This is a genomic window from Pseudomonas serboccidentalis, assembly GCF_028830055.1.
Lineage (GTDB): Bacteria > Pseudomonadota > Gammaproteobacteria > Pseudomonadales > Pseudomonadaceae > Aquipseudomonas > Aquipseudomonas serboccidentalis.
On the sequence record NZ_CP101655.1, the window covers coordinates 1459195 to 1516865 of the forward strand.

At 59.9% G+C, this 57671-nt stretch carries 53 protein-coding genes (2 of these 53 only partly in view); 16 read left to right on the plus strand and 37 right to left on the minus strand.

Translation table 11 applies throughout. The annotated features are described in order from the left end of the window. The 6 genes in view from NN484_RS06685 to NN484_RS06710 are tightly spaced (at most 60 nt apart) and all read right to left on the minus strand, a layout consistent with a single transcriptional unit that may run on beyond the window. On the minus strand, positions 1 to 972 hold the 5' portion of the coding sequence (locus NN484_RS06685) for a DUF3142 domain-containing protein (protein WP_274658770.1). It extends 216 nt beyond the left edge of the window; 972 of the gene's 1188 nt are visible here — the first part of the coding sequence; it begins with the start codon at positions 970 to 972; the stop codon falls past the left edge of the window. Positions 973 to 1032: 60 nt separating this feature from the next. Beyond that, entirely contained in the window at positions 1033 to 1860 is an 828-nt protein-coding gene (locus NN484_RS06690; protein WP_127649537.1) for a class I SAM-dependent methyltransferase, read from the minus strand. Continuing rightward, on the minus strand, positions 1854 to 3008 hold the full coding sequence (locus NN484_RS06695) for an acyltransferase family protein (protein WP_274658771.1): 1155 nt from the start codon (positions 3006 to 3008) through the stop codon (positions 1854 to 1856). The genes NN484_RS06690 and NN484_RS06695 overlap by 7 nt, the downstream gene beginning before the upstream one ends. After that, complete coding sequence (locus NN484_RS06700; RefSeq protein ID WP_274658772.1) at positions 3005 to 3895, minus strand: class I SAM-dependent methyltransferase; 891 nt, start codon at positions 3893 to 3895, stop codon at positions 3005 to 3007. Before NN484_RS06700 ends, NN484_RS06695 begins: the two co-directional genes overlap by 4 nt. Next, the gene (locus NN484_RS06705; RefSeq protein WP_215500468.1) at positions 3892 to 5196 is read right to left on the minus strand and encodes a glycosyltransferase; all 1305 of its coding nucleotides are present in this window, start codon (positions 5194 to 5196) and stop codon (positions 3892 to 3894) included. Before NN484_RS06705 ends, NN484_RS06700 begins: the two co-directional genes overlap by 4 nt. Next, complete coding sequence (locus NN484_RS06710) at positions 5190 to 6818, minus strand: glycosyltransferase (RefSeq protein ID WP_274658773.1); 1629 nt, start codon at positions 6816 to 6818, stop codon at positions 5190 to 5192. Before NN484_RS06710 ends, NN484_RS06705 begins: the two co-directional genes overlap by 7 nt. Before the next feature lie 428 nt (positions 6819 to 7246). On the opposite strand from NN484_RS06710, the gene NN484_RS06715 reads away from it, so the two are divergent. Genes NN484_RS06715 through NN484_RS06750 form a run of 8 tightly spaced genes read left to right on the plus strand, consistent with a single transcriptional unit; the run spans position 7247 to position 16252 of the window. Then, the gene (locus NN484_RS06715; RefSeq protein ID WP_127649532.1) at positions 7247 to 8161 is read left to right on the plus strand and encodes a GDP-mannose 4,6-dehydratase; all 915 of its coding nucleotides are present in this window, start codon (positions 7247 to 7249) and stop codon (positions 8159 to 8161) included. Further along, the gene (gene gmd / locus NN484_RS06720) at positions 8158 to 9126 is read left to right on the plus strand and encodes a GDP-mannose 4,6-dehydratase (RefSeq protein WP_025112595.1); all 969 of its coding nucleotides are present in this window, start codon (positions 8158 to 8160) and stop codon (positions 9124 to 9126) included. The genes NN484_RS06715 and gmd overlap by 4 nt, the downstream gene beginning before the upstream one ends. 3 nt (positions 9127 to 9129) lie before the next feature. Further along, on the plus strand, positions 9130 to 10572 hold the full coding sequence (locus NN484_RS06725; RefSeq protein WP_215500466.1) for a mannose-1-phosphate guanylyltransferase/mannose-6-phosphate isomerase: 1443 nt from the start codon (positions 9130 to 9132) through the stop codon (positions 10570 to 10572). Next, the gene (locus NN484_RS06730) at positions 10572 to 11369 is read left to right on the plus strand and encodes an ABC transporter permease (protein ID WP_215500465.1); all 798 of its coding nucleotides are present in this window, start codon (positions 10572 to 10574) and stop codon (positions 11367 to 11369) included. Before NN484_RS06725 ends, NN484_RS06730 begins: the two co-directional genes overlap by 1 nt. Continuing rightward, positions 11369 to 12634, plus strand: coding sequence for an ABC transporter ATP-binding protein (locus NN484_RS06735; protein WP_215500464.1), 1266 nt, complete (start codon positions 11369 to 11371; stop codon positions 12632 to 12634). The genes NN484_RS06730 and NN484_RS06735 overlap by 1 nt, the downstream gene beginning before the upstream one ends. After that, positions 12631 to 14007 (plus strand): glycosyltransferase family 4 protein, encoded by a 1377-nt coding sequence (locus NN484_RS06740; protein WP_215500463.1) that lies wholly within the window; start codon positions 12631 to 12633, stop codon positions 14005 to 14007. Before NN484_RS06735 ends, NN484_RS06740 begins: the two co-directional genes overlap by 4 nt. Then, positions 13991 to 15121, plus strand: coding sequence for a glycosyltransferase family 4 protein (locus NN484_RS06745; RefSeq protein ID WP_215500462.1), 1131 nt, complete (start codon positions 13991 to 13993; stop codon positions 15119 to 15121). Before NN484_RS06740 ends, NN484_RS06745 begins: the two co-directional genes overlap by 17 nt. Next, complete coding sequence (locus NN484_RS06750; protein ID WP_127649526.1) at positions 15122 to 16252, plus strand: glycosyltransferase family 4 protein; 1131 nt, start codon at positions 15122 to 15124, stop codon at positions 16250 to 16252. Between the two features lie 114 nt (positions 16253 to 16366). On the opposite strand, the gene NN484_RS06755 is transcribed toward NN484_RS06750, so the two are convergent. From NN484_RS06755 to rpmH, 24 genes are all read right to left on the minus strand, one after another. Next, positions 16367 to 18397, minus strand: coding sequence for a pyridoxamine 5'-phosphate oxidase family protein (locus NN484_RS06755; RefSeq protein WP_274658774.1), 2031 nt, complete (start codon positions 18395 to 18397; stop codon positions 16367 to 16369). Positions 18398 to 18457: 60 nt separating this feature from the next. Then, on the minus strand, positions 18458 to 19084 hold the full coding sequence (locus NN484_RS06760) for a glutathione S-transferase family protein (RefSeq protein ID WP_215500460.1): 627 nt from the start codon (positions 19082 to 19084) through the stop codon (positions 18458 to 18460). A gap of 101 nt (positions 19085 to 19185) precedes the next feature. Beyond that, positions 19186 to 20112 (minus strand): LysR family transcriptional regulator, encoded by a 927-nt coding sequence (locus NN484_RS06765; protein ID WP_215500459.1) that lies wholly within the window; start codon positions 20110 to 20112, stop codon positions 19186 to 19188. A 79-nt stretch (positions 20113 to 20191) separates the two neighbouring features. Beyond that, positions 20192 to 22024, minus strand: coding sequence for a glutamine--fructose-6-phosphate transaminase (isomerizing) (glmS, locus tag NN484_RS06770; RefSeq protein WP_215500458.1), 1833 nt, complete (start codon positions 22022 to 22024; stop codon positions 20192 to 20194). 2 nt (positions 22025 to 22026) lie between these two features. Next, positions 22027 to 22803, minus strand: a complete 777-nt coding sequence (locus NN484_RS06775; RefSeq protein WP_127649504.1) for a DeoR/GlpR family DNA-binding transcription regulator — start codon at positions 22801 to 22803, stop codon at positions 22027 to 22029. Positions 22804 to 22961: 158 nt separating this feature from the next. Continuing rightward, positions 22962 to 24329 (minus strand): bifunctional UDP-N-acetylglucosamine diphosphorylase/glucosamine-1-phosphate N-acetyltransferase GlmU, encoded by a 1368-nt coding sequence (gene glmU / locus NN484_RS06780; RefSeq protein WP_215500457.1) that lies wholly within the window; start codon positions 24327 to 24329, stop codon positions 22962 to 22964. Between the two features lie 117 nt (positions 24330 to 24446). Continuing rightward, complete coding sequence (locus NN484_RS06785; protein ID WP_007954164.1) at positions 24447 to 24872, minus strand: F0F1 ATP synthase subunit epsilon; 426 nt, start codon at positions 24870 to 24872, stop codon at positions 24447 to 24449. A 45-nt stretch (positions 24873 to 24917) separates the two neighbouring features. Next, positions 24918 to 26297, minus strand: a complete 1380-nt coding sequence (atpD, locus tag NN484_RS06790) for a F0F1 ATP synthase subunit beta (protein ID WP_025112247.1) — start codon at positions 26295 to 26297, stop codon at positions 24918 to 24920. A 27-nt stretch (positions 26298 to 26324) separates the two neighbouring features. Continuing rightward, positions 26325 to 27185, minus strand: a complete 861-nt coding sequence (gene atpG, locus NN484_RS06795) for a F0F1 ATP synthase subunit gamma (RefSeq protein WP_127649500.1) — start codon at positions 27183 to 27185, stop codon at positions 26325 to 26327. A gap of 50 nt (positions 27186 to 27235) precedes the next feature. Next, positions 27236 to 28780, minus strand: coding sequence for a F0F1 ATP synthase subunit alpha (atpA, locus tag NN484_RS06800; protein WP_007911958.1), 1545 nt, complete (start codon positions 28778 to 28780; stop codon positions 27236 to 27238). Between the two features lie 21 nt (positions 28781 to 28801). Continuing rightward, positions 28802 to 29338 (minus strand): F0F1 ATP synthase subunit delta, encoded by a 537-nt coding sequence (locus NN484_RS06805; protein WP_007911956.1) that lies wholly within the window; start codon positions 29336 to 29338, stop codon positions 28802 to 28804. 12 nt (positions 29339 to 29350) lie between these two features. Beyond that, the gene (locus tag NN484_RS06810) at positions 29351 to 29821 is read right to left on the minus strand and encodes a F0F1 ATP synthase subunit B (protein WP_011336718.1); all 471 of its coding nucleotides are present in this window, start codon (positions 29819 to 29821) and stop codon (positions 29351 to 29353) included. A gap of 59 nt (positions 29822 to 29880) precedes the next feature. After that, positions 29881 to 30138: a F0F1 ATP synthase subunit C gene (atpE, locus tag NN484_RS06815; protein WP_003097235.1), complete on the minus strand. Its 258-nt coding sequence runs from the start codon at positions 30136 to 30138 to the stop codon at positions 29881 to 29883. Positions 30139 to 30271: 133 nt separating this feature from the next. Continuing rightward, complete coding sequence (atpB, locus tag NN484_RS06820; RefSeq protein ID WP_064589928.1) at positions 30272 to 31141, minus strand: F0F1 ATP synthase subunit A; 870 nt, start codon at positions 31139 to 31141, stop codon at positions 30272 to 30274. A 16-nt stretch (positions 31142 to 31157) separates the two neighbouring features. Then, positions 31158 to 31565, minus strand: coding sequence for a F0F1 ATP synthase subunit I (locus NN484_RS06825; protein WP_003229783.1), 408 nt, complete (start codon positions 31563 to 31565; stop codon positions 31158 to 31160). Between the two features lie 148 nt (positions 31566 to 31713). Then, entirely contained in the window at positions 31714 to 32586 is an 873-nt protein-coding gene (locus NN484_RS06830; RefSeq protein WP_003229785.1) for a ParB/RepB/Spo0J family partition protein, read from the minus strand. 9 nt (positions 32587 to 32595) lie between these two features. Next, positions 32596 to 33393, minus strand: coding sequence for a ParA family protein (locus NN484_RS06835; RefSeq protein ID WP_041073588.1), 798 nt, complete (start codon positions 33391 to 33393; stop codon positions 32596 to 32598). 18 nt (positions 33394 to 33411) lie between these two features. Further along, positions 33412 to 34056, minus strand: coding sequence for a 16S rRNA (guanine(527)-N(7))-methyltransferase RsmG (rsmG, locus tag NN484_RS06840; RefSeq protein ID WP_003229789.1), 645 nt, complete (start codon positions 34054 to 34056; stop codon positions 33412 to 33414). Beyond that, positions 34053 to 35951 carry a tRNA uridine-5-carboxymethylaminomethyl(34) synthesis enzyme MnmG gene (gene mnmG, locus NN484_RS06845; protein ID WP_274658775.1) on the minus strand — a complete coding sequence of 633 codons (1899 nt, stop codon included), beginning with the start codon at positions 35949 to 35951 and terminating at the stop codon, positions 34053 to 34055. Before mnmG ends, rsmG begins: the two co-directional genes overlap by 4 nt. A gap of 552 nt (positions 35952 to 36503) precedes the next feature. Beyond that, the gene (gene mnmE / locus NN484_RS06850) at positions 36504 to 37874 is read right to left on the minus strand and encodes a tRNA uridine-5-carboxymethylaminomethyl(34) synthesis GTPase MnmE (RefSeq protein WP_215500454.1); all 1371 of its coding nucleotides are present in this window, start codon (positions 37872 to 37874) and stop codon (positions 36504 to 36506) included. Positions 37875 to 37955: 81 nt separating this feature from the next. After that, the gene (yidC, locus tag NN484_RS06855; protein ID WP_274658776.1) at positions 37956 to 39638 is read right to left on the minus strand and encodes a membrane protein insertase YidC; all 1683 of its coding nucleotides are present in this window, start codon (positions 39636 to 39638) and stop codon (positions 37956 to 37958) included. Between the two features lie 2 nt (positions 39639 to 39640). After that, positions 39641 to 39886, minus strand: coding sequence for a membrane protein insertion efficiency factor YidD (gene yidD, locus NN484_RS06860; RefSeq protein ID WP_010565858.1), 246 nt, complete (start codon positions 39884 to 39886; stop codon positions 39641 to 39643). Further along, a complete protein-coding gene (gene rnpA, locus NN484_RS06865) occupies positions 39879 to 40280 on the minus strand; it encodes a ribonuclease P protein component (RefSeq protein WP_011336726.1) in 402 nt (133 codons plus the stop codon). The genes yidD and rnpA overlap by 8 nt, the downstream gene beginning before the upstream one ends. Positions 40281 to 40296: 16 nt before the next feature. Continuing rightward, positions 40297 to 40431 (minus strand): 50S ribosomal protein L34, encoded by a 135-nt coding sequence (gene rpmH, locus NN484_RS06870; protein ID WP_003213577.1) that lies wholly within the window; start codon positions 40429 to 40431, stop codon positions 40297 to 40299. 566 nt (positions 40432 to 40997) lie between these two features. On the opposite strand from rpmH, the gene dnaA reads away from it, so the two are divergent. Genes dnaA through gyrB form a run of 4 tightly spaced genes read left to right on the plus strand, consistent with a single transcriptional unit; the run spans position 40998 to position 47205 of the window. Next, positions 40998 to 42521, plus strand: coding sequence for a chromosomal replication initiator protein DnaA (gene dnaA / locus NN484_RS06875; RefSeq protein WP_274658777.1), 1524 nt, complete (start codon positions 40998 to 41000; stop codon positions 42519 to 42521). 39 nt (positions 42522 to 42560) lie between these two features. Then, a complete protein-coding gene (dnaN, locus tag NN484_RS06880; RefSeq protein ID WP_007960767.1) occupies positions 42561 to 43664 on the plus strand; it encodes a DNA polymerase III subunit beta in 1104 nt (367 codons plus the stop codon). A 14-nt stretch (positions 43665 to 43678) separates the two neighbouring features. Next, positions 43679 to 44782, plus strand: coding sequence for a DNA replication/repair protein RecF (gene recF / locus NN484_RS06885; RefSeq protein ID WP_274658778.1), 1104 nt, complete (start codon positions 43679 to 43681; stop codon positions 44780 to 44782). A gap of 5 nt (positions 44783 to 44787) precedes the next feature. Beyond that, the gene (gene gyrB, locus NN484_RS06890) at positions 44788 to 47205 is read left to right on the plus strand and encodes a DNA topoisomerase (ATP-hydrolyzing) subunit B (protein ID WP_003220210.1); all 2418 of its coding nucleotides are present in this window, start codon (positions 44788 to 44790) and stop codon (positions 47203 to 47205) included. A 134-nt stretch (positions 47206 to 47339) separates the two neighbouring features. On the opposite strand, the gene NN484_RS06895 is transcribed toward gyrB, so the two are convergent. Beyond that, positions 47340 to 48059, minus strand: coding sequence for a response regulator transcription factor (locus tag NN484_RS06895; protein ID WP_127649494.1), 720 nt, complete (start codon positions 48057 to 48059; stop codon positions 47340 to 47342). Between the two features lie 168 nt (positions 48060 to 48227). Between NN484_RS06895 and NN484_RS06900 the strand changes: the two genes are divergently transcribed. Next, complete coding sequence (locus tag NN484_RS06900) at positions 48228 to 49760, plus strand: sensor histidine kinase (RefSeq protein ID WP_215500450.1); 1533 nt, start codon at positions 48228 to 48230, stop codon at positions 49758 to 49760. A gap of 168 nt (positions 49761 to 49928) precedes the next feature. On the opposite strand, the gene NN484_RS06905 is transcribed toward NN484_RS06900, so the two are convergent. The 4 genes from NN484_RS06905 to glyQ all read right to left on the minus strand — a co-directional run bounded on the left by NN484_RS06905 (position 49929) and on the right by glyQ (position 54339). Continuing rightward, complete coding sequence (locus NN484_RS06905) at positions 49929 to 50708, minus strand: lysophospholipid acyltransferase family protein (protein ID WP_215500449.1); 780 nt, start codon at positions 50706 to 50708, stop codon at positions 49929 to 49931. Between the two features lie 82 nt (positions 50709 to 50790). Further along, on the minus strand, positions 50791 to 51330 hold the full coding sequence (gene gmhB / locus NN484_RS06910; protein WP_164747857.1) for a D-glycero-beta-D-manno-heptose 1,7-bisphosphate 7-phosphatase: 540 nt from the start codon (positions 51328 to 51330) through the stop codon (positions 50791 to 50793). A 4-nt stretch (positions 51331 to 51334) separates the two neighbouring features. Continuing rightward, on the minus strand, positions 51335 to 53389 hold the full coding sequence (glyS, locus tag NN484_RS06915) for a glycine--tRNA ligase subunit beta (protein WP_274658779.1): 2055 nt from the start codon (positions 53387 to 53389) through the stop codon (positions 51335 to 51337). Next, positions 53386 to 54339, minus strand: a complete 954-nt coding sequence (gene glyQ / locus NN484_RS06920; RefSeq protein ID WP_003187265.1) for a glycine--tRNA ligase subunit alpha — start codon at positions 54337 to 54339, stop codon at positions 53386 to 53388. Before glyQ ends, glyS begins: the two co-directional genes overlap by 4 nt. Before the next feature lie 81 nt (positions 54340 to 54420). Between glyQ and NN484_RS06925 the strand changes: the two genes are divergently transcribed. The 3 genes from NN484_RS06925 (at position 54421) to NN484_RS06935 (ending at position 56229) form a co-directional block, all read left to right on the plus strand. Further along, entirely contained in the window at positions 54421 to 54978 is a 558-nt protein-coding gene (locus tag NN484_RS06925; protein WP_127649484.1) for a DNA-3-methyladenine glycosylase I, read from the plus strand. A 40-nt stretch (positions 54979 to 55018) separates the two neighbouring features. Then, positions 55019 to 55906 (plus strand): lysophospholipid acyltransferase, encoded by an 888-nt coding sequence (locus NN484_RS06930; RefSeq protein ID WP_083367454.1) that lies wholly within the window; start codon positions 55019 to 55021, stop codon positions 55904 to 55906. Positions 55907 to 55989: 83 nt separating this feature from the next. Further along, positions 55990 to 56229, plus strand: coding sequence for a PilZ domain-containing protein (locus tag NN484_RS06935; protein ID WP_127649480.1), 240 nt, complete (start codon positions 55990 to 55992; stop codon positions 56227 to 56229). A 15-nt stretch (positions 56230 to 56244) separates the two neighbouring features. On the opposite strand, the gene NN484_RS06940 is transcribed toward NN484_RS06935, so the two are convergent. Next, a complete protein-coding gene (locus NN484_RS06940) occupies positions 56245 to 56559 on the minus strand; it encodes a tetratricopeptide repeat protein (RefSeq protein ID WP_127649478.1) in 315 nt (104 codons plus the stop codon). A gap of 152 nt (positions 56560 to 56711) precedes the next feature. Beyond that, a protein-coding gene (gene trkA, locus NN484_RS06945; protein ID WP_127649476.1) for a Trk system potassium transporter TrkA crosses the window boundary here: on the minus strand, positions 56712 to 57671 show its 3' portion. Its footprint extends 417 nt past the window's final position; only the last 960 of its 1377 coding nucleotides appear in the window; its start codon lies off the right edge, out of view; its stop codon occupies positions 56712 to 56714.

The following is a 57671-nucleotide window of genomic DNA, read 5'->3' on the forward strand; positions in this document are numbered from 1 at the left end:
CGGGTTGGCGAGGTGGATGTCATAGAGACCGTCGTATTCACTGAAGGTCAGACCGAGCCGGCTGCTCAACGCATCGCCGCGAGCCACGGCGCGCAACGTGGTCAGGCTCCAGGCCCGACGGTCATTGGGCAACGGCAGGCGAAACCAGATCAGCCCTGCCAGGTGCGCCGGCGGGTCTTCGCGCAGGGCCTTGGCGAGCGTGCTCAGTTGCAACGGATCGGCGAGCAGCTCCCGGCGTTGCCCATCGCGCTCGACCGGCACTTCACTCTCCACCACCGGAGCCCCGCCAGCATCCGGCAGCAGCGCCACACCGTAGGCCGGCAGCGCCAGATAGAACGGTTTGCGGCTGACCTTGCCCCAGTCGTCGGCCCAGCGCCGCGCCTGCTCGGGATCGAACAAGCCGCGGCGCGGATCACTGACGGCATGCACCTGCAGCACGCTGCTGTCGACCGTGGCCAGCAACGTCGGCAACTGTGGACTGCCGAGCCATGCTGGCAGCGCGGTGATGCTCAGCGGCAACGACGCGGGCAATGCGGAACGCAGATGCGTGAGGAACTCGATGTAATCCGGCAGGCGCGCGTTGCCGGCATCATGGTCGATCTCGACGCCGCTCAGGGTCAGCCCCTGCGTCTGCCAGTCGACGACAACCTGAAGAATCTGCGCCGTGACCTGCGCCTGATCCAGCCCCTTGAGCTGGCCGTCGAGGCGAATCACCGCAATCAGCGGCCGGCCGTCGTGCTTGAGCAACGGCGCATCGATTCGCGCCCGATGCCAGCCGTCATTGGGAAAGGCCTGCAAGGCCAGCACACGCAGTGTCGAGAAGCTCTCGCGGCTGTCGCGCAGGGCGGCGTCATGGGCCGGGGTCCATTGGCGTTGCCAGATATAAAGTTGTTGATCGAGGGCGGGGGCGTCATGCCGCTCGCAAGCAGCGAGCAGCAGCGCCGCGATCAAAATCGAAAAGCCGAACCGCATGAAATGCCTATTCCCTGCCGATACAAAAATGCAGGGTACACAATTCCCTGTAGGAGTGACTCAGGGCTTGCGGGCAATGATCACCTGACTTTTCGCCACCACCGCATCCAGCGCTTGCTTGATCTGCGCGCCACGGGGCGAGTCGAGTACCGCTTGCCAGGTGTCGGCCCAATGATTGAGCAACGGGTGATCCGGGTTGCTGAAATCGACCTTGGCTTCCCAGAACAGCAGCATCCACATCGACCAGTAAAAACCGTACTGGCTGTGGCTGATGATCTCCAGCCCGGCGTCGCTGACCATCGCCTTGAACTGCGCTTCGCTGATGATGCGAATGTGGTTGGGCTTGCGGAAATACTCCGGCGCTGCAATGTCCTTCTGCAAGTCTTCGGAACTGGGGTGCGGCACGCTCAGCAGGTACAGCGCACCGGACTGGCCGACCCGCACCAGTTCGGCGAGGAACTGTGCCGGGTCGTCGACGTGCTCGATGACTTCGGTGGACACCACCCGGGTAGCGGTGCCGTCGGCAATCGGCAACGGGTTGCAGTCGGTGACGTGGCACTCGACGCTGCGCGCCGGGGTATCGCTCAGGCGTTGGCGGGTGGCCTCGACCTTGGCGCCGTCGATGTCGGCAATGATGATCTTCGCCCCGCGCATGCCGCAGAAATGCACATTACCGCCGTCACCACAGCCGACATCGAGCAGGGTGTCATCGGCGGTCACCGGAAAGCCCTTGAACAGCTCGCCGGTTTCCTGGTTGAACCAGCCGCTGAGCTTGGCGTCGTAGAGGCCGAGCATGTACGGATCGACCTTGTCCGCCACCGGGGCGGCAGGTTGCGCGGGGGCCGGTGCAGGCGTCGCCGCCGTGAGTTTCTTCAATAGGCTCAGCATGAGGTGGCTCCGGGAGATGAAACGGCAGTTCGGGACGTGTCGAGGCGCCGCACCAGGGCAGCCCCACGATTGCGCATCGGCATTTCGATGAAGCGGTAGTTCAGCTCGCTGAGCAGCACGATCAGGCCAAAGGCGATCAGCAAAGTCAGAATCGGGTGCCCGGCCGGGCTCGGCAAACCGGCAGCCTGCAAGCGGAAGATCAGCTCACGCACCAGCAGATAGGCCGGGATGTGAATCAGGTAAATGCCGTAGGAACGGCTGCCGATCCACGCCATCAGCCGTTGCAGATGGCCCGCCGGCAGCAGGTAATCGCGGTTGTACGAGGCAATCCACACCAGCAGCGCACCGAGCACGGCAATCGAGCCGATGCGATAAGGCGCGAAGGTGAAACGGTCGGTGGCCATGTAACTCATCAGCAGCGCCACACCGATCAGCACTGACACGCCGGCCCACGGACGCCGCAGAAACGTCGGCTGCCAGCGCCAGTACGAAGGTTGCGCACTCCACATCGCCAGCAGCACACCCAGCGCCAGTGCGTCGGTGCGCACCACCATCAGCAACGGCGTGCGCAAGGTGAACAGTTGCACCGCAATCAGTGCCAGCAAGGCCCAGACCAGATGCCTGCGGCACACCAGAATCAGCAGCGGGAACAGCAGGTAAAACTGCTCCTCCAGGGCCAGGCTCCAGTAGACGAAACTGCTGCCGTACTCGTAATGAAAGAAGCTGTCGGCAAAGCGGAAATTGGCGTACTGCAACACCCCCGCCAGCGTCGCCTGCAGGTTGGCGGGCAGGCTGCCAAAAGCGCCAGAGCGATTGAGAAACATGCACGCCAGCAGGATCAGCGCCAGCCATAACCAGGCCGAGGGCAACAGGCGAAACACCCGACGCAGCCAGAAATTACGCGTCTGTTGCCAATATTCCTGACGCGTCGTGCAGCCTCGCAGCGCGGGGATCAGGCTGCGGGCGATGACAAAACCGGAGATCGCGAAAAACAGATCGACGCCCCACCACGGTTGCGCCCAGGCGTGGACTTTTTCCAGCAGTGGCACGGTGTCGGTGAACAGGCTGCCCTGCAGGTGATGGAACAGCACGCCGAGGACAGCGATGGCACGCAGCACCTCGATGTCCATGATCCGCTTGGCGCTCACGGCTGACTCCCGGCGCGTGTTTCGCCAGCCAGCGGTTTGCGGGCGATGATCACCTGGCTCTTGGGCATGAAGCGGTCGAGCAGTTGCTTGATGACCAGGCCGTCGGGCTGCGCCAGCAGGTCCTGCCAGGTACGCGCCCAGCTCTCCATCAGCGGCGGGTACGGCGCCTGAATCCGGTCGCGCACCGCGCCACCGAGGTCACGGCCGGCGGCGCGTTCGCTGGCCCAGAAGAAGATCATGCCCATCACCCAGAAGAACCCGCTGGCCTGCCGATGCTCGATCACCAGCCCGGCGTTCTTCACCAGTTCGGCAAAGCGCTGCTCGGTGAAAATCTGCACATGATTGGGTGTCTGGTAATAACTGGCCGGGGCGATGCCCTGCTGCAGGTGCTCGCCCACCGGCGCCGGGACACTCAGCAGATACTGCGCGCCGGGGCGGCCCATGCGCACCAGTTCGGCCATGAACGGCTCCGGCTGATCGATGTGCTCCAGCACTTCCATGCACACCACTTTGCTGGCGCAACCGGCGGCCAGCGGCAATGGCAGGCTGTTGCTGACCAGGCCCAGATTAGGTTTGTTGCTCTGCGCTTCAACCTGCCGCGCCAGATCGCGGACCTTGTCATGTTCGCTGTCGGTGAAAATCACCGACGCGCCCTGCCGCACGGCGAACAACGTCGCTACGCCTTCGCCGCAACCGACGTCGAGCAAGGTGTCGTCAGCCGTGATGGCGAAGCCCTTGAGCAATTCGCCGCTGTCGGGCAAAAACCAGCCGTCGAGGATCGCGTCATGCAGGCCCACGTCCCGTGGCGAGACCTGAGCGAGTGGCTCAGGTGCAGATGCAACAGGCAACGGTGCCGGGCGCAAGCGTGCGAGCAGGCGCCGGATCATGCGCTCGAAACTTCCACGGACAACGGCTCGAGGGCCTGCGCGCGCTGGGCAAAAAATGTCCGCAGACGCTGTTCGGCACTCGCCTGACTGCAGAACCGCTGCAGGTTGTGAACGGCATGTTCGGACATCCGCGCATAGCGTTCGACGTCGTTTTTGGCCACCTCGTAACTGGCGCGATACGCCGCGCACAACGAGTCCCAATCAGTCATGTAGCGCAAGGTGCGGTAGGCTGCCCGTGGATCATGGGGCCAGGCCGTGAGCTCGTCGGTGGAATCGACAATGAACGCATTGTCGCTGTCGACGTAGTCGGCCATCGCCGTGTTCAGCGGCGCAATCGCCGGTTTGCCACAGGACATGAATTCCATCAGCGGCAGGCACTGCCCTTCGCCATAGGAACTGTTGACCACGTAGCTGGTGGCCTGCACCAGCGCTTCGTAATCGGCGTCCGCCAGATAACCGTGGATCAGCACGATCCGGCACTGGTAGGACTGGTTCTTGTACAGGTGATGCAGCATGTCGTTCAGGGCATTGGCGATGTCATGGTGCGTCAGCTTCAGCACCAGGGTGGCATCGGCGACGTCACGGAATGTGGTGCAAAACCCGCTGATCATGTCCTGCCAGTTCTTGCGCCCGTCGTACGGGTTGAACACTGAGGTGTAAACCACGCCGTCCAGCTGCAACTGGCAGTCCTGCGCCGGCCCGGCAAACGACAGCGGCGTGCCTTCGCACAATCCCGGTGGACCGTAGGCGCGCAGATCTACAGTACGGCTGTCGAGCAACAGGCCGCGCAGCTTCAACTGCACGGCTTCGACCACTGGCTGCTTGCGCAACTGCGCGCCACGGGCGGCGAAGCGATCCCACACCGGTGCAGGAATCGCGCAGATCGGGTAGTCCGCGCCCATCACGTCACGGACGGCATCGACCGTGAAACTCGAATGGGTAATCGCCATGCCACAGGCGTTCAAGACCACACGCCAGTCGTGACGCGGTTCGCCGTGCCAGCTCTCGGTGGGGATGGTGCTGAACTCCCAGGCAAATACCGGGATGGTCGGGCAGGCGTAATGAATCGGCGTGCGATGCGGCGGCGAGAACGACAGGAACACGCACGCTTCGCCGCGACTCAGGCAATCGAAGTACAGCCGATCGACCAGTTCGTCCGGGTTGCTCACCTCAATGACTTGCCCCAGGCGCTCGAGCACGGGGCGGAATTCCTTGAGCACAAAGTAGTAGCTGTACTCGGGACGTCCGAGGTTCTGCTGGATGTTGCTCTTGTTGGTTTCCGAATGAATGATGATCAGCATGATGCAGTCCCCGCCTCGGCGATCAGCTGTGGGCTTGCACTCGGCGTCAGCTGAAGAAATTGCGCCAGACGCTGCTGCACCGGGGCAAAACTGCAGTACTCGCGCATGCGTTCATTGGCGGCCAGGGCCATGACCTGATAGGCCACCGGGTCGTTTTTGGCCATGGCGTAACTGTTTTCGTAGGCCGTTTTCAACGAGCCCCAGTCCGGGCGATGGCGCAGGGTGCGATAGAGAATCCGCACGTCGTCCGGCCAGATCGTCGGCTCGCGGCTGGACTTGACGATGAAGCCGACGCGTTCATCGATGTAGTCGTGCATCGCCGTGTGGTCCGGTGCAATCACCGGACGGGCACAGGACATGAACTCCATCAGCGGCAGGCACAAGCCTTCGCAACGGGACGCGTTGACGTAAAAGCTGGCCGCACCGTAAAGCCTGGCAAACTCCTCATCCTGCAAGTAACCGTGCATGACCACCACCCGGCAGGCGAATGGCGAGAGCTGCGACAACAAGGTAATCAGATGCACGTAATAGGTCGTCAGATCGTTCTGCGTCATCTTCAACACCAGCGTGGCATCTTCGACGTCGCGCATGGCCCAACAGAATGCCGTGATCAGGTGATGCCAGTTCTTGCGCCCGTCTTCGGGGTTGAACACGCTCACATACACCACACCGCTGACCTCGGTCTGCACCGTGGCGGTGGTGTCCGGCAGGCTGGCCTGCGGATGCTCGACCACCGCGGGCGCTTCGCTGTTGCCAGCGTCCGGCGGCAAGACTGCGGGAGCAGGTGCGCGCAAGCGGAACAAGTGACGGCGCAGGGCGATCGGCAGCAAATCGCGCACGGCTTCGCGATACCACAACAGCAGATTGTGCTTGAGCAGAAACAGCAGTCGGTGTTCGTTGGGGGCCGCAGCCGCCCGCCAGCCTTCGCGCAAGTAATGCCTGGTGATGAACGCACGCCGGCGCAGGGTCAGCTCCGGTGGTGGAGGGGCAGGTTCGGACGGCGCAGCGACCTCGACCGGCTCGCAGGCCTCCACTGCCTGCTCGTTGGGCGTGGGTGCAATCAATCCATCGGCAGACAACCCGAGGGTGCGGCTGTCGATGATGCAGCCCTTGATCTGCAACAACGCGCCCGGGTTCACCGGTGCAGCAGGGTATTGCTGGCGCACGCCGGCGAAGCCTTCCCACAACGGGGTCGGCAACACCAGCACGGGGAAATCTTCGCCCAGGGCCCGGCGAATGGCTTGTGCCGTGTGCCTGGACAAGGTGATCGCACGACCATGGCGGGCCAGGATCCGGCTCCAGTCGTGACGGGAGTCATCATCGCGAGGGTCGACCGGAATCGAGTCGTACTCCCAGGCGATCACGCAAACCACGGGGCATTGCAGGTCAGTCGGGGTTTTATGCGGTGGAGCAAACGAAACGAAGAGGCAGTCCTGACCGGCCAGTTGCAGTTGCCGGTACAACGGGTCGACTTCGGCCGCCGACGAGACGACGTGCACTTGCCCAAGGCTTTCCAGCACGGGACGGTAGGCCTTGAGCACGAAGTAATAGCTGTATTCCGGACGCCCCAGACTCTGGCTGATGGAGCGGTCGTTGACGTCCGAGTAAAGAATGAAATTCATGGCATCCCACGGTGAAACCACCATCCCGGCAGTTTCACGCTATGACGGCCAGGCGCTGGATCGAGTCGGGATCACCGCTGCTCGTCCTTCGTCATGGAGCTCGTCTTCGTTCTTGTTTTAGTGGCTGGTTTCACCCTGTTGCGCAACAACCCCGGCGACCCCGGGGAGATGGCGACGAGGGCCATTCTAAACACATCCTTCGTGAATCCGGGAACCGCCCGACGAGAATAAATCGGGCTACGCTGACGAGAACTGACCGGTCACGGTTTGCGCTGTTGAAATTGCTGCGCAATTGGCACAGATTGGTAACAAACAACTACAACAATGACTTCGCCTGTCTCCATGTCGGTCTTTTTCATCCGGCCTGACAGACTTCTCCTCAAAGCCTGTGGGAAAGTGGCGAAAGTTTAAGACCAAGGGGTCGCTGTTTGAAAAAGCGTCTGTTCGTCACGGGCCTGAGTGGATTCGTGGGACAACATCTCCAGTCGCGTCTGGCACAGCCTGATTCGACATGGGAACTGCTGCCCGCCGCCACCCCCTACGATCTCACGGCACCGCAAAGCCTCGCCGACCTGTGGCCGCAATTGCCCGACGCGGTGATTCACCTGGCCGGCCAGACCTTCGTTCCCGAAGCCTTCCGCGACCCGGCCCGCACCCTCGAAATCAATCTGCTCGGTACCCTCAATCTGTTGCAGGCGCTCAAGGCGCGCGGATTTCAGGGGACCTTCCTGTATGTCAGCTCCGGCGACGTCTATGGTCAAGTTGCCGAAAGCGCCCTGCCCATCACCGAACTCCAACCGCCCTGCCCGCGCAATCCGTATGCGGTGAGCAAACTGTCAGCGGAGTTTCTCAGCCTGCAATGGGGCCTGAGCGAAGGCTGGCCGGTGCTGGTGGCGCGGCCGTTCAACCACATCGGCAGCGGGCAGAAAGACAACTTTGTCATCGCCAGTGCTGCGCGCCAGATCAACCGCATCAAACAAGGTCTGCAAGCCCCGCAACTGGAGGTCGGCGACATCGACGTCACGCGGGACTTTCTCGATGTCGGCGATGTGATCTCGGCTTATTTCGCACTGCTGGAAAAAGGCACCCCGGGGCAGGTCTACAACATCTGCTCGGGCCGCGAGCAAAGTATCCGTAGTTTGATCGAGCAGATGGGCGTCCTCGCCGAGGTCGACCTGCAACTCGTCCAGGATCCGGCGCGCATGCGCCGTGCCGATCAGCGTCGCGTTTGCGGCAGTCACGCCAGGCTGGCCCGGACCACGGGGTGGACGCCTGAAATCACAACACAACAATCCCTGCGGGCGATCCTGTCCGACTGGGAGCAGCGAGTACGACAAGAATGAAAAGTGCACTGATCACAGGGATCACCGGCCAGGACGGCGCTTATCTGGCCAGACTGCTGCTCGACAAAGGCTACAAGGTTCACGGTCTGGTCGCACGGCGCAGCAGCGATTCGCGCTGGCGCCTGCGTGAGATGGGCGTCGAAGCCGACATCGTCTACCTGGACGGTGACATGGCCGATGCCTGCTCGGTGCAGCGCGCAGTCATCCAGTCGGCACCGGACGAGGTCTACAACCTGGCCGCGCAAAGTTTTGTCGCCGCGTCCTGGAATCAACCGGTGACCACCGGCATCGTCGATGGCCTGGGCGTGACCCACCTGCTCGAAGCGATCCGTCAGTTCAGTCCGCACACCCGTTTCTATCAGGCCTCCACCAGCGAAATGTTCGGTCTGATCCAGGCCGAGCAACAGGACGAGAACACCCCGTTCTATCCACGCAGCCCCTACGGCGTGGCCAAACTTTACGGCCACTGGATCACCGTCAATTACCGCGAGAGTTTCGACCTGCACGCCAGCAGCGGCATCCTGTTCAACCACGAATCGCCACTGCGCGGCATTGAATTCGTCACCCGCAAGGTCACCGACGCCGCTGCCCGTATCAAGCAGGGCAAGCAACAGGAACTGGCCTTGGGCAACATCGACGCCAAACGCGACTGGGGTTTTGCCGGTGACTACGTCGAGGCCATGTGGCTGATGCTGCAACAGGACAAGCCTGACGATTTCGTGGTCGCCACCGGCGTCACCACCACCGTGCGCGAAATGTGCCGCATCGCCTTCGATCACGTCGGCCTGAACTACCGCGACTACGTGAAAATCGATCCGGCGTTCTTCCGCCCGGCCGAAGTTGAAGTGCTGCTCGGCAACCCGGCCAAGGCGCAGCGTGTGCTGGGCTGGAAACCGAAAACCGACCTGGACACCCTGATCCGCATGATGATGGATGCGGACATGAAACGCGTCGCCAAGGAGTAGGTCATGCTCATTCCCGTGATTCTGTCCGGCGGTGCCGGTACGCGTTTGTGGCCGGTGTCCCGCGAAGGCCATCCCAAGCCGTTCATGGCCCTGCCCGACGGCCAGTCATTGCTGGGCAAGACCTATCAGCGTGCCGCTGCATTGCTGGACGGTTGGGGCGACATCGTCACGGTGACCAACCGCGAGTACTACTTCCAGAGCAAGGATCACTATTGCGCTGCTCACGTATCGCGCCATCGCGGGCACTTCCTGCTGGAGCCGACCGGACGCAACACCGCCCCGGCGATTGCCGCCGCCGCCCTGTCGCTGCAGGCATTGCACGGTGACGACGCCATCATGGTGGTGATGCCGGCCGACCATTTGATCGTCAATCAGGAAGCACTCAAGAGCGCCGTCGAACACGCCGTCAATCTGGCGAAGGACGGTTATCTGGTGACCTTCGGCGTGGTGCCGACCGCGCCGGAAACCGGCTTCGGCTACATCGAGACCGGTGCACCACTGGATGCCAAAGGCGCGGCCAAAGTGCAGCGCTTCGTAGAGAAACCCGATCTGCAGACCGCCACGCATTACCTGGAAAGCGGCAACTTCCTGTGGAACTCGGGCATGTTCTGCTTCACCACTGCCACCCTGATCAACGAGCTGCAACTGCACGCGCCAGAGCTGCTGGAACAGACCCGCGCCTGCATGGCTGCCAGCGCCCCGGTGGAAACTGTCGGCTGCCTGCAACAGGAACTGTCATCGGACCTGTTCGCTGAAATCACCGACATTTCCATCGATTACGCGTTGATGGAACGCTCGGAAAAAGTCGTGGTGGTGCCCGCCGGTTTCGACTGGAGCGACATCGGTTCATGGGGCGCCGTGGCAGCGCTGGTACCGGCCGATGCCGACAACAATCGCGCCAGCGGCGAAGCGATCTTTATCGACAGTCACAACAATTTCGTGCAGAGCGAAGGCCGGCTGGTGGCCGCTGTCGGCGTGGATAACCTGATTATCGTCGACACCGCCGACGCGGTGCTGGTGGCCCATGCCGACCGGGCCCAGGATGTACGACGCGTGGCCAAGCAACTCAAGGACAAATCTCACGAAGCCTATCGCCTGCACCGTACGGTCAGCCGCCCGTGGGGCACCTACACCGTGCTCGAGGAAGGCCCGCGCTTCAAGATCAAGCGCATCGTGGTCAAGCCCGGCGGCAAGCTGTCGCTGCAAATGCACCATCACCGCAACGAACACTGGGTGGTGGTCGAAGGCATGGCCAAGGTCACCAACAACGGCACCGGTACCCATCTGGTGGCCAAGAACGAATCGACGTTCATTGCCGCCGGGCACCGGCATCGCCTGGAAAACCCCGGCGTGATCGACCTGGTGATCATCGAGGTACAAAGCGGCGAATACCTGGGTGAAGATGACATCGTGCGCTTCGAAGACCAATACGGCAGGACGGTTTGATGCTGCTTTCCCTGTACCGCTCGCTGCGCAGCTACCGCGGATTCATCCTCGGCAGCGTCAAACGCGAGTTTCAGGCGCGTTATCGCAATTCGCTGTTCGGCGCGTTGTGGACCGTGCTCAATCCGTTATCGATGATCGTTGTGTACACGGTGATCTTTTCCCAGATCATGCGCGCGCGCCTGCCGGGTGTGGATGACGGCCTGGCCTACAGCGTGTACCTGTGCGCCGGCCTGCTGACCTGGGGGCTGTTTGCGGAAATCACCTCGCGCAGCCAGAGCATGTTTCTGGAAAACGCCAACCTGCTGAAGAAGATCAGCTTCCCGCGCATTTGCCTGCCGGTGATTGCGCTGCTCAACGCCGGGATCAACTTCGCGATCATCCTGGCGCTGTTCTTCGGCTTTCTGCTGATCAGTGGACGCCTGCCCGGCATGGCCTTGCTGGCGCTGATTCCACTGCTGATCGTGCAAGTGATCTTCGCCGCCGGGCTGGGGATGATCCTCGGCATTCTCAACGTATTCTTCCGTGATGTCGGGCAGATGTTCGGCATCTGCCTGCAGTTCTGGTTCTGGCTGACGCCAATCGTATATCCGCTGTCGATCCTGCCGCCGGGCATCCAGCATCTGATCAGCCTCAACCCGATGACGGCGCTGATGACCAGCTACCAGAACGTGTTCCTCTACAACCAGTGGCCGAACTGGCCGTCGCTGATGCCGTTGCTGATTATCGGCCTGCTGTTCTGCGCCATGGCCCTGCGCCTGTTCCGACAACGTGTCGGCGAAATGGTGGATGAACTCTGATGGGACATATACGCGTCAGTGGCCTGGGCAAGGCCTACAAGCAATACCCCAATCGCTGGAGCCGGTTGTTCGAGTGGCTGGTGCCGTTTTCGGGCACCCGGCACCACTTGCACTGGGTCCTGCAGGACATCGATTTCGAGATCCAGCCCGGCGAAGCCGTCGGCATTGTTGGGGTCAACGGCGCGGGCAAAAGCACCCTGCTGAAGATGATCACCGGCACCACGCAACCAAGCTGCGGGCAGATACAACTGCAAGGCCGCGTCGCCGCCCTGTTGGAACTGGGCATGGGTTTTCACCCGGACTTCACTGGCCGCCAGAACGCATTCATGGCCGGCCAGTTGCTGGGCATGCAGGTCGAAGAGATCGAAGCGCTGATGCCGCAAATCGAAAGCTTTGCCGAAATCGGCGAAGCCATCGATCACCCGGTGCGCACCTACTCCAGCGGCATGCAAATGCGCCTGGCCTTCAGCGTCGCCACCGCGCGCCGTCCGGACATCCTGATCGTCGATGAAGCGCTGTCGGTGGGCGATGCCTACTTCCAGCACAAAAGTTTTGAACGCATCCGCAACTTCCGCAAGGCCGGCACCACCCTGCTGATCGTGTCCCATGACCGCTCGGCGATTCAGTCGATCTGCGACACCGCGATCCTGCTGGAGAACGGGCGTCTGGCCATGCGCGGCAAACCCGAAGAAGTCATGGACTACTACAACGCCATGCTCGCCCAGCGCGAAGGCCAGATCGTGCGTCAGGAAATGCTCGCCAATGGTCAGGTGCAAACCATTTCCGGCACCGGTGAGGCCGGGATTGTCAGCGTGCGCCTGCTCGACGCTCAGGGCCGCAGCCTGGAGGTCGCGGAAGTCGGCCAGCCGGTGGTGCTGGAAGTGCAAACCGAGGTACGCGAGGACATCGAGCGGCTGGTGCTGGGCTTTCTGATCAAGGATCGCCTCGGCCAGGCGATCTACGGCATCAATACCCACCGTCAGGATCAGGCGATTACCGACCTGAGTGCCGGTGAACAGGTGACCTTCCGCTTCACCTTCGACATGCGCCTGGGCAAGGGCAGCTATTCGGTGGCGCTGAGCCTGTCGCGCCTGGACTCGCACCTGGACCGCAACTTCGAATGGCGCGATTACGGTCTGGTTTTCCACGTCATCAACAATCGTCAGGAAGACTTCGTCGGCTGCTCATGGCTGCAAGCCCGGACCGACATCAGCCGTTCCCGTGAACGCACAGAGCAATTGCCTGACAAGGAGATCTCGCGATGACACGACTGTTGGTGGAGTGCACGTACGTCTTCGAACACCCGTCCGCCAACTCGGGCATTCAACGGGTGGTGCGCAACGTCATTCAACAGTTGCCCGACGCCAGCGCCGAGCGCGAATGCATCCCTGTGGTGATGCTCGACGGTGCCCTGTATCAGGTGAAAAGCCTGGCCCCGATAAAAACGCCGAAAATCAATCTGACCAGCCTGCGGGTGAAACTGGAACAGTGGGCCAACGGCTTCTGGCTGCGCCATCGCGCCCTGGAACGACGCCGCCCTTTCAGCCGGTCGCATTTCGCCCGACGGGTGTTGTACGTGCTCTGCCGGCTCACGGCGTTTGCCTGTTTCAGCCTGCCGATGCGCGTGCTCGCGCGCCTGCTCAAGGGCAAGCCCGTGCCCGAGCGCTGCGTGCCCTTGCAACATCAGGCCGGTGATCAACTGGTGTTGCTCGACTCATCCTGGCACGCCAATTTTTTCCCTTTGGCCGAACAGCTCAAACGCGATGGCGTGGGCATCGTTTCGGTCATCTACGACCTGATTCCGCTGACCCATCCGCAGTTTTGCGATGCAGGCCTGGTCAAGGTGTTCAACGACTGGTTTGACTGGATCGCGCGCACGGCTGACGGCTATGTCGCGATCTCGACCACCATTCGCGATCAGGTGCGCCAGGAGATGTTGCGCCGGATCGGCACACAACAGGTCCAGCAGCGCTGGTTCGACTATTTCCATCTGGGTTCCGAACTGGACCTGAGCGACGCCGCCTCTGAAATCGATCGCAGCCTGCTGAACATGTTCAAGTCCCCGGAACCGGTGTTCCTGATGGTCAGCACCATCGAACCGCGCAAGAACCACGCCTACCTGCTCGATGCCTTCGAACGGGCCTGGGCGGCCGGTTCCACGGCGCGGTTGTGCATTGCCGGGAAAATCGGCTGGAAGTGCGAGGCGCTGATCGAGCGGATCCGCCAGCATCCGCAACTGAACCGTCGCCTGTTCATGTTCAACACGTTGTCGGACAAAAGCCTTGAGCACGCCTATTCCCATGCCACCGCGCTGGTGTTCCCGTCGTACGTCGAAGGATTCGGCCTGCCCTTGGTGGAAGCCATGCAACGCGGACTCCCGGCGATGGCCAGCGACATTCCGGTATTCCGCGAAATCGGCGGCGATTACATGGCGTATTTCGATCTGGACAACCCGCAGAGCCTCACCGACCTGGTGATCGAAATGGAGCGCTCGGGGGTGTTTCCGGCACCCATGGGCCTGGACCAGTGGCGCTGGCTGAGCTGGCGTGAAGCGAGCGCGCAACTGGTCCAGCGTATCGAGCGCAACCTGAACCATTCCCTGCCCGCGCCCGAGAGCCAGCATGCGCATTGCTCTTAACGCGCGGATTCTTCAGGCGCCACGCACCGGCATCGGCCATTACGTCGCCGAACTGGTCCGCGCCTTGCGCAGTACCACCGATGTCGAGGTGGCGTTATTTCATGGCTGGGGCTGGAGCTCGGCCCTGCCGGATGCGGCCATGCCCGGCTACTCGCGGCTGACGCCGCTGCTACGGCAGATCCCCGGGGCCTATCAGGCGCGACGCTGGCTGGAGCAGAAACGCTTCGATCAGGGCCGTACGCAAGACCTCGACCTGTATCACGAACCGAGCCTGTGGCCGCTGGCCTTCGACGGTCCGACCGTGATCACTCTGCACGACCTGACTCATCTGCATTTCCCTGACACCCAACCCGCAGCGCGCCTCAAGGAAATCGAACGGCGCCTGGCCGCTGGTGTGCAACAGGCGCAGCGAATCATCACCGACTCACAGGCGATTGCCGATGAGGCTCAAGCCTATTTCGGCCTGCCGGCCGAGCGCTTTGTGGTTGCGCCACTGGGTGTAGCCGAGCGCTTCCACCCACGAGAACCGCAGGCCATCGAGGCGGTACTCAAGGCGCATGCCGTTGCCGCGCGCGAATATTTCCTGTGTGTCGGCACCCTGGAGCCGCGCAAGAACCTGAGCCTGGCCCTGCGTGCCCATGCCCTGCTGCCGGAGGCCGTGCGTCAGCGCTTTCCGCTGCTGATCGTCGGCATGGCGGGCTGGCAACAGACCCAGTTCAGCGACGAACTGCGCCAGGCGCTGGCGTCGGGGCACGTTTGCCTGCTCGGCTATCTGCCCGATGAACAGGTGGCGCAACTGCTGGCCGGCGCCCGGGCACTGGTGTTTCCATCGCGGTACGAAGGCTTCGGTCTGCCGGTACTGGAAGCCATGGCCAGCGGCACCCCGGTGATCCTGACCCGGTCTTCAGCCATGCCGGAAGTCGCCGGCGCGGCCGGCAACTATATTGAACCTGACGATGCACACGGCCTGCGCGATGCGCTGAATCGCCTGATCGACGATCAAGCGCATTGGCAGGTCTGCCGAGAAGCCGGATTGCACCGGACGCGGCTATTTTCCTGGGAACGTTGCGCACAGGCCACCGCCGGTGCCTACCGCCAGGCCATGGGAGGCTGAATGCGAGTGCTTCATTTCTTCAAAACCTACTTGCCCGACTCGGTCGGCGGTATCGAACAGGTGATCTTTCAGCTGTGCGAGAGCGGCGCGCATCACGGCATCGACGGCCAGGTCCTGACCCTCAGCGCCGACCCGACGCCGCCCGTGGTGCAACTGGGCCAGCACGAAGTACACCGTGCCAGACTCGACATTCAGTTCGCCTCCACCGGGTTCTCCTGGAGTGTGTTCAAACAGTTTCGCGAACTGGCCGCCGAAGCCGATGTGGTCAACTACCACTTCCCGTGGCCATTCATGGACCTGGTGCATTTCGCCAGTGGCATGAACAAACCGAGCGTGGTGACCTACCACTCGGACATCATTCGCCAGAAGCATCTGCTCAAACTCTACCGGCCGCTGATGAACCGCTTCCTCGCCAGCGCCGATCGGATTGTCGCGGCCTCGCCGAACTACCTGCACACCAGCGACGTGTTGCAGCAGTTCCAGGACAAGACCCGGGTGATTCCATACGGTTTGAACAAGGCCGGTTATCCACAGGCCGACAGTGAACGCATGAACCGCTGGCGCCAGCAGCTTGGGGATAAGTTTTTCCTGTTTGTGGGAGTCATGCGTTACTACAAGGGCCTGCACATCCTGCTCGACGCCTTGAAGGACGTGGACTATCCGGTGGTGATCGTCGGTGCCGGGCCGCTGGAACTGGAACTGCACGCCCAGGCTGCTGCGTTGGGTCTGCGCAACATCCACTTCCTCGGACGCCTGGGCGATGAAGACAAGGTCGCCCTGCTGCAACTGAGCTACGCCATCGTGTTCCCCTCGCACCTGCGTTCCGAAGCGTTCGGTATCTCGCTGCTCGAAGGCGCCATGTACGGCAAGCCGATGATCTCCAGCGAAATCGGCACCGGCACCAGCTACATCAATATCCACAACGAAACCGGCCTGGTGGTGCCACCGAGCAATCCACAGGCGTTTCGCGAGGCGATGCGCACCTTGTGGGAAAACCCGGAGCGTACCGCCGCCATGGGAGTGAAGGCCGAAGCGCGTTACCGGCAGTTGTTCACTGCCGATGAAATGGGCCGCAAGTGGAACGAGTTGTATCAGGAGTTACTGCAAGAGAAAGACCTGTCCTACGCCTGACCTGAGACACGACATCAATCTTCTGTAGGCGCTGCCGAAGGCGGCGATCTTTTGATTTTAGAAACCCAGAATCAACAGATCGCCGCCTTCGGCAGCTCCTACAGGGGGAAAGCGTTACAGATCCAGCACCAGCAATTGCTCACTCTGCGCCGGCACTGCGCAGCAAATCAGCACCTGCCCCGCCTCTGGCATGTCCGCCGGGGGCTGTGGATAATTCACCGCGCCGCTGATCAGGCGTGTCTTGCAGGTGCCGCACGAACCACCCCGGCAACTGAACTCAGGGCGCAGCCCGCGACTTTCCGCCAGCTCCAGCAGACTGCCGCCGTCCGGTTGCCAGCGCGCCTCTTTGGCAGAACGTTCGAACATCACCGGCACTGACGTGATGGCGGCCGCTGGCTGCGCAATGACCACCGCATCCGGGTCCGGCTGGCGCTTGAGCGTCGAGGGGCCGAAGGTTTCGGCATGGATCCGCGCATCGCGAATGTCCAGGTCGCGCAAGCCGTCGTACAGGCCTTGGGTGAAACCGCCGGGGCCACAGACCACAAAATCGATCTGGTCGTAATCCTCGACTTCCAGCAGATCGCGCAGCAGTACCCCGTCGATGCGCCCGAGGCGGTCGAAATCTTCGCCCTCGTGCACATCGGCCTCAGGCTGGCTGAGCAAGCGCATCACCCGTACCGCATCGCCCGCGCTTTCCAGCAAACGATCCAGTTCCTGGCGAAACGGCTGATCGGCCAGGCTGCGCGAACTCTGCAGCAACCATGTCGGTCGGATTCGGCGCGTGCGCAGGCCTTGGTACACCACCTCGCGCAGCATCGACAGCAACGGCGTGATGCCGACACCCGCCGCCAGCAGCACCAGCGGCCGTCGTTCCAGCGGCGCAACCGTGAAATGCCCCTGTGGCGCCCGCGCTTGCAGCACATCGCCGACGCGGATCTGCTGATGCAAGTGCGTTGAAACCAGGCCCTCGCGCTTCACACTGATGCGCAAGAAGTCGTCCGATGGCGCACTCGACAGGCTGTACGTGCGGATATGCGTTTCACCGTCCAGGGTAAAGCGCAGCGGCAAATGCTGCCCGGCCTGAAACACCGGCATCCCCGCGCCATCGTCCGGTTGCAGATAGATCGAGCGGATGTGCTGGCTCTCCCGTTCGATGCGCGTCACCCGCAGCGGTCGCCAGCTGTCACCGAGCGCCTTGGCCTGCAAACGTGCATCGGCCTGCTCCCAGGTACCGGTCAGCAGACTGGTGGGCGACATGCCGTCAAAGCGCCAGCGCAAGGCCAGTGCCGCCGGGCGCCACACCCGTTTCTCCACCTCGAATGTCCACAAGCGCTCGGCGCCTTGAAACGCTTCGATCTGCGGCCCTTCAAGGATGATCTCGGTACGCCCGCTCAATTGCAGCACATCGCCTGTGGAAAAGTCGATGAACAGCAGGCCCGCACGCGGGTTCAGCAGCAGATTGCCGAGGGTATTGAAATGCAGGTTGCCGGCAAAATCCGGGATGGTCAGGCGATTGCCCTCGACCCGGACGAAACCGGCCTGCCCGCCGCGATGGGAAACGTCCACCGCACGTTGTCCGTCGACATCGACGTAGCTGGCGACAAAGAAGGTATCGGCGCCTTCGATCATGGCCCGGGCCGCGTCATCAAGACCGTCGCCATGCTGCGCTGGCCGGGTCTGCGGATCGCTCAACGCAACACGCTGAAACTGGCGCAGTTGAATGTATTGCGGACAGTTGCCGAATGACTGATCCACCGTGACTGCGAAACCGCTCGCGTCGAGATCGCCGACGCGACCGTTGAGGCGGTTGCGCCGCCGGGTGTGCAGTTCGATGCCCAGCAAACCGATGGCCGCGCCGCCGAGCAACTGCGCCGGATCATCGGCCGCCGGCAGACTGGATATTTGCAGGTGCTGCGGATCTGGCGAACCGGCGAACCCCGGCGCCCCTTCGAGCACGCTGGCCCAAGGACGACCGTCGGCATCGACCGCGCCGTACAGCATGAACGGTAATTGCTCATAGAATGCGCGGTGCTGATCCGGCATCCAGTCGCGAATCACCTTACGGCCGAAGGCCTCCATGCGTTCGGCAACCCCGACATGGGCCTGCAATTGCTGCTCGCCAGCGTGCCACGGTGAACGTTCCATCACGCATCTCCCCGCGCCGCTGGCGCAATGTGGAGGGCCCGGACAGACCGGGCCGGGTCTTCAGGCCGTTTTTTGCAGACCGGCGACGGTACGCGGCATGCCGACAAAACCGGGCAAGGCTTCGACCCGCGCCAGCCAGGCACGAACGTTGGCGTAGTCGTCCAGCGACACGTTGCCTTCCGGCGCATGGGCGATGTAGCTGTAGGCGGAAACGTCGGCGATGGTCGGCTCGCTGCCGGCCAGATACGGGGTCTTGCCCAGTTCCAGCTCCATCACCTTGAGCAGGTTGTGCGCACGGGTGATGAGTTCTTCAGCATTCAGTTGTGCACCAAACACCGTGATCAAGCGTGCGGCTGCCGGCCCGAAGGCAATCGGCCCCGCCGCCACCGACAACCAGCGTTGCACCCGCGCAGCACCCAGCGGATCGGTCGGCAGCCAACGGCCATTGCCGTACTTGAGCGCCAGATACACCAAGATCGCGTTGGAATCGGCCAGCACCACACCGCCATCATCGATTGCCGGCACCTGGCCGAAGCTGTTGATCGCCAGATACGGCGCCTGCTTGTGTTCACCCTTGGCCAGATCGACCAGGATCAGTTCGGTCGGCAGTTGCAGCAGGGACAACATCAGCTCCACCCGATGGGCGTGGCCGGAACGCGGGAAGTTGTAGAGTTTGATCGCTTGCATGGTCGACTCCGCTGGAGGTGGCGCCGTTCGGGATGGCAGCGCCGTGGACGTCATCTTCCACCTATCCTCAAAGCAACAGAATCACCAGCAATCGCAATCGATTATTTCACCGGATGAAATAACGCAGCGTTCTGCAGCGCCGGATGCTCACGCAACACCTTCACCGCATGGTCGACAAAACTGCGAACCCGCGCCGGCGCCTTGCGCCCGCCCTGATACACCACATGAATCGGCAGCGGCGGCAGTTCGAAGTCGGCGAGGACAATTTCCAGTTCACCTGAGGCCACCTTGCCGGCGACTTGATAGGACAACACCCGGGTCAGCCCCACCCCCAGGCAGGCAGCGGCAATCGCCGCCTGATTGGCGGTGACCACCAGCCGAGGCTCGGGCCGCACACTGATCACTTCGCCCTGATCCAGAAACGGCCAACTGCGCAACTGACCAATGGACGAGGGCGCCACCACCGACGCACCGGCCAGCGCCTGCGGATGCTCGGGACGCCCGTGCTCAGCCAGGTAATCCGGTGAACCACAGATCACCCGCCGCACCTCGCCGACACGGATGGCGTGCTGATTGCTGTCCGGCAAATCACCGATGCGCACCGCGACATCGATGCCCTCCTCGACCATGCTCACCACCCGATCGACCAACAGCGCATTGATCGAAACGTCCGGGTACTGCGCCAGATAGCCGGCCATCAACGGCGTGACAAACAGCTCGCCGAACAATACCGGCGCGGTCACCGTCAATTGCCCACGGGGCTGGGCGTGACTGCCGGCAGCCGAATCCTCGGCTTCCTGCACCTCGGCGAGAATTCTCCGACAGTCTTCCAGATAACGCTGGCCGGCCTCGCTCAGATGCACACTGCGCGTGGTACGGATCAACAATTGCGTACCGATCCGCTGCTCCAGCGCCGCCACTGCCCGAGTGACACTGGCCGCCGACAAGCCAAGACGACGCGCCGCCGCCGAGAAGCCCTGCTCCTGAGCCACCGTGGCGAAAATCTGCATTTCCTGGAAGCGGTCCATGGATGCCCTCGAGTCAGACAGATACAAAAATCGCAGCCGAGGCTGCGATTTTTGCGGGTAGTTATCAGTTGTGGATAACTTATTCCACCGTCACCGACTTCGCCAGGTTGCGCGGCTGGTCGACGTCGGTGCCCTTGAGCACGGCGACGTAGTACGAGAGCAGCTGCAGCGGGATGGTGTAGAGGATTGGCGAAAGGATGTCGTGGATGTGTGGCATCTGCACAACATGGGTGCCTTCGCCATTGGTCATACCGGCCTTCTCGTCGGCGAACACGATCAGTTCACCGCCACGGGCGCGGACTTCCTGCAGATTGGACTTGAGCTTCTCCAGCAGTTCGTTGTTCGGCGCGACGGTGACCACCGGCATGTCGTTATCCACAAGTGCCAACGGACCGTGTTTCAGCTCGCCAGCCGGATAGGCTTCGGCGTGGATGTAGGAGATTTCCTTGAGTTTCAAGGCGCCCTCCATCGCTACCGGGAACTGCGCGCCACGGCCGAGGAACAGGGTGTGTTTTTTCTCGGCGAACAGCTCGGCGATTTTTTCCACCGTGCTGTCCATCGCCAGCGCTTCGCCCAGACGGGTGGGCAGGCGACGCAGTTCATCTACCAGCGTGGCTTCGACGTCTTTGCCCAACGTGCCGCGCACCTGGCCCAGAGACAGGGTCAACAGCAACAGACCGACCAGTTGCGTGGTGAAGGCTTTGGTCGATGCCACACCGATTTCGCGACCGGCCTGAGTCAGCAGGGTCAGATCGGATTCGCGCACCAGCGAGCTGATGCCGACGTTGCAGATCGCCAGGCTTGCGAGGAACCCCAGCTCCTTGGCATTGCGCAGCGCGGCCAGGGTGTCAGCGGTTTCGCCGGACTGAGAAATGGTGACGAACAGGGTGTCCGGCTGCACCACCACCTTGCGATAACGGAATTCACTGGCGACTTCGACCTGGCACGGAATACCGGCCAGCTCTTCGAGCCAGTAACGCGCGACCATACCGGCGTGGTAGCTGGTACCGCAGGCGACGATCTGTACGTTACGCACTTTGGCGAACAGTTCGGCGGCTTGCGGGCCAAACGCTTGCACCAGCACCTGATTGTTGCTCAGGCGACCTTCGAGGGTGCGCTGAACCACAGACGGTTGCTCATGGATTTCCTTGAGCATGTAGTGACGGAATTCACCTTTGTCGGCGGCCTCGGCACCGTCGCTGTACTGTACGGTCTGGCGCTCGACGGTCTGACCGTTCACATCCCAGATCTGCACGCTGTCGCGGCGAATTTCGGCGATATCGCCCTCTTCGAGGTACATGAAACGGTCAGTGACCTGACGCAGGGCCAACTGGTCCGACGCGAGGAAGTTCTCGCCCAGACCCAGGCCGATCACCAACGGGCTGCCACTGCGCGCGGCAACCAGACGATCCGGCTGTAGTGCATTGATCACCGCCAGACCGTAGGCACCGTGCAGTTCCTTGACGGTGGCCTTGAGGGCAACGGTCAGGTCGGGCTGGTCCTTGAGTTTGTGGCTCAGCAGGTGGGCGATGACTTCGGTGTCGGTGTCCGAGGTGAACACATAACCCAGCGCTTTCAGTTGCTCACGCAGGGCTTCGTGGTTCTCGATGATGCCGTTGTGCACCACGGCGATGTCCCCGGAGAAATGCGGGTGCGCGTTACGCTCGCAAGGCGCACCGTGGGTGGCCCAACGGGTGTGAGCGATACCAAGACGCCCCACTAGCGGATGTTCAGCCAATGCAGCTTCCAGTTCGCTGACCTTGCCCGGGCGGCGCATGCGCTCAAGCTTTTCATCGTTGGTGAAAACCGCCACACCGGCACTGTCATAGCCGCGGTATTCAAGGCGCTTGAGGCCTTCAAGCAGGATGGCGGTGATATTACGTTCAGCCACTGCGCCGACAATTCCACACATGCTTATTTCTCCTGACTGACAGCCGCGCAAATCACAGTGATGCCGCGGGCCTGAATCTGATCGCGGGCCTCTTGTGGCAAGCGATCATCGGTAATGAGGGTATGGACGCTGCTCCACGGCAGCTCCAGGTTGGGGATCTTGCGACCGATCTTGTCGGCCTCGACCATCACGATCACTTCCCGCGCCACGTCGGCCATCACCCGGCTCAGGCCGAGCAATTCGTTGAACGTGGTAGTACCGCGCACCAGATCGATGCCATCGGCGCCGATGAACAACTGGTCGAAGTCGTAAGAGCGTAGTACTTGCTCGGCGACCTGGCCCTGGAAGGACTCCGAATGCGGGTCCCAGGTGCCGCCGGTCATCAGCAGCACCGGCTCGTGTTCGAGTTCGCTCAGGGCATTGGCAACGTGCAGGGAGTTGGTCATGACGACCAGACCCGGCTGCTGGCCAAGCTCGGGGATCATGGCGGCGGTGGTGCTGCCGCTGTCGATGATGATGCGGGCGTGCTCGCGGATGCGTTTCACCGCCGCGCGAGCAATTGCCTGCTTGTATTTGGAAATGCTCTGAGCGGTTTCCGCGACCAGTTCCTGCGGCATGGTGATCGCCCCGCCGTAACGGCGCAGCAGCAGCCCATGGCTTTCCAGTGCAGCCAGATCCTTACGGATCGTAACTTCCGAGGTTTCGAAGCGCTTGGCCAGTTCATCCACACTGACTTCGCCCTGCTCATTGAGCAAGGCGAGGATGTTGTGCCGGCGCTGGGGCGTGTTGCGTTTCGACATGGCGATTTAAGTTTCGATTCGAAAGATAACGGAAGCAATCAAAACCTATCGACCTTCAATCGTCAAGCCATCGCCCAAAAAAAATCGCAACCTTCGACACCTCCTGTAGGAGCTGCCGAAGGCTGCGATCTTTTGATCTTCAAGCCGCTGTGGATAACTCAGCTCTTCTTGATCTTCTCCGGCCGCTTCCAGCCATCGATGTTTCTCTGTCGCGCCCGACCAACGGCTAACTGTGCGTTATCCACATTCTGCGTGATGGTCGAGCCAGCTGCCGTGGTTGCACCGGACGAGATATCCACAGGCGCGACCAACGAGTTGTTGGAACCGATGAACACATCTTCTCCCAACACGGTTTTCCACTTGTTGGCGCCATCGTAGTTGCAGGTGATGGTCCCGGCACCGATGTTGGTGCGCGCACCGATTTCGGCATCGCCCAAATAAGTCAGGTGCCCGGCCTTGGCGCCCTCGCCCATGCGGGCGTTTTTCAGTTCGACAAAGTTACCCACATGCGCACGGGCTTCAAGCACAGTGCCCGGACGCAGACGCGCGAACGGACCGGCATCACTGCCTTCACCCAACACCGCGCCTTCGATGTGGCTGTTAGCCTTGATTACCACGCCTTTGCGCAGGGTGCTGTCCTTGATCACGCAGTTCGGGCCGATCACCACGTCGTCTTCAATCACGACGTTGCCTTCGAGGATCACGTTGACGTCGATCAGCACGTCGCGACCGACGGTGACTTCGCCACGCACGTCGAAACGCGCCGGATCACGCAGGGTCACGCCTTGCGACATCAAGCGGCGGCCGGCGCGCAGCTGGTAATGACGCTCCAGTTCCGACAGTTGCTTGCGATCATTGGCGCCCTGCACTTCCATCGGGTCATGCGGTTGTTCGGTGGCTACCACCAGGCCGTCGTTGACCGCCATTTCGATCACGTCGGTCAGGTAGTACTCGCCCTGGGCATTGTTGTTCGACAGACGGCTCATCCAGTCGGCCAGACGATTGGCCGGGACGGCGAGAATACCGGTGTTGCCTTCGGTGATTGCACGTTGGGCTTCACTGGCATCTTTGTGCTCGACGATAGCAGCGACCTTGCCATCGGCGTCACGCACGATGCGGCCGTACCCGGTCGGGTCTTCCAGCTCAACGGTCAACAGGCCCATCTGCCCCGGCACGACGTGCTTGAGCAGGCGCTGCAAGGTTTCGACTTCAATCAGCGGCACGTCACCGTAGAGGATCAGCACCGTGTCGGCGGTGATGAACGGTACAGCCTGGGCGGTCGCGTGACCGGTGCCCAGTTGCTTGTCCTGCAGAACAAAATTCAGATCGTCAGCTGCCAGACGCTCGCGCACCACATCGGCACCATGGCCAATAACCACATGGATGCGCTGTGGATCAAGTTGCCGCGCGCTGTGGATAACATGACCAAGCATGGAATTGCCGGCAACCGGATGCAGCACTTTCGGCAACGCCGAACGCATACGAGTGCCCTGACCGGCCGCGAGAATAACGATTTCGAGAGACATGACTGGCTACCAATCCTGGGTGGTCAGCAACTGCGACCGGGTTGTAAAAATCGGAAAAGAAAAAAGGGTAGCCGAGGCTACCCTTTTTTATCAATCGCACAACAAGTGGCTGACGGATTAACCGCCAAACTTCTTGCGGATCTGCTGGACGGTGCGCAGCTGAGCTGCAGCCTCGGCCAGACGTGCGGACGCAGCTCCGTAATCGAAATCTGCGCTCTTTTCATGCAGAGCAGCCTCGGCAGCCTTGAGAGCTGCTTGAGCCTGAGCTTCATCCAGGTCGGCGGCGCGTTGCACAGTGTCGGCAAGAACCTTGACCATGTTCGGCTGAACCTCGAGGAAACCACCGGAGATGTAGAACACCTCGGCTTCCCCGCCTTGCTTGATCAGGCGGATCGGACCTGGCTTCAGATTAGTGATCAGCGGCGCGTGACCCAGAGCGATACCAAGATCACCCAGTGCACCGTGCGCAATCACCATCTCGACCAGGCCGGAAAAGATTTCCCCTTCCGCGCTGACGATATCGCAATGGACTGTCATAGCCATCTGATTGCCTCAACCTAAATTAGCGCCCGTTGCCGGGCGCCGGGATTACAGTTTCTTGGCTTTCTCGATCGCTTCTTCGATGCCGCCAACCATGTAGAACGCTTGTTCTGGCAGGTGGTCGTAGTCACCGTTGAGGATGCCTTTGAAGCCAGCAATAGTGTCTTTCAGGGAAACGTATTTACCCGAAGCACCGGTGAAGACTTCAGCCACGAAGAACGGCTGCGACAAGAAGCGCTGGATCTTACGAGCACGGTTAACCAACTGTTTGTCGGCTTCCGACAGCTCGTCCATACCCAGGATCGCGATGATGTCTTTCAGCTCTTTGTAACGCTGCAGAACGTACTGAACGCCGCGAGCGGTGTCGTAGTGGTCCTGGCCGATTACGTTCGGGTCCAGCTGGCGCGAAGTCGAGTCCAGTGGGTCTACCGCCGGGTAGATACCCAGGGAAGCGATGTCACGGGACAGAACGACGGTGGCGTCCAAGTGGGCGAAGGTGGTCGCTGGCGACGGGTCGGTCAAGTCGTCCGCAGGTACGTATACCGCCTGGATCGAGGTGATCGAACCTTCTTTGGTCGAAGTGATACGTTCTTGCAGAACGCCCATCTCTTCAGCCAGAGTCGGTTGGTAACCTACTGCCGAAGGCATACGGCCCAGCAGTGCGGATACTTCAGTACCGGCCAGGGTGTAACGATAGATGTTGTCGACGAACAGCAGAACGTCGTTACCTTCGTCACGGAACTTCTCGGCCATGGTCAGACCGGTCAGGGCTACGCGCAGACGGTTTCCCGGCGGCTCGTTCATCTGACCGTAAACCAGTGCCACTTTGTCCAGAACGTTGGAGTCCTTCATCTCGTGGTAGAAGTCGTTACCCTCACGAGTACGCTCACCCACACCGGCGAACACGGAATAACCGCTGTGCTCGATGGCGATGTTACGGATCAGTTCCATCATGTTTACGGTTTTGCCTACACCGGCACCACCGAACAGACCGACTTTACCGCCTTTGGCAAACGGGCAAACCAGGTCGATAACCTTGATGCCGGTTTCCAGCAGGTCGTTGCCGCCTGCCTGTTCAGCGAACGAAGGTGCTGGACGGTGAATGCCCCAACGCTCTTCGGTGTCGATTGGACCGGCTTCGTCGATCGGGTTACCCAGAACGTCCATGATCCGGCCCAGGGTCGCTTTACCGACCGGTACGGAGATGGCTGCGCCAGAATCGGTAACTTCCAGACCGCGCTTCAAGCCCTCGGTGGAACCCATCGCAATGGTGCGAACCACGCCGTCGCCCAGCTGTTGCTGAACTTCCAGGGTGGTTGCGGCCGCGCTTTGAACTGTCAGCGCGTTGTAGATGCTCGGTACGCTGTCGCGTGGAAATTCCACGTCGATAACGGCGCCGATGATTTGAACGATACGTCCGCTACTCATAGCTGGATCCTCTGAATATTTGAACCGTTAAACCGCGGCAGCGCCGCCGACGATTTCCGAGATCTCTTGGGTGATCGCAGCCTGACGCGCCTTGTTGTAGATCAGCTGCAAATCGCTGATCAAATCACCGGCGTTGTCGGTAGCGTTCTTCATCGCGATCATCCGCGCAGCTTGTTCAGCCGCGTTGTTCTCGACCACCGCCTGGTAGACCTGCGACTCGACGTAACGGACCATCAAGCCGTCAAGCAGCTCTTTGGCGTCCGGTTCGTAGAGATAGTCCCAGTGGTGCTTGAGATCCTGATCCGGGGTTGCCACCAGTGGAATCAACTGCTCCACGGTAGGCTGTTGCGTCATGGTGTTGATGAACTTGTTGGACACCACGGACAGGCGGTCAATACGGCCGTCCAGGTAGGCATCCAGCATCACCTTGACGCTGCCGATCAGATCATTGATCGACGGCTCTTCACCCAGGTGGCTGATAGCTGCTACGACGTTACCGCCGAAGTTGCGGAAAAAGGCCGCACCCTTGCTACCCACTACACACAGATCAATCTCGACGCCGTTTTCGCGGTTTACCGCCATGTCCTTGACCAGGGCCTTGAACAGGTTGGTGTTCAAGCCGCCGCACAGACCACGGTCACTGCTCACCACAACATAACCGGCACGCTTTACTTCGCGGTCGATCATGAACGGGTGGCGGTATTCCGGGTTGGCGTTGGCCAGATGCCCAATTACCTGGCGGATACGCTCCGCATAAGGACGGCTAGCAGCCATGCGCATTTGTGCCTTGCGCATTTTGCTGACCGCCACTTTTTCCATGGCGCTGGTAATTTTTTGCGTGCTTTTGATGCTCGCAATCTTACTGCGAATCTCTTTTGCGCCTGCCATGTAACACCTATCAGGTTAGCAAGCGGGAGCCTCGCGGCTCCCGCTGCGGCTTACCAGGTTTGGGTGGCCTTGAACTTCTCGATACCGGCTTTCATGCCAGCGTCGATTTCGTCATTGAAGTCACCTTTAACGTTGATCTTGGCCATCAAATCGGCGTGATCGCGGTTGAAGAAAGCAATCAGCGCTTGTTCGAAGCTGCCGATCTTGGCGATTTCAATGTCAGTCAGGAACCCACGCTCAGCGGCATACAGCGACAGCGCCATGTCAGCGATCGACATCGGTGCGTATTGCTTCTGCTTCATCAGCTCGGTAACGCGCTGACCATGCTCAAGTTGCTTACGGGTCGCTTCGTCCAGGTCAGAAGCGAACTGGGCGAATGCCGCCAGTTCACGGTACTGAGCCAGAGCGGTACGGATACCACCGGACAGCTTCTTGATGATCTTGGTCTGAGCGGCACCACCCACACGGGATACCGAAACACCGGCGTTCACTGCAGGGCGGATGCCCGAGTTGAACATGGCCGATTCCAGGAAGATCTGACCGTCGGTGATGGAAATCACGTTGGTCGGAACGAACGCGGAAACGTCGCCAGCCTGGGTTTCGATGATCGGCAGTGCGGTCAGGGAACCGGTTTTGCCGGTCACTGCGCCGTTGGTGAACTTCTCTACGTACTCTTCCGAAACGCGGGAAGCGCGCTCCAGCAGACGGGAGTGGAGATAGAACACGTCGCCTGGGTAAGCTTCACGGCCTGGTGGACGGCGCAGCAGCAGGGAAATCTGGCGGTAAGCCACTGCTTGCTTGGACAGATCGTCATAAACGATCAGCGCGTCTTCACCGCGGTCGCGGAAGAATTCACCCATGGTGCAACCGGAGTACGGTGCCAGGAATTGCAGCGCAGGAGATTCCGAAGCACTGGCAGCCACGATGATCGTGTTGGCCAGGGCGCCGTTTTCTTCCAGCTTGCGAACCACGTTGGCGATGGTCGATTGTTTCTGACCGATGGCTACGTAGACGCAGAAAATGCCGCTGTCTTTCTGGTTGATGATCGCGTCGATCGCCAGAGCGGTTTTACCGATCTGACGGTCACCGATGATCAGCTCACGCTGGCCACGGCCGACAGGGATCATGGCATCGACAGCCTTGTAGCCAGTCTGTACAGGCTGGTCTACCGACTTACGCCAGATCACGCCCGGTGCAACTTTCTCGACCGCGTCGGTCAAGGTGTTGCCCAGTGGACCTTTGCCGTCAACAGGGTTACCCAGTGCGTCGACTACGCGACCCAGCAGTTCCTTACCAACCGGAACTTCGAGGATGCGGCCGGTGCACTTGGCGCTCATGCCTTCAGCCAGAGACTGGTAAGCGCCCAGTACAACGGCACCTACGGAGTCTTGCTCCAGGTTGAGGGCCATACCGTAGACGCCGCCCGGAAACTCGATCATCTCGCCGTACATGACGTCGGCCAGACCGTGAATCCGCACGATGCCGTCAGATACGCTGACGACAGTGCCTTCGTTACGGGCTTGGGAGGTCACATCGAGCTTGTCGATGCGGCCCTTGATAATTTCACTTATTTCGGAAGGATTGAGTTGCTGCATTGCTCTGCTGCCCCTTCAAACTCAAGATTTCAATGCTTCGGCAAGTTTCGCGATTTTGCCGCGAATCGAGCCATCGATAACCAGGTCGCCGGCGCGGATAACGACACCACCTATCAGGGCAGCGTCCTCCGCAACTTGCAGGCGCACTTCCCGGTTGAGTCGTGCACTGAGAACCTTGGCGAGTTTGTCTTGCTGTTCTTGGTTCAATGCAAAAGCACTGGTCACTTCAACGTCTACCGACTTCTCTTGTTCGGCCTTGTACAGGTCGAAAAGAGCGGCAATCTCCGGCAGAAGCGGGAGACGGTCGTTTTCGGCAACGACATTGATGAAGTTCTGTGCCTTGGCATCAAACTTGTCGCCGCACACGTCAATGAACGTGGCGGCCTTTTCTGCGCTCGTCAGTCGCGGGGCCTTGAGCACGCGCTGCATGGTGTCATCTTGTGACACCGCTGCAGCCAGGCCGAGCATGGCTGACCAATTGGCCAGTTGCTGGTGGGCCTGAGCGTGCTCGAAGGCCGCCTTAGCGTAAGGTCGGGCCAACGTGGTCAGTTCTGCCATGATCGCCCTCGCTTAGATTTCAGCAGCCAGTTGGTTAACCAGCTCTGCGTGCGCGTTTTGATCGATTGTGGCACCCAGGATCTTCTCGGCGCCGCCGACAGCCAGCAAGCCCACTTGGGCGCGCAGCTTGTCTTTGACACTGTTCAGTTCCTGTTCGATCTCGGCTTGAGCCTGAACCTTCACACGGTCAGCGTCGATACGGGCTTTTTCAACAGCCTCTTCAACGATCTGGTTACCGCGTTTCTTGGCTTGCTCGATGATTTCAGCTGCCTGAGCTTTCGCTTCGCGCAGTTGCTGACCCGCTTTCTCTTGGGCCAACTCCAGGTCGCGAGCTGCACGGCTGGCAGCGTCCAGACCATCAGCGATCTTCTTTTGACGTTCGTGCAGTGCCGCAATGACCGGAGGCCATACGAACTTCATGCAGAACAGTACAAAAATCAGGAACGCAACGGACTGGCCAATCAGGGTCGCATTAATGTTCACGCCAACACCTCGCAGTTACGTTGTCCATCACATCAAATTACTCGGAAGAATCCGGGTAATTAGCCAGCGATCTGACCAACGAACGGGTTCGCAAAGGTGAAGAACAGAGCGATACCAACACCGATCATGGTTACGGCGTCGAGCAGACCGGCAACGATGAACATTTTAACTTGCAGCATTGGAACCATTTCTGGCTGACGCGCTGCGCCTTCCAGGAACTTGCCGCCCAGCAGGCCGAAACCAATTGCGGTACCCAGTGCGCCCAGGCCGATCAACAGTGCAACAGCGATAGCGGTTAGACCAACTACAGTTTCCATCTTTCCTCCCGACTTTTACGTCGTATGGTTTAGGTTTTTTAGATTAAAGCGGTAAAACAAATCGTTTCAGGTGCCCTGTGAAGAGCCCCTTCCCGTTTGACCGGGAAGGACATCAGACTAGTCGAGACTGGTCTTAATGGTTTTCTTCGTGCGCCATCGACAGGTAGACGATGGTCAGCATCATGAAGATGAACGCCTGCAGGGTGATGATCAGGATGTGGAACACAGCCCACGCCCACTGCAGAACAACGCCCAGGCCGCTCAGCCAGAGCAGACCGCTGCCGAACATCACAGCGATCAGAATGAACACCAGCTCGCCGGCATACATGTTGCCGAACAGACGCAGAGCCAGGGAGATCGGTTTGGCGATCAGGGTCACGAACTCCAGCAGGAAGTTCACCGGGATCAGCAGGGCTTGAACGAAGATGTTCTTGCTGCCGAACGGGTGCAGGGTCAGTTCGCCGATGAAGCCGCCGATGCCCTTGACCTTGATGCTATAGAAAATGATCAGTGCGAAAACCGAGAACGCCATGCCCAGGGTCGCGTTCGGGTCGGTGGTCGACACAGCGCGGAACGGGATGTGGTGGTCGCCGGTGATCAGGATGGCCAGCTGAGGAATCCAGTCGACCGGTACCAGGTCGACGGCGTTCATCAGGAACACCCAGACGAAGATGGTCAGTGCCAGCGGTGCGATCACCGGGCTACGGCCATGGAAGCTGTCTTTCACGCTGCCATCGACGAATTCGACCAGTACTTCAACGAAGTTCTGCAGGGCACCAGGTTGACCGGAAGTCGCCTTCTTTGCCGCCATGCGGAAAAGGAAAACGAAAATCAGGCCCAGTGCGACCGACCAGCCGAGGGTATCGACGTGGAAAGCCCAGAAGCCCATTTCTTTGGCTTCTGCTGCGGAATGGGCAAAGCCCCAGCCGCCGTTAGGTAGCTGACCGAAGGTCAGGTTCTGCAAGTGGTGCTGGATATAGCCCGAAGCGGTTGTTTCTGCCATGGTTGCCTCAAACGCCCTAAGGTCTCGAAAGTCTTGTTCTCATCAGCAGGGGAGCGAACCAGCTGACCGACTGAGTCAGCACGAAAGCGCCGAATACTGCGATCGGCGCCAATGGCTTCACACCTGCAAACACCAGTGCAAACAGCACTGCCGTCAAAATCAGTTTGCCTGCCTCGCCGGCATAAAATGACCGGACGATGGACTGGGCTGCTCGGGCGCCGGAAAACCGAAATGCCTTGTGAGCGAAATAAACATTGGGCAGCAAGGCTATCAGGCCTCCGCAAAGTCCCGAGTATCCGGCAACGACTCCGTGCCATTGCCAGAGCGCCAAAGCAGCAATGAGCAAAATGACAAATTGAGCCATCAACACCGGAAAAACCGCCAAGCGATGGAACGGCAGGCGGTTTGGCTTGCGGGTTTCCATCACGATTGCTCTCCAATGGTCGGCTGCCAAAATTCAATAACTTGGCATAATTTGTGCCGACAAAATGCGCGCAGAGTATAGGGGCGGTTCTGCCCCTATTCAACTGTCAGGTAGTGATTTCCGACTGCACGCTACATGAGGAAATGTTTCAGCGGATGTGTGCAAGCACACCTTGAAGCTCATCGAGGGAGTTATAACCGATGACCAGCTGACCCTTTCCCTTCTTGCCGTGGCGAATCTGCACCGCAGAGCCTAGGCGCTCGGCTAGACGCTGTTCGAGTCGAGCGATGTCCGGGTCGGGTTTGGCCGCTTCCACAGGTTCAGGTTTGCCACTCAACCACTGGCGAACCAGTGCCTCAGTCTGGCGCACGGTCAGGCCGCGTGCGACAACATGTCGCGCCCCTTCCACCTGCTGGTTGTCCGGCAAACCGAGCAACGCACGGGCGTGCCCCATTTCCAGGTCGCCATGGGACAGCATGGTCTTGATGACTTCCGGCAGTGCAATAAGCCGCAACAGGTTAGCCACAGTCACGCGGGACTTACCCACAGCCTCGGCAACCTGCTGCTGAGTGAGCTGGAACTCCTGCTGCAGGCGCTGCAACGCGACCGCTTCTTCGATCGGGTTCAGGTCTTCACGCTGGATGTTCTCGATCAGCGCTATGGCGATCGCGGTTTCATCCGGCACATCGCGGACCATGGCCGGAATGGTTTCCTGCCCGGCCTGCTGGCTCGCACGCCAGCGGCGTTCACCGGCAATGATTTCAAAGCGGCCACCGCCAATCGGGCGAACCACGATCGGCTGCATCACACCTTGCGACTTGATCGACTGCGCCAGCTCTTCCAGCGCCTGCGGGTCCATGTCACGGCGTGGCTGGTATTTGCCACGCTGCAGCAGGTCCAGCGGCAGGTGCTGCAGTTCACGGGTATCCGCCTGCGCGGCCTGTTCTTCCAGCGCGCTGACAGTCGGACCACTCAGCAGTGCATCCAGTCCACGTCCGAGACCTCGTTTCTTGACGGCCATGGGGATTCCTTAAGTTGGCTGAGCAGCGGCGATGCGTGAATTTTTGCGCTGACGGCGAACCATCTCGCCCGCCAGGGCCAGGTAAGCGAGCGCGCCGCGCGATTGCTTGTCGTAGGCCAGTGCCGGCATACCGTAGCTCGGCGCTTCGGCCAGACGGATGTTGCGCGGGATCACTGTGTCGTAGAGCTGCTCGCCAAAGTGTTCCTTGAGCTGCGCCGAAACATCGTTCATCAGGCTCAGGCGCGGGTCGTACATGGTGCGCAGCAAACCTTCGACCTTCAGGTTCGGGTTCAGCAGTTCGGCGATGCGCTTGATGTTATCCACAAGGTCGCTCAAGCCTTCGAGCGCAAAGTATTCGCACTGCATGGGGATAATCACCCCATCAGCGGCGACCAGTGCGTTGAGCGTGAGCATCGACAGCGACGGCGGGCAGTCGATCAAAATGTAATCGTAGTTTTCACGGATCGGCGCCAGCGCGCTGCGCAGACGGCTTTCCTTCATCTGCATTTCCAGCAGAACCACTTCGGCCGCGGTCAGATCGCGGTTGGCCGGCAGCAGTTGATAACCGCCGTGCTCGGAGAAGTGCATGGCCTGGGCCAGATCGCATTCGCCGATCAGCAGGTCATAGACCGAGTTTTCCAGGCCATGTTTATCCACACCGCTACCCATGGTGGCGTTGCCCTGTGGATCGAGATCGATCAACAACACCCGGCGCTTGGTCGCGACCAGGGATGCTGCGAGGTTGATGCAGGTGGTGGTCTTGCCCACACCACCCTTCTGGTTCGCTATCGCGAATACCTTAGCCATTCTTGCTTGTGTTCCCAATCATGCCGTGCGGCGCAGTATCAGCAGATGGCGTTGGCCTTGGCAACCGGGTACGGCCAGGGCGTGTTCGCTATCGAGTTTGAAGTCTGCCGGCAATGCTACCAGCTCATCGGCCGGATGAACGCCCTTCATTGCCAGCCAGCGCGTATCGGCATCGCCAAGGTGGCGAGTCCAGTTGGTGAAGTTCTCCATGCTGCTGAACGCCCGGGAAATGATCCCGTTGAACGGCTGGGCAGGCTGGAACGCTTCGACGCGACTGTGGATAACTTGCAGGTTATCCAGTTTGAGTTCGAGTTTGACTTGAGTCAGGAAGCGGGTTTTCTTGCCGTTGCTGTCCAGACAGGTCACTTGCGAGTCCGGATACAGGATCGCCAACGGGATTCCCGGCATGCCGCCACCGCTGCCGACGTCCAGCCAGCGGCCATTTTCGATGAACGACATTACGCTCAGGCTATCGAGCAAATGACGCGAAACCATTTCGTCGGGATCGCGCACCGCTGTCAGGTTGTAGGCCTGGTTCCATTTGATCAACAGGGCCAGGTAACCCAGCAGCAATTCGTGCTGGGCTGCGCTGAGATTGACACCGAGCTCGCGGGCTCCTGTGGATAACTCTTCGGCGTGTTGCGAAGTGACCTTAGAACTCAAGCGCTTTGCTCCAACTGACGGCCCGCGCCGCGTTTTTTCAAATGAATCATCAACAGCGAAATCGCTGCCGGGGTCACGCCCGGGATCCGTGAAGCCTGGCCGAGCGTCTCCGGACGCGTCGCACTGAGCTTGCTCTGGATCTCCTTGGAGAGACCGGAAATGTTGGTGTAATCGATATCCACAGGCAGTTTCGTGTCTTCACTGGCGCGCAGACGGGCGATTTCGTCCTGTTGACGGTCGATGTAACCGGCGTATTTGGTCTTGATTTCAACCTGTTCAGCGACTTGTGGATCTTCGGCGCCGTTGCCAGTCACTTCGACCAGACCAGCGTAGTCGATTTCCGGACGACTCAAGAGATTGAGCAAGTTGTATTCGTGGGTCAGCGGCGTACCGAATTTTTCGGCAATCGCATCGCCCTCTTGGGTACCCGGGCGAACCCAGGTGCTTTTCAGGCGCTGCTCTTCGAGCTCGATGCTTTCGCGCTTTTTGCAGAAGGCCGCCCAACGCACGTCATCGACCAGGCCGAGCTCGCGACCTTTTTCGGTCAGACGCAGGTCGGCGTTGTCCTCACGCAGGATCAGGCGGTACTCGGCACGGGATGTGAACATGCGGTACGGCTCTTGGGTACCGAGGGTGATCAGGTCGTCGACCAACACCCCGATATACGCTTTGTCGCGACGCGGACACCAGGCTTCCTTGCCCTTCGCACGCAATGCAGCGTTGGCCCCGGCGAGCAAACCTTGAGCGCCAGCTTCTTCGTAACCGGTGGTGCCGTTGATCTGGCCCGCGAAGAACAGACCGCCGATGACTTTGGTTTCCAGGCTGTACTTCAGGTCACGCGGATCGAAGTAGTCGTACTCGATCGCATAACCCGGACGCACGATGTGCGCGTTTTCCATGCCGCGGATCGATTGCACGATCTGCAATTGCACGTCGAACGGCAAGCTTGTGGATATCCCGTTCGGGTACAGCTCATGGGTGGTCAGACCTTCCGGTTCGATGAACACCTGATGGCTTTCCTTGTCGGCAAAGCGGTGAATCTTGTCTTCGATCGACGGGCAGTAGCGCGGGCCGATGCCCTCGATTTCGCCGGCGGCGGAATACATCGGTGAACGGTCGAGGTTCGCCGCGATGATTTCGTGGGTACGGGCGTTGGTGTGGGTAATCCAGCAACTGACTTGCCGAGGATGCTGTTCTTTGTTGCCCATGAACGACATCACCGGGATCGGCGTATCGCCTGGTTGCTCGGTCATGACCGAGAAATCCACAGATTTGCCATCGATGCGCGGTGGCGTGCCGGTTTTCAGGCGACCGACACGCAGTGGCAGTTCACGCAGACGATGTGCCAGGGCAATCGACGGCGGATCACCAGCGCGACCGCCGGAGAAATTCTGCAGACCAATGTGGATAAGTCCGCCGAGGAAGGTACCGGTGGTCAACACCACGGAGTCGGCGAAGAACCGCAGACCCATTTGCGTGACAACACCGCGCACTTGTTCCTGCTCGACGATCAGGTCGTCAGCGGCTTGTTGAAATATCCACAGGTTCGGCTGGTTTTCCAGGATTTCGCGGACAGCGGCCTTGTACAGAATCCGGTCGGCTTGTGCACGGGTTGCACGTACGGCCGGACCTTTACGGCTGTTCAACACGCGAAACTGGATGCCGCCCAGATCGGTGGCGATGGCCATCGCGCCGCCGAGGGCGTCGATTTCCTTGACCAGATGGCTTTTGCCAATGCCACCGATGGCCGGATTGCAGCTCATGGCACCGAGGGTTTCCACGTTATGCGTCAGCAACAGGGTTTTTGCCCCCATACGTGCTGAGGCCAGTGCTGCCTCGGTACCGGCATGACCGCCGCCGATGACGATCACTTCAAAACGGGAAGGGAAATCCACCACGCACCTCGTGCCTGCTTAAGTAGGTAATTCAGGAATAGTTTGAGATCAGGTTTCTGAACCTGGTCGACAAGTATAGGGACTTCGCCCTTCCTAAAGAACCCTTTGCACAAAATTTAACCAGCTGTGGAGAACTCAAGGTTAAAAGAATAAAAAAGAGAGAAATTTATAAAACCTTTGTTTTAATGCTTATTCTTACTGACCGACATTTCTGTGGATAGATTGCTATAGGCCTTATAAATCAATATGTACAGAGTTTCAAAACCCTGTGACCATGTGCCAATGAGGCCCTTGGATAACCGGTGTAAGCCTGTGGATGAAAGGAGTGGTTATCCACAGAGTGGGTTATATCCAGTTTTTAAGCCCTGTTATCAACTGACCTCAGTGGCAGTTATTCACAGGGCTTAATCCACAGAAATTGGCTGAACGGGGATGAGGCGGACACGGAAAATCCGCTGAGGGAGAAGGAATCTACCCGGCACTGGAAGAAGGTAAGGAGAAAGAGAAGAGCAGACAGGCCGCGAACGGGCCTGTCTGTGTACAGCAGAAGGGCTATTTACCGATGCAGAAACTGGAGAAGATCCGGCCGAGCAGGTCATCGGAACTGAATGCCCCGGTGATTTCCCCCAAGGAATGCTGCGCCTGACGCAAATCTTCGGCCAGCAGCTCCCCTGCGCCAGCCAGTGTCAGCTGTGCGCGCCCGTGTTCCAGCGCCGCACTGGCATGACGCAGGGCCTCTAAATGCCGACGGCGGGCACTGAAGCTGCTTTCCGAGGTTTGTTCATAACCCATGCAGGCCTTGAGATGTTCGCGCAGCAGTTCCAGGCCGTCACCGGCCGATTTGGCGCTCAGGCTGATGGTGACATGGCCATCTTCGCTGACTTCCAGGGCAATCGCTTCACCCGTGAGGTCGGCCTTGTTACGGATCAAGGTGACTTTGGCCGGATCCGGTCGGGTTTCGAGGAATTCCGGCCACAGGGCAAACGGGTCTGCAGCTTCCGGGGCGGTGGCATCGACCACCAATAACACCCGATCAGCTTCGCCAATGGCTTTCAACGCCCGTTCCACACCGATCTTTTCCACCTGATCATCGGTATCACGCAGACCGGCGGTATCCACGACGTGCAACGGCATGCCGTCGATGTGGATATGTTCGCGCAGGATGTCTCGGGTAGTGCCGGCAATCTCGGTAACGATCGCCGCTTCACGCCCGGCCAGGGCATTTAGCAGGCTGGACTTGCCGGCATTCGGACGGCCGGCAATCACCACGGTCATGCCGTCGCGCAACAAGGCACCCTGTCCGGCTTCGCGAAGTACTGTGGACAGTTCTTCTCGTACCTTGTCGAGCATGCTCAGCACGTGGCCATCGGCAAGAAAGTCGATTTCTTCTTCCGGAAAGTCGATGGCGGCTTCGACATAGATGCGCAGTCCGATCAGTTGTTCGGTGAGGTTATGCACACGCTGGGAAAATGCACCCTGCAGGGAACGCAGGGCATTGCGCGCAGCCTGTGCCGAACTGGCTTCGATCAGGTCGGCGATCGCCTCGGCCTGGGCCAGATCGAGCTTGTCGTTGAGGAACGCGCGTTCGCTGAATTCCCCCGGGCGTGCCAAACGGCAGCCCAGTTCCAGGCACCGCTTGAGCAGCATGTCCAGAACGATCGGGCCGCCATGGCCCTGCAACTCCAGCACATCTTCGCCGGTGAACGAGTTCGGCCCCGGGAAATACAGGGCCAGACCTTCGTCCAGCACCTGCCGATCATCACTGAAAAACGGCCCGTAATGAGCGTAACGCGGTTTCAGTTCGCGACCGCTGATGGCTTTGGCCGCAACGCTGGCCAACGGCCCGGAAATACGGACGATGCCGACACCGCCGCGACCTTGAGCGGTAGCGACAGCGGCGATGGTTTCACGAGGTGCGCTCATAAACCGGAATCCAGACAAAAGTGGCAGATAGCAAAACGCCCCACTAGGGGGCGTTTTGAGTGGTGTTATCCACAGAGTAAGTTACGCCTCGGCTTTTTTCGTCGCCGCTTCGATCTTACGCGTGATGTACCACTGTTGGGCAATCGACAGGCAGTTGTTCACAACCCAGTACAGCACCAGACCAGCAGGGAACCACAGGAAGAAGAAGGTGAAGATGATTGGCATCATTTTCATGACCTTCGCCTGCATCGGATCCGGCGGAGTCGGGTTCAGACGCTGCTGGATGAACATGGTCGCGCCCATGATGATCGGCAGGATGAAGAACGGATCCTTGATCGACAGGTCGGTGATCCACAGCATGAACGGCGCCTGACGCATTTCCACGCTTTCCAGCAGAACCCAGTACAACGAAAGGAAAACCGGCATCTGCACGAGGATCGGCAAGCAGCCACCCAGCGGATTGATCTTCTCTTTCTTGTACAGCTCCATCATGGCCTGCGACATTTTCTGCCGGTCATCGCCATGTTGCTCTTTCAGTGCAGCCAGTTTCGGAGCAACGGCACGCATGCGCGCCATGGATTTGTAGCTGGCGGCCGACAATGGGAAGAAGATCCCTTTGATCAGCATGGTCAGGAAGATGATCGACCAGCCCCAGTTACCCACAATCGCGTGGATGTGTTGCAGCAGCCAGAAGATCGGTTGAGCGATGAACCACAGAATGCCGTAGTCGACCGTCAGTTCCAGACCAGGGGACAACTCTTTCAGCACAGCCTGGCTTTTCGGGCCGGCATACAGAATGGCGCTGGTTTCAACTTTTGCACCCGGTGCAGCGGTCAGCGAAGGACCGGTGTAACCGATGATGTAGTTGCCTTTGCTGTCTTTACGCGTCTGAACGATGTTGTTTTCGCCCTTCGGCGCAACCCATGCAGTCACGAAGTAGTGTTGCAGCCAGGCTACCCAGCCACCGGTGACGGTTTCCTTGAGCTGACCTTTGTCCATGTCTTTCATGGACACTTTCTTGTACGGCTCGGAACTTGTCCACAGGGCGGCGCCCAGATAAGTCGCGGTACCGGTAGCCGTGGTCGACGAAGGATCGGCACTGGCGTCGCGCTTCAGCTGGGCGAACATCGAACCGGACCAAGGCTGCGCGCTCTGGTTATCCACAAGGTAGGTCACGGTTACGTCATACAGGCCGCGTTTCAGGGTGAAACGCTTGATGTAGTTGACGCCGTCCTTGCTGAACTTCAGGTCGACGACCAACTGGTCCTGACCGTCAGCCAGTTGATAACTTTTCTTCTCCGAGGCGTAAACCGGACGACCGGCCGGGCTTGCGTCCGGACCGTTAGTGCCGATCAGGCCGCTTTGTGCCAGATAGGTACGCTCGCCGCCGTTGTCGAACAGCTGGAACGGAACATCCGGACGGTCCTGACGACGTGGATACAGTGGCAAGGTCAGTTGCGCAACGTCACCGCCCTGTGGATCGATCGCGAGATCGAGCACGTCGGTTTTGACCTGGATCAGATCCTTGCTGGCAGCGACCGGCGCTTCAACTGGTGCGCTGGTATCACTGGCAGCACGCGGAATATCGTCACTGGCGGAAGCGTTATTGCCAGGAACGGTGTCCGGCAAACCGGATGCAGTCGTACTGGAAGCAACATTCTGAGTCGGCAGGGCAGCCTGGCCATAGTCCTGGTTCCATTTAAGGACCATGACGTAGGACACGATTGCCAGGGCGACGATCAGGATCGTGCGTTTGATATCCATGATTACTCGGCCATCGAAGAAGAACGGGAGGTAGGGATAGGTGGAACCGGGTCATAACCACCGGGATTCCACGGATGACAGCGACCTAAACGACGAAAGGTCAGCCAGCCACCGCGCAGAAGGCCATGATTTTCGATGGCTTCTAACGCGTAGCAGGAACAACTGGGGTAGAAACGACAGTGATCAGCCATCAGGGGACTAATGGCATAGCGATAAAACTGGATCGGAACGAGGGCCAGTTTACGCATCTGGACTGTCTACCCCTACAGTTTCGGTTTTGACTGCTGGAACTGGCTTGTTACGGGCCAGGCGTTTCCAGAGTTTGCCGAAATGCTGAATCAATTCGGGGTTTTCTACGTCGCCCAAACCTTTGCGCGCGACGATAACGATGTCCCAGCCGACCAGTGAATCCTGGTGCAGGCGAAACGATTCGCGCATAAGACGTTTGAGACGATTGCGCTCGACGGAGAGCTTTACGCTCTTTTTCCCGATAACCAGCCCGAGACGGGGGTGATCAAGATCGTTGTTGCGCGCAAGGAGCAGGAGATTTTTCCCCGGAACCTTGCCGGTAGGGGAGTCAAAGACTGCCTTGAAATGCCGGGGGGTAAGCAGACGCTTTTCCCGACTGAAGTCCTGACTCACCTCCAGTGCCGGATTATCAAACTGCCAGACGCGCACGACCTTTGGCGCGGCGACGCGACAGGACGGCACGACCGTTCTTGGTAGCCATGCGAGCACGGAAACCGTGAGTACGAGCGCGTTTGATAGTGCTTGGTTGGAAAGTACGTTTCATGTCGTGTTACCTGGTTCGTCCACAACGGGCCGGAATGGCCCCCGTTTTAAGAGACCGGGGATTCTAGAGAAAGCAAGCCTTCAGGTCAATTTCCAACCAGCGTTTCCTTATAAATAGATCTCTGGAGCTTCCGGCACCGACATCCTGTTTGCCAAACATAAAAATAAAGAAGGGAATTATTTAAAGCTTTTCTGTAAAGCTTATAAAAGCTAGGGCACCCATCTTCTGTTGATAACTAGCCTTAGCCCTTATGTAACGTGCTGTACAGAGAATGACAACTACAGTGGAAAACCGTGTTCAGCCTGTGCTGCGCTATCGGATAACCTGTGTGTGGAAACAGCAGTTATCCACAGGCGGGTTATCCACCGAGTTTCACCCCCAGTTGTCCAGTGCCCTCAGAGGCGGTTATCCACAGAGCTTATGCACACACCGTTGGTCGCCTTTTTACCGCTTAACGCGTTGATTAATCATGGTCACCCCACAACCTGCATGTGGATAAGTGGACCGCTCGCCGCTACAATGGCCGCTTGTTTTTGCCTCACCGGCTTTCAACTTAGGGGATATCCGTGTCAGTGGAACTTTGGCAGCAGTGCGTGGAGCTTTTGCGCGAGGAGCTGCCTGCCCAACAATTCAACACCTGGATCCGTCCACTACAGGTCGAAGCCGAAGGCGACGAGTTGCGCGTCTACGCACCGAACCGTTTTGTGCTGGACTGGGTCAACGAAAAGTACCTGGGTCGCGTCCTTGAACTGCTGGATGAGCACGGCAACGGCATGGCGCCAGCACTTTCCTTATTAATAGGCAGCAAACGCAGTTCGGCACCGCGCGCCGCGCCGAATGCTCCGTTGGCTGCTGCGCAAGCATCGCAGGCTCAGGCCAATGCCGCGCCGGCCAGTGCACCCGCGCCAGCCCCGACGCCGCCACCAACCAAGCGTTCGACGCAGAAAACCGAGGAAGTCAGTGAAGAGCCGTCCCGCGACAGCTTTGATCCGATGGCCGGTGCGGCCTCGCAACAGGCCCCGGTTCGCGCCGAACAACGCACCGTTCAGGTCGAAGGCGCGCTCAAGCACACCAGTTACCTGAACCGCACGTTCACCTTCGAGAACTTCGTTGAAGGCAAATCCAACCAACTCGCCCGCGCGGCGGCCTGGCAGGTGGCGGACAATCCCAAGCACGGTTACAACCCGCTGTTCCTTTATGGCGGCGTCGGCCTGGGTAAAACTCACTTGATGCACGCTGTGGGTAACCACCTGTTAAAGAAGAACCCGAATGCCAAGGTTGTGTACTTGCATTCCGAGCGCTTCGTGGCGGACATGGTCAAGGCGCTGCAACTGAACGCGATCAACGAATTCAAACGCTTCTACCGTTCGGTGGACGCGTTGCTGATCGACGATATTCAGTTCTTCGCCCGCAAAGAGCGTTCCCAGGAAGAGTTTTTCCACACCTTCAACGCCCTGCTTGAAGGTGGCCAGCAGGTCATTCTCACCAGTGACCGCTACCCGAAAGAAATCGAAGGCCTTGAAGAGCGCCTCAAATCCCGCTTCGGCTGGGGCCTGACCGTTGCCGTCGAGCCGCCAGAGCTGGAAACCCGCGTGGCGATCTTGATGAAGAAGGCCGACCAGGCCAAAGTCGAGCTACCCCACGATGCGGCGTTCTTCATCGCCCAGCGTATTCGCTCCAACGTCCGTGAGCTGGAAGGTGCGCTGAAACGCGTGATCGCCCACTCGCACTTCATGGGCCGCGACATCACCATCGAGCTGATTCGCGAATCCCTGAAGGACCTGTTGGCGTTGCAGGACAAACTGGTCTCTGTGGATAACATTCAGCGCACTGTCGCCGAGTACTACAAGATCAAGATCTCCGACCTGCTGTCCAAGCGCCGTTCGCGCTCGGTGGCTCGTCCGCGTCAGGTGGCCATGGCATTGTCCAAGGAGCTGACCAACCACAGCCTGCCGGAAATCGGCGATGTGTTTGGCGGGCGTGACCACACGACGGTGTTGCACGCCTGCCGCAAGATCAACGAACTTAAGGAATCCGACGCGGACATCCGCGAGGACTACAAGAACCTGCTGCGTACACTGACCACTTGATGAACACCAGCGCAGCTTATTAAGGCAAGGGACTAGACCATGCATTTCACCATTCAACGCGAAGCCCTGTTGAAACCCCTGCAACTGGTCGCAGGCGTCGTCGAGCGCCGACAGACCTTGCCGGTACTCTCCAACGTGCTGTTGGTTGTCGATGGCCAGCAACTGTCGCTGACCGGTACCGACCTGGAAGTCGAGCTGGTTGGTCGCGTGCAACTCGAAGAGCCGGCCGAAACAGGTTCCATCACCGTGCCCGCGCGCAAGCTGATGGATATCTGCAAAAGCTTGCCCAACGATGCGCTGATCGACATCAAGGTCGACGAGCAGAAACTGGTGGTGAAGGCCGGCCGTAGCCGCTTCACCCTGTCGACCCTGCCGGCCAACGATTTCCCGACGGTGGAAGAAGGCCCGGGTTCGCTGACCTGCAGCCTGGAGCAGAGCAAACTGCGTCGTCTGATCGAACGCACCAGCTTCGCCATGGCTCAGCAGGACGTGCGTTACTACCTCAACGGCATGTTGCTGGAAGTCTCGGCGGGCGTGATCCGTGCCGTAGCCACCGACGGACACCGTCTGGCAATGTGCTCGATGCAGGCCGATATCGGTCAGCCGGATCGCCACCAGGTGATCGTACCGCGCAAAGGTATTCTCGAACTGGCACGCCTGCTCACCGAGCCGGACGGCAACGTCAGCATCGTCCTCGGTCAGCACCACATTCGCGCGACCACCGGTGAGTTCACTTTCACCTCGAAACTGGTTGACGGCAAATTCCCGGACTACGAGCGCGTACTGCCCAAAGGCGGCGACAAGCTGGTACTGGGCGATCGTCAGGCACTGCGTGAAGCCTTCAGCCGTACCGCGATTCTGTCCAACGAGAAGTACCGCGGCATCCGTCTGCAACTGGCCAGCGGTCAGTTGAAGATCCAGGCCAACAACCCGGAGCAGGAAGAAGCGGAAGAAGAAGTGGGTGTTGAATACAACGGCGGCTCGCTGGAAATCGGCTTCAACGTGAGCTACTTGCTCGACGTGCTGGGCGTGATGACCACCGAGCAGGTTCGCCTGATCCTGTCCGACTCCAACAGCAGTGCGCTGGTGCAAGAGTCCGACAATGACGACTCGGCTTACGTTGTCATGCCGATGCGTCTGTAATCAGCTGATCCTGGATGTCCTTAAGTCGTGTTTCGGTCACCGCGGTGCGCAATCTGCACCCGGTGACCTTCTCCCCCTCCCCCCGCATCAACATCCTTTACGGCGCCAACGGCAGCGGCAAAACCAGTGTTCTGGAAGCCATTCATCTGCTGGGGCTTGCCCGTTCGTTTCGTAGCACGCGGCTGTTGCCGGTCATCCAGTACGAGCAACTCGCCTGCACGGTGTTCGGTCAGGTCGAACTGGCTGAGGGTGGACACAGTGCGCTGGGGATCTCTCGCGACCGTCAGGGCGAGTTCCAGATCCGCATCGACGGCCAGAATGCTCGCAGCGCTACGCAACTGGCGGAGATCCTGCCGCTGCAGTTGATCAACCCCGACAGCTTTCGCCTGCTCGAAGGCGCGCCGAAGATTCGCCGGCAATTCCTCGACTGGGGCGTGTTCCACGTCGAGCCGCGGTTCATGGCGACCTGGCAGCGTTTGCAGAAGGCCTTGCGCCAGAGAAACTCCTGGCTGCGGCATGGTACACTTGACGCCGTTTCGCAAGCGGTTTGGGACAGGGAACTGTGCCAGGCCAGCGCTGAAATCGATGAATACCGCCGCGCTTACATCAAAGCCTTGAAACCAGTCTTTGAACAAACCTTGAGCGAACTGGTTGAGCTTGAAGGTTTGACGCTCAGCTATTACCGAGGCTGGGACAAAGACCGGGAATTGAGTGCCGTACTGGCTGGATCCGTACAACGGGATCAGCAAATGGGTCATACCCAGGCCGGACCGCAACGAGCTGATTTGCGTCTTAGATTGGGCGCACACAATGCCGCGGACATCTTGTCCCGGGGTCAGCAAAAACTGGTGGTCTGTGCCTTGCGGATTGCCCAGGGGCATCTGGTGAGCCAGGCCCGACGCGGGCAGTGTATTTATCTGGTGGATGACTTGCCGTCCGAGCTGGACGAGAGCCACCGTCGTGCGCTGTGCCGCTTGCTGGAAGACTTACGCTGCCAGGTATTCATTACCTGTGTAGATCACGAATTATTGAGGGAAGGCTGGCAGACGGAAACGCCAGTTGCTCTGTTCCACGTGGAACAGGGCCGTATCACCCAGACCCACGACCATCGGGAGTGAAGGCATTGAGCGAAGAAAATACGTACGACTCAACGAGCATTAAAGTGCTGAAAGGCCTGGATGCCGTACGCAAACGTCCCGGTATGTACATTGGTGACACCGACGATGGCAGCGGTCTGCACCACATGGTGTTCGAGGTGGTCGACAACTCGATCGACGAAGCCCTCGCCGGCCACTGCGACGACATCAGCATCATCATCCACCCGGATGAGTCCATCACCGTTAAAGACAACGGCCGTGGCATCCCGGTAGACGTGCACAAAGAGGAAGGCGTTTCCGCCGCCGAGGTCATCATGACCGTCCTCCACGCTGGCGGTAAGTTCGACGACAACTCCTACAAAGTATCCGGCGGTCTGCACGGTGTAGGTGTGTCGGTAGTGAACGCGCTGTCCGAAGAGCTGGTACTGACTGTACGTCGTAGCGGCAAGATCTGGGAACAGACCTACATCCACGGCGTGCCTCAGGCGCCGATGGCCATCGTTGGCGACAGCGAAACCACCGGTACCCAGATTCACTTCAAGGCTTCCAGCGAAACCTTCAAGAACATTCACTTCAGCTGGGACATCCTGGCCAAGCGCATTCGTGAACTGTCCTTCCTCAACTCCGGTGTCGGCATCGTCCTCAAGGACGAGCGCAGCGGCAAGGAAGAGCTGTTCAAGTACGAAGGCGGCCTGCGTGCGTTCGTTGAATACCTGAACACCAACAAGACTGCGGTCAACCAGGTGTTCCACTTCAACATTCAGCGTGAAGACGGCATCGGCGTGGAAATCGCCCTGCAGTGGAACGACAGCTTCAACGAGAACCTGTTGTGCTTCACCAACAACATCCCGCAGCGCGACGGCGGCACCCACTTGGTGGGCTTCCGTTCGGCCCTGACGCGTAACCTGAACAACTACATCGAGCAGGAAGGTCTGGCGAAGAAGCACAAAGTCGCCACCACCGGTGACGATGCCCGTGAAGGCCTGACCGCGATCATCTCGGTAAAAGTGCCGGATCCGAAGTTCAGCTCGCAGACCAAAGACAAGCTGGTGTCTTCCGAAGTGAAGACCGCGGTCGAGCAGGAGATGGGCAAGTACTTCTCCGACTTCCTGCTGGAAAATCCGAACGAAGCCAAGCTGGTCGTCGGCAAGATGATCGACGCGGCCCGTGCCCGTGAAGCGGCACGTAAAGCCCGTGAGATGACCCGCCGCAAAGGCGCGCTGGACATCGCCGGTCTGCCGGGCAAGCTTGCTGACTGCCAGGAAAAAGACCCGGCTCTGTCCGAACTGTACCTCGTGGAAGGTGACTCCGCGGGCGGCTCTGCCAAGCAGGGGCGTAACCGCAAGACTCAGGCCATCCTGCCGTTGAAGGGCAAGATCCTCAACGTCGAGAAGGCACGCTTCGACAAGATGATCTCGTCCCAGGAAGTGGGCACGCTGATCACCGCGCTGGGCTGTGGCATCGGTCGCGAAGAGTACAACATCGACAAGCTGCGCTATCACAACATCATCATCATGACCGATGCTGACGTCGACGGTTCGCACATCCGCACCCTGCTGCTGACCTTCTTCTTCCGTCAGCTGCCGGAGCTGATCGAGCGTGGCTACATCTACATCGCCCAGCCGCCGCTGTACAAGGTCAAGAAAGGCAAGCAAGAGCAATACATCAAAGACGACGACGCCATGGAAGAGTACATGACGCAGTCGGCCCTGGAAGATGCGAGCCTGCACCTGAACGAAGAGGCCCCGGGCATTTCCGGGGAAGCGCTGGAGCGTCTGGTAAACGACTTCCGCATGGTGATGAAGACCCTCAAGCGTCTGTCGCGCCTGTACCCGCAGGAGCTGACCGAGCACTTCATCTACCTGCCCGCTGTCAGCCTGGAAATGCTTGGCGATCACGCCAAGATGCAGGACTGGCTGGCCCAGTACGAAGTCCGTCTGCGCACCGTCGAGAAGTCGGGCCTGGTCTACAAGGCCAGCCTGCGTGAAGACCGTGAACGTGGTGTATGGCTGCCAGAGGTCGAATTGATCTCCCACGGTCTGTCGAACTACGTCACCTTCAACCGCGACTTCTTCGGCAGCAACGACTACAAGACCGTGGTCACCCTCGGCGCTCAACTGAGCACCCTGCTCGACGACGGCGCGTACATCCAGCGTGGCGAGCGCAAGAAAGCGGTCACCGAGTTCAAGGAAGCCCTCGACTGGCTGATGGCCGAAAGCACCAAGCGCCACACCATTCAGCGATACAAAGGTCTGGGTGAAATGAACCCGGATCAGCTGTGGGAAACCACCATGGACCCAAGCGTGCGCCGCATGCTGAAAGTCACCATCGAAGACGCCATTGGCGCAGACCAGATCTTCAACACCCTGATGGGTGATGCGGTCGAACCTCGCCGTGATTTCATCGAGAGTAATGCTTTGGCGGTGTCCAACCTGGATTTCTGATCCCGGTCGACGTTAAACAAAAGGCCAACGCACAAGCGTTGGCCTTTTTATTGGCAGATCAAAAGATCGCAGCCTGCGGCAGCTCCTACCGGTAATCCATGTAGGCGCTGCCGCAGGCTGCGATCTTTTGATTTTTACTCGGACGCAACCGTCACACTCTCCAACCGATACCCATACCCATAAATCGTCAGCAACTGCCAACCCCGGTCCGCCGTCAGCCCCAGTTTGTTGCGCAGGCGATAGATGTGCGTATCCAGCGGTCGCGACGAGACCACTTCTTCATGGGGCCAGAAGCGCTCGTACAAGTACTCCCGCGACAGCGGCCGACCCAGGTTACTGAACAGGCACCGCGCCAAGCGGTATTCACGTTCCGTCATGACCACTGCCTTACCTTCGCGGGTGACGGTCAGCTCGGCATCGTCGAAGGTCAGGTCATTGAAGCTCAGCACCTCGGTGGTGGTACTGCGTTGCTGGCTGTGCCGGCGCAGTACGGCGGCGACTCGGGCTTTCAGCTCGTTGGGGCGGAACGGTTTGCTGACGTAATCGTCGGCACCAGCGTTCAGGGCCTGGACGATATCGCTTTCGCCGTCGCGGCTGGTCAGCATGATCGCGGCGGGCGGCGACTCCATGTGTTCACGGGTCCAGCGCAGCAGTGCGAGGCCGCTCAGGTCGGGCAATTGCCAGTCGAGGATCAGCAGGTCGAAAGTGTCCCGGCGCAACTGGCGCAGCAGGTCCTCACCCCGTTCAAAGCTGTGCAGCGACCATGGCTGGTCGCCCACGGCCGCCATTTGCTGCAGGGTTTGCTCGACCCGGCGCAGTTCGGCGGGTTCATCGTCCAGTATCGCAACGCGCATACGCGTGGGTTCCTTGTTGCTTGGGCAGTGGCCGGAAACCATAACGGCTTGGCCTGTGCGGTGAAAGTAAGCCGTCCGCCGTCGGTCGACGTCCGCTATGATTCTTCGGATCTACGTCCTCAGACCTGTGGCCCATGAAACCATTCACTGCCCCCTGCCCTGTTTGCCATGAATAACCCGCGCCGGCGTGAAAGCCGCGAGCCGAGTCAGGTCCAGCGCCTGTTTCGGCGGCTGGTGCGTGAGTGGTTGTGGATAAGTCTAGTGCTGTTGCCGCTGACTGCGCTGTTGTCGTATCGCGCCCAGATCAATCTGCACGACGTGGTTCCGGCCTGGAGCGCGGTGCTCTCGGTGGCCCTGGTGGCGTGTGTCCTCGGGATGCTGCTGTGGCGCCCGCGCTGGGCGATCTGGGTGACGCTGGGCGGGGTGGCGTGTGTGTTGCTGACCAGCGCCGGGTTGGCGGAAGTCCGGCATTGGTGGTCACCGACTCCGGCAGCGCTTGGCATGTTGTTCGGCTATCTGATCTGGAACTGGCGGCGCCTGAGCGTGGTGCTGACGTACTTTGGCTGGGAACTGGCGCGGCTGGACCGCGAGCCGAAAGTCTTTCCGGAACGTCGCCGCGCGCAATTCACCAGCGCTGACCAGTTGCAGGGGCAGATCATGGCGCTTGAACAGGCCATGAGCCGCACCCGCGACACCCGCCGCTTTATAGCCGACGGCCTGGAATACCTGCCGGTGGCGACGCTGATCAGCGACCCCCAAGGGAAGATTCTGCTGGGCAACCGCAAGGCCCGCGTACTGTTCGATCACCCTCTGGTCGGTGACGATGTGCTCGAGCAACTGGCCCGCCTCGCCTATCCGGAATTATCCACAGAAACGCGTCCGGCGTTATCAGCCCTGCCCCTGCTGGAGTTTCGTGATCACAAGGAACGCAGCCTGCGTCTGGAACGCGCGGCATTGCTGCCGGTGGACGGCGATACGCCGATCGGCTGGCTGCTGAGTCTCACCGACCTCAGCGCCGAGCGCGCCGCTGAAGAACAGCGCGGGGTTTTGCTGCGTTTCCTCTCCCACGATTTGCGTGCCCCGCATTCGGCAATCCTCGCTTTGCTGGATGTGCATCGCCATCAGGCCGGCGCGGATTCCCCACTGTTCGAGCAGATCGAGCGACAGGTGCGTCGTGCGCTGGATCTGACCGATGGTTTCGTGTCGCTAGCACGGGCGGAATCCGAGGCTTATCAGTTTCAGCCCAGCCTGTTCGCGATGCTGGTACTGGACGTGCTGGATCAGGCCCTGCCCATCGCCCAGCAGAAAGACATCAAATTGCTGCAGGCGATGGATGAGCCATCCCAGGAACGACTGATCCTGGCCGACCAGGGCCTGTTGACCCGTGCCTTGTTCAACCTGCTGGAAAACGCGATCAAGTACAGCCCGGCCGGCACCACGATTCGGTTGAACGTCAGTTGCCAGGGTAATTGGCTGTGCTGTGAATTGACCGATCGGGGCAAAGGCATTGCCGCCGGGGAACTGCCGGATCTGTTCACCCAGTACCGGCGCTTTTCATCGGCGCAGGGGATCGATGGCGTCGGCCTGGGGCTGTCGATGGTCAAGGCTGTGATTGATCATCACGGCGGTAGCATCGAGTGCCAGAGCGTGGTCAATCAGGGCACGACCTTCCGGCTCCGGCTACCGCTGATTGCTGAGTGAACGAGCACAAAAAAACCGGCTATATCAGCCGGTTTTTTTACTTCCGAAAAAAACTTATGCACGTTTTACGGTGTTTTATGAGCTTGAGAAATATATAAGTAAATCAATCAGTTACTTTGAATATTCAGGCCTTTTCAACAAAACCGTACACAGGTTATCCACAAAATCTCAGACAGCCATCTGGTCATTTGCCGCCGGGGCCTGCGGAGCCGGTGGCAGGGAACCCATTTCGCGCTGAGCCTGTTCGTTCCAGGCTTGCACCCGATCGTTCAGGTCGGCAATGGCGCGTGGGCCAGTGCCTTCGGCGTACATCGGCTCACCGATGACCACGGTGATCACGCCTTGCTGCTTGCCCCAGCCGATTTTCGGCCAGAACTTGCCGGCATTGTGTGCAATCGGCAGTACCGGAAGCGCCGCATTCACGGACAATGCGCTGCCACTGCGGGAAAATTTGCCGATCGTGCCGTAGGGAACGCGGGTACCTTCAGGGAAGATCAGTACCCAGACGTTGTCCTTGAGCAGCTCGTCGCCTTTGGCCGCGACTTGCTTGAGCGCGGCTTTCGGGTTGTCGCGGTCAATCGCGATCGGTCGCAACATGGCCATCGCCCAGCCGAAGAACGGCACGTACAGCAATTCGCGCTTGAGCACCTGGCTCAAGGGCGAGAAATAAGCGGAGAGAAAGAACGTCTCCCAGGTGCTCTGGTGGTTCGACTGAATCACACAGGGCCGGTCCGGCACGTTTTCCGCGCCCTTGACCTCATAACGAATGCCGAGAAACACCTTGGTCAACCACAAGGCGCAACGACACCAGTACACATTGATAAAACGATAACGCGCCTTGAACGGCAGAAAGGGCGCGATAAAAAAGCTCAGGCTGCACCACAGCAAGGCAGTGGTGCCCAGCAGCAGGTAAAAGAGAAAAATTCTGATGGCCTGCAGTATCGACATGGCGACGTTTACCGTTACGGGCAATGCCCGACTGTTCAAGCGCACTCCCGATCAATCCCTGGTCAGGAACTTCAGAAGCACTCTAGTTGTGGATAAGTTCTGCGGCAATCGCCGCCAGATCGTCAAAAATCAGGGTGCCGACCGGAAGGGTCTTGGCCTGAGTCTTTTCGCCTTTCCCGGTCTTTACCAAAACGGGCTGTGAATCGACGGCTTTGGCGGCCTCCAGGTCACCAAGGCTGTCGCCGACGAACCAGACATTCGTCAGCGTCACGTTGTAATGCGCCGCGATGGTTTTCAACATGCCCGGTTTAGGCTTGCGGCAATCGCAACCCTCGTCCGGACCATGCGGGCAATACACGATCAGCCCGACTTCACCGCCCTGCTCCGCCACCAGCTCGCGCAAGCGCGCGTGCATGGCATCGAGGGTGGCGAGGTCGTAATAGCCGCGAGCAATGCCCGACTGGTTGGTGGCGACCGCCACCGTCCAGCCGGCCTTGCTCAACTGCGCAATCGCCTCGATCGAGCCGGGCAGTGGAATCCACTCTTCCACCGACTTGATGTAAGCGTCGGAGTCGTAATTGATCACTCCGTCCCGATCGAGAATCAGCAGTTTCAACAGCAGTCCCTCAACCCAGCAGCGAAATGTCGGCCACACCGAGGAACAGGCCACGCAAACGCGCCAGCAGCGCGTAGCGGTTGGCCCGGACCTTGGCGTCTTCGGCATTGACCATCACAGCGTCGAAGAACGCGTCCACCGGTTCGCGCAGGGCAGCCAGGCGGGCCAGCGATTCGTTGTACTGACGCGCCGCGGCCATTGGCTGCACAGCCTGATCGGCCTGCTGGATCGCCGAGTACAGCGAGAACTCGTTGGCATTGTCGAAGTACTTGGCCTCGACCACGGTCGGTACCGAGCCTTCAACCTTGCTCAACAGGTTCGATACCCGTTTGTTGACCGCCGCCAGCGCTGCCGCTTCCGGCAGTTTGCGGAAAGCCTGAACCGCTTGCACACGCTGGTCGAAGTCCAGCGCCGAACCTGGCTTCAGGGCACGGACCGACAGATAGGTCGCGACATCCACGCCTTCGTCTTCGTAACGCGCACGCAGGCGGTCGAAGATGAATTCCAGCACTGCGTCATTCAGGCCGGCAGCCTTGACCTTGGCACCGAACGCATTCACGGCAAAGGCCACGGCGTCGTTCAGGTCCAGATCCAGCTGTTTCTCGATCAGGATGCGCAGCACGCCGAGTGCCGCACGGCGCAGGGCATACGGGTCTTTGCTGCCGGTTGGCAGCATGCCGATACCAAAGATACCGACCAGGGTGTCGAGCTTGTCGGCGATCGCGACAGCGGCACCGGTCAGGGTCGCCGGCAATTCGGCACCGGCACCGCGTGGCATGTACTGCTCGTTCAGCGCCAGCGCGACGTCTTCCGGCTCGCCGTCATTAAGGGCGTAGTAGTAACCGGCAACACCTTGCATCTCCGGGAACTCGCCGACCATCTCGGTGGCCAGGTCGCACTTCGACAGCAGGCCTGCGCGGGCCGCCCACGAAGCGTTGCCGCCAATGCGCGCGGCGATGTACGCGGCGAGTCTGGAAACGCGCTCGGCCTTGTCGTAGACGCTGCCGAGTTTTTCCTGGAACACCACGTTCTTCAGGCGATCATTGAAGGCTTCGAGTTTCTGCTTCTTGTCTTGCTTGAAGAAGAACTCGGCGTCGGTCAGGCGTGGGCGAACCACTTTCTCGTTACCGGCGATGATCTGCTGCGGATCTTTACTTTCGATGTTGGCCACAGTGATGAACCGTGGCAGCAACTTGCCGTCGGCATCCAGCAGGCAGAAATACTTCTGGTTGTCCTGCATGGTGGTGATCAGCGCTTCTTGCGGCACGTCGAGGAAGCGTTCCTCGAACGAGCACACCAGCGGCACCGGCCATTCGACCAGGGCGGTCACTTCGTCAAGCAGCGCCGGTGGCACGATTGCAGTGCCTTCCTGACGGGTCGCCAGTTCTTCGGTGCGCTTGCTGATGATCTCGCGACGCTCGTTGGCGTCGGCCAGTACATAAGCGGCACGCAGGTCGGCCAGGTAGCTCGATGGCGAACCGATGCGCACGCTTTGCGGGTGATGGAAGCGGTGACCACGGGAATCACGGCCAGCCTTCTGCGCGAGGATCGTGCAGTCGATGACCTGGTCACCGAGCAGCATTACCAGCCACTGGGTCGGACGCACGAACTCTTCCTTGCGCGCACCCCAACGCATGCGTTTCGGGATCGGCAGGTCGTTCAGCGAGTCCTCGACGATGGTCGGCAGCAGGCTTGCGGTCGGCTTGCCGGCGATGTTCTGGCTGTAGCGCAGTTTCGGACCGCTCTGGTCGATTTCGCTCAGCTCGACGCCGCACTTCTTGGCAAAGCCCAGTGCCGCTTGAGTCGGATTGCCTTCGGCATCGAATGCCGCCTGACGTGGCGGGCCGTCGAGGTTGATGCTGCGATCCGGCTGCTGGGTGGCCAATGCAGTGATCAGCACAGCCAGACGACGCGGTGCGGCGTAGACGGTTTTGGTCTCGTAGCTCAGGCCCGCGGCTTGCAGGCCCTTGTCGATACCGGCGAGGAACGCTTCAGCCAGGGTGTTAAGGGCTTTTGGCGGCAGTTCTTCGGTGCCCAGTTCAACCAGAAAATCTTGAGCACTCATTGTGCAGCCTCCAGCTTGGCCAGTACTTCGTCACGCAGGTCCGGGGTCGCCATCGGGAAGCCCAGCTTGGCGCGGGCCAGCAGGTAGGCTTGCGCAACGGAACGCGCCAGGGTGCGTACGCGCAGGATGTATTGCTGACGCGCGGTCACCGAGATTGCCCGGCGCGCATCCAGCAGGTTGAAGGTGTGCGACGCCTTCAGGACCATTTCATAGCTCGGCAGCGGCAGCGGCTGGTCGAGTTCGATCAGGCGCTTGGCTTCGCTTTCATAGAAGTCGAACAGTTCGAACAGTTTGTCGACGTTGGCATGTTCGAAGTTGTAAGTGGACTGCTCCACTTCGTTCTGGTGGAACACGTCGCCGTAGGTCACTTTGCCGAACGGACCGTCAGCCCAGACCAGGTCGTAGACCGAGTCCACGCCTTGCAGGTACATGGCCAGACGCTCCAGACCGTAAGTGATCTCGCCGGTCACCGGGTAGCACTCGATGCCGCCCGCCTGCTGGAAGTAGGTGAACTGGGTCACTTCCATGCCGTTGAGCCAGACTTCCCAGCCCAGACCCCAGGCGCCGAGGGTTGGCGATTCCCAGTTGTCTTCGACGAAGCGAATGTCGTGGACCAGCGGGTCGAGGCCGACATGCTTGAGGGAGCCCAGGTACAGTTCCTGGAAGTTGTCCGGGTTCGGCTTCAGGACTACCTGGAACTGATAGTAGTGCTGCAGACGGTTCGGGTTTTCACCGTAACGGCCGTCAGTCGGACGGCGGCTTGGCTGCACATACGCGGCGTTCCAGGTTTCCGGGCCGATGGCGCGCAGGAAGGTCGCGGTGTGGAAAGTGCCGGCGCCTACTTCCATATCGTAGGGCTGAAGTACCACACAACCTTGCTCGGCCCAGTATTGCTGGAGCGCGAGGATCAAGTCTTGGAAGGTACGCACGGCTGGCGTAGGCTGGCTCACGAAATTCACCTGTTTCTTGGGCTGCGATTTAAAGAGCGGGAGTATACCCGATTCAGTCGCACCTCCACCCCCTGGAGCCTTATGCCACGCTGCTTTTGGTGTACCGAAGATCCGCTGTACATGGCTTATCACGATCAGGAGTGGGGCGCGCCGCTACGCGATGCGCAGGGTTTGTTCGAGTTGCTTTTGCTTGAAGGGTTCCAGGCCGGGCTGTCCTGGATCACCGTGCTGCGCAAACGCGAGCGCTACCGCGAGGTGCTGTACGGCTTCGACGTGCAGCGTGTGGCGCAGATGAGTGACGCGGAAATCGCCGAACTGATGCTTGATCCCGGGATCATCCGCAACCGCCTCAAACTCAATGCCGCCCGGCGCAATGCCCAGGCCTGGCTGGCGCTGGAAGACCCGGTGGCATTCCTCTGGTCGTTTGTCGGCGACAAACCGATCATCAACCATTTCAAGGATCGCAGCGAAGTCCCGGCGATCACCCCCGAAGCGCTGGCAATGAGCAAGGGCCTGAAAAAGGCCGGCTTCACCTTTGTCGGACCGACCATTTGTTACGCGCTGATGCAGGCCTCGGGCATGGTCATGGATCACACTCAGGACTGTGACCGCTACGCGCAGCTCGCCAACGGCGGTTAGAATGGCCGCCTCGCGCACAGCACAAGATCAGGAGTGACCTGTGGAAAAGTTTAAAGGCGCCTTGCTGGTAGGCGCTCTGCGGCTGTTTGCCCTGCTGCCATGGCGGGCCGTACAGGCCGTGGGTTCGGCAATCGGCTGGATCATGTGGAAAACCCCCAACCGTTCCCGCGACGTGGTACGGATCAACCTCGCCAAGTGTTTTCCACAGATGGACCCGGCCGAGCGCGAGCGTCTGGTCGGCCAGAGCCTGAAAGACATCGGCAAGTCGCTGACCGAAAGCGCCTGCGCGTGGATCTGGCCGGCCCAGCGTTCGATCGATCTGGTGCGCGAAGTCGAAGGCCTCGACATCCTCAAGGACGCATTGGCTTCGGGCAAAGGCGTGGTCGGCATCACCAGCCACCTGGGCAACTGGGAAGTGCTCAACCACTTCTATTGCAGCCAGTGCAAACCGATCATTTTCTATCGCCCGCCCAAGCTCAAGGCGGTGGATGAGTTGCTGCGCAAACAGCGCGTGCAACTGGGCAACAAAGTCGCGGCGTCGACCAAGGAAGGCATCCTCAGCGTCATCAAGGAAGTGCGCAAGGGTGGTGCAGTGGGTATTCCTGCTGACCCGGAACCGGCCGAATCCGCCGGGATCTTCGTGCCGTTCTTCGCCACCCAGGCGCTGACCAGCAAATTCGTGCCGAACATGCTGGCCGGCGGTAAAGCGGTCGGCGTGTTCCTCCACGCCCTGCGCCTGCCGGACGGTTCCGGCTACAAAGTGATCCTCGAAGCGGCGCCAGAGGCCATGTACAGCACCGATACCGCAGAGTCCTGCGCGGCCATGAGCAAAGTGGTCGAGCGTTATGTGGCGGCGTATCCGAGCCAGTACATGTGGAGCATGAAGCGCTTCAAGAAGCGACCGCCGGGCGAAGCGCGCTGGTACTGAGTCGTGGCTGAGGTGCTTGGCATGATCTGTGGATAACCTTGTCGGCAAGGTTATCCACAACCGTTCATTCAAGGGCGCAGCAGATGTCCGAACAACGCAAATCGTTTCGCATCAAGATCACCCACGACAGCTTCGGCGAGTGCCTGGGTCAGACGCGCAATCTGTCGGCCACCGGCGTGTATGTCCAGCATCCGCGCCTGGCTTCGCTGCCCAAGGGCGCAGTGGTTTATGGTCAGGTGCAGGGTTTACCCACAGGCGCGCCGCGGGTACGGATGGAAGTGGTGACGGTGGATGCTGACGGTATCGGCCTGCGTTATCTGTGAACAACGCCCGCTGACTTATTGCGCCTGACGGTCGAGCTTCTTCAGAAACACCGTCATTTCCTTTTCGGCCTGCTTGTCGCCATGGGCGCGGGCGGCTTCCAGACCCTGTTCCCACGCCTGACGTGCGGCGGCGTGATCGCCTAGCGCCTGCTGCGCCTTGCCCAGCAGTTTCCAGGCCGCCGAATACTTCGGATCGAAGCCTACGCAGCGCTGAAAATGCTCGGCAGCCTTGGCATTTTCCCCCAAATCCAGATAGCCCTTACCCAGACCGAAGCGCAGCAGGGAGTTATCCACACCCTTGGCGAGCATTTTTTCCAGGGATTCGAGCATGGGTGGATTCCTTTACTGTGGCGTGTCAGTGATGGGTCTGGCATAGGGAGAGCGCTATCGCGAGCAGGCTCACTCCTACAATTTGGAATGCGTTCCCTTGTAGGAGTGAGCCTGCTCGCGAAGGGGCCAGTCTGATCACCATGTAACCTGGATCAGAAGAAGCTCAACCCCACATGAAACAGCTTCTCCACATCGCGAATATGCTTTTTATCCACAAGGAACAGAATCACATGGTCGCCCGCTTCGATCACCGTGTCATCGTGGGCGATGATCACTTGTTCATTACGAATGACCGCGCCGATGGTAGTGCCCGGTGGCAGGCCGATCTTCTCGATTGGTTTGCCGATGACCTTGCTCGACTTCGCATCACCGTGGGCAATCGCCTCGATGGCTTCTGCCGCACCGCGGCGCAATGAGTGCACGCTGACGATATCGCCACGGCGCACGTGCGCCAGCAGCGTGCCGATGGTCGCCAGTTGCGGGCTGATGGCGATGTCGATATCGCCGCCCTGGATCAGGTCGACGTAGGCCGGGTTGTTGATGATCGTCATGACCTTCTTCGCCCCCAGCCGTTTGGCCAGCAGCGACGACATGATGTTGGCTTCGTCATCGTTGGTCAGGGCGAGGAAGATATCAGCGTCGGCAATGTTCTCTTCCAGCAGCAGATCGCGGTCCGACGCACTGCCCTGCAGCACCACGGTGCTGTCGAGGGTGTCGGAGAGATAGCGGCAGCGTGCCGGGTTCATCTCGATGATCTTCACCTGGTAGCGGCTTTCAATGGCCTCGGCCAGACGCTCGCCGATCTGCCCGCCGCCGGCGATGACGATGCGCTTGTAGGTTTCGTCGAGGCGGCGCATTTCGCTCATCACCGCGCGAATGTTCTCACGGGCGGCGATGAAGAAGACTTCGTCATCGGCCTCGATCACCGTATCGCCCTGGGGCAGGATCGGCCGATCGCGGCGGAAAATGGCGGCCACGCGGGTTTCGACGTTCGGCATGTGCTCACGCAACTGGCGCAGTTGCTGACCCACCAGCGGCCCGCCGTAATACGCGCGAACCGCTACCAGTTGTGCCTGGCCTTCGGCGAAGTCGATCACCTGCAACGCGCCCGG

Bases quoted from the DNA above. Each gene is read 5' to 3' on its own strand.
- mnmE (WP_215500454.1), bottom strand. From the start codon at position 37,874: ATGAGCGCACCTCGTGAAACCATCGCCGCTGTCGCTACCGCTCAAGGT.
- atpE (WP_003097235.1), bottom strand. From the start codon at position 30,138: ATGGAAACTGTAGTTGGTCTAACCGCTATCGCTGTTGCACTGTTGATC.
- atpD (WP_025112247.1), bottom strand. From the start codon at position 26,297: ATGAGTAGCGGACGTATCGTTCAAATCATCGGCGCCGTTATCGACGTG.
- NN484_RS06760 (WP_215500460.1), bottom strand. From the start codon at position 19,084: ATGCAAGCGATCAAACTCTACAACTTCCCGCGTTCCGGCCACGCCCAT.
- NN484_RS06755 (WP_274658774.1), bottom strand. From the start codon at position 18,397: ATGGAACGTTCACCGTGGCACGCTGGCGAGCAGCAATTGCAGGCCCAT.
- NN484_RS06705 (WP_215500468.1), bottom strand. From the start codon at position 5,196: ATGCTGATCATCATTCATTCGGAAACCAACAAGAGCAACATCCAGCAG.
- NN484_RS06730 (WP_215500465.1), top strand. From the start codon at position 10,572: ATGCTGCTTTCCCTGTACCGCTCGCTGCGCAGCTACCGCGGATTCATC.
- NN484_RS06725 (WP_215500466.1), top strand. From the start codon at position 9,130: ATGCTCATTCCCGTGATTCTGTCCGGCGGTGCCGGTACGCGTTTGTGG.
- rpmH (WP_003213577.1), bottom strand. From the start codon at position 40,431: ATGAAACGTACTTTCCAACCAAGCACTATCAAACGCGCTCGTACTCAC.
- atpB (WP_064589928.1), bottom strand. From the start codon at position 31,141: ATGGCAGAAACAACCGCTTCGGGCTATATCCAGCACCACTTGCAGAAC.
- NN484_RS06905 (WP_215500449.1), bottom strand. From the start codon at position 50,708: ATGTCGATACTGCAGGCCATCAGAATTTTTCTCTTTTACCTGCTGCTG.
- NN484_RS06830 (WP_003229785.1), bottom strand. From the start codon at position 32,586: ATGGCCGTCAAGAAACGAGGTCTCGGACGTGGACTGGATGCACTGCTG.
- NN484_RS06710 (WP_274658773.1), bottom strand. From the start codon at position 6,818: ATGAATTTCATTCTTTACTCGGACGTCAACGACCGCTCCATCAGCCAG.
- atpA (WP_007911958.1), bottom strand. From the start codon at position 28,780: ATGCAGCAACTCAATCCTTCCGAAATAAGTGAAATTATCAAGGGCCGC.
- NN484_RS06940 (WP_127649478.1), bottom strand. From the start codon at position 56,559: ATGCTCGAATCCCTGGAAAAAATGCTCGCCAAGGGTGTGGATAACTCC.
- NN484_RS06935 (WP_127649480.1), top strand. From the start codon at position 55,990: ATGTCCGAACAACGCAAATCGTTTCGCATCAAGATCACCCACGACAGC.
- NN484_RS06925 (WP_127649484.1), top strand. From the start codon at position 54,421: ATGCCACGCTGCTTTTGGTGTACCGAAGATCCGCTGTACATGGCTTAT.
- NN484_RS06740 (WP_215500463.1), top strand. From the start codon at position 12,631: ATGACACGACTGTTGGTGGAGTGCACGTACGTCTTCGAACACCCGTCC.
- glmU (WP_215500457.1), bottom strand. From the start codon at position 24,329: ATGTCTCTCGAAATCGTTATTCTCGCGGCCGGTCAGGGCACTCGTATG.
- NN484_RS06775 (WP_127649504.1), bottom strand. From the start codon at position 22,803: ATGTCGAAACGCAACACGCCCCAGCGCCGGCACAACATCCTCGCCTTG.
- NN484_RS06700 (WP_274658772.1), bottom strand. From the start codon at position 3,895: ATGATCCGGCGCCTGCTCGCACGCTTGCGCCCGGCACCGTTGCCTGTT.
- dnaN (WP_007960767.1), top strand. From the start codon at position 42,561: ATGCATTTCACCATTCAACGCGAAGCCCTGTTGAAACCCCTGCAACTG.
- NN484_RS06765 (WP_215500459.1), bottom strand. From the start codon at position 20,112: ATGGACCGCTTCCAGGAAATGCAGATTTTCGCCACGGTGGCTCAGGAG.
- NN484_RS06895 (WP_127649494.1), bottom strand. From the start codon at position 48,059: ATGCGCGTTGCGATACTGGACGATGAACCCGCCGAACTGCGCCGGGTC.
- NN484_RS06805 (WP_007911956.1), bottom strand. From the start codon at position 29,338: ATGGCAGAACTGACCACGTTGGCCCGACCTTACGCTAAGGCGGCCTTC.
- NN484_RS06900 (WP_215500450.1), top strand. From the start codon at position 48,228: ATGAATAACCCGCGCCGGCGTGAAAGCCGCGAGCCGAGTCAGGTCCAG.
- NN484_RS06750 (WP_127649526.1), top strand. From the start codon at position 15,122: ATGCGAGTGCTTCATTTCTTCAAAACCTACTTGCCCGACTCGGTCGGC.
- yidC (WP_274658776.1), bottom strand. From the start codon at position 39,638: ATGGATATCAAACGCACGATCCTGATCGTCGCCCTGGCAATCGTGTCC.
- glyS (WP_274658779.1), bottom strand. From the start codon at position 53,389: ATGAGTGCTCAAGATTTTCTGGTTGAACTGGGCACCGAAGAACTGCCG.
- NN484_RS06825 (WP_003229783.1), bottom strand. From the start codon at position 31,565: ATGGAAACCCGCAAGCCAAACCGCCTGCCGTTCCATCGCTTGGCGGTT.
- glmS (WP_215500458.1), bottom strand. From the start codon at position 22,024: ATGTGTGGAATTGTCGGCGCAGTGGCTGAACGTAATATCACCGCCATC.
- NN484_RS06785 (WP_007954164.1), bottom strand. From the start codon at position 24,872: ATGGCTATGACAGTCCATTGCGATATCGTCAGCGCGGAAGGGGAAATC.
- gmd (WP_025112595.1), top strand. From the start codon at position 8,158: ATGAAAAGTGCACTGATCACAGGGATCACCGGCCAGGACGGCGCTTAT.
- atpG (WP_127649500.1), bottom strand. From the start codon at position 27,185: ATGGCAGGCGCAAAAGAGATTCGCAGTAAGATTGCGAGCATCAAAAGC.
- NN484_RS06745 (WP_215500462.1), top strand. From the start codon at position 13,991: ATGCGCATTGCTCTTAACGCGCGGATTCTTCAGGCGCCACGCACCGGC.
- recF (WP_274658778.1), top strand. From the start codon at position 43,679: ATGTCCTTAAGTCGTGTTTCGGTCACCGCGGTGCGCAATCTGCACCCG.
- NN484_RS06735 (WP_215500464.1), top strand. From the start codon at position 11,369: ATGGGACATATACGCGTCAGTGGCCTGGGCAAGGCCTACAAGCAATAC.
- NN484_RS06835 (WP_041073588.1), bottom strand. From the start codon at position 33,393: ATGGCTAAGGTATTCGCGATAGCGAACCAGAAGGGTGGTGTGGGCAAG.
- NN484_RS06690 (WP_127649537.1), bottom strand. From the start codon at position 1,860: ATGCTGAGCCTATTGAAGAAACTCACGGCGGCGACGCCTGCACCGGCC.
- yidD (WP_010565858.1), bottom strand. From the start codon at position 39,886: ATGCGTAAACTGGCCCTCGTTCCGATCCAGTTTTATCGCTATGCCATT.